This is a genomic window from Rhodomicrobium vannielii ATCC 17100, assembly GCF_000166055.1.
In the GTDB taxonomy this organism is placed as follows: Bacteria; Pseudomonadota; Alphaproteobacteria; order Rhizobiales; family Rhodomicrobiaceae; genus Rhodomicrobium; species Rhodomicrobium vannielii.
Map to the genome: position 1 here is coordinate 3,356,557 of NC_014664.1, position 56,277 is coordinate 3,412,833.

At 62.8% G+C, this 56,277-nt stretch carries 53 protein-coding genes (1 of these 53 only partly in view); 33 read left to right on the forward strand and 20 right to left on the reverse strand.

Going from position 1 to position 56,277, the window contains the following annotated elements; all coding sequences use genetic code 11:
- Both RVAN_RS19255 and RVAN_RS15480 read left to right on the forward strand, forming a co-directional pair.
- Positions 1–57 carry the 3' portion of a YidB family protein gene (locus tag RVAN_RS19255; RefSeq protein ID WP_013420651.1) on the forward strand. Its footprint begins 381 nt before the window's first position, so 57 of the gene's 438 nt are visible here — the last part of the coding sequence; its start codon lies beyond the left edge, outside the window; the stop codon is at positions 55–57.
- A gap of 146 nt (positions 58–203) precedes the next feature.
- Positions 204–1,067 (forward strand): GNAT family N-acetyltransferase, encoded by an 864-nt coding sequence (locus tag RVAN_RS15480; protein ID WP_013420652.1) that lies wholly within the window; start codon positions 204–206, stop codon positions 1,065–1,067.
- Between the two features lie 12 nt (positions 1,068–1,079).
- Here RVAN_RS15480 and RVAN_RS15485 read toward each other — a convergent pair whose 3' ends face one another.
- The 3 genes from RVAN_RS15485 to RVAN_RS15500 form a co-directional block, all read right to left on the reverse strand.
- A complete protein-coding gene (locus RVAN_RS15485; RefSeq protein WP_013420653.1) occupies positions 1,080–3,317 on the reverse strand; it encodes a primosomal protein N' in 2,238 nt (745 codons plus the stop codon).
- Positions 3,318–3,484: 167 nt separating this feature from the next.
- On the reverse strand, positions 3,485–4,234 hold the full coding sequence (locus RVAN_RS21205) for a hypothetical protein (protein ID WP_425337397.1): 750 nt from the start codon (positions 4,232–4,234) through the stop codon (positions 3,485–3,487).
- 20 nt (positions 4,235–4,254) lie between these two features.
- Complete coding sequence (locus tag RVAN_RS15500) at positions 4,255–4,683, reverse strand: Lrp/AsnC family transcriptional regulator (protein ID WP_041787744.1); 429 nt, start codon at positions 4,681–4,683, stop codon at positions 4,255–4,257.
- Between the two features lie 161 nt (positions 4,684–4,844).
- Here RVAN_RS15500 and RVAN_RS15505 point away from each other — a divergent pair, with 161 nt between their 5' ends.
- Both RVAN_RS15505 and rocD read left to right on the forward strand, forming a co-directional pair.
- Positions 4,845–5,702, forward strand: a complete 858-nt coding sequence (locus RVAN_RS15505; protein ID WP_210160438.1) for a dimethylarginine dimethylaminohydrolase family protein — start codon at positions 4,845–4,847, stop codon at positions 5,700–5,702.
- Entirely contained in the window at positions 5,699–6,934 is a 1,236-nt protein-coding gene (gene rocD / locus RVAN_RS15510) for an ornithine--oxo-acid transaminase (RefSeq protein ID WP_013420658.1), read from the forward strand. Before RVAN_RS15505 ends, rocD begins: the two co-directional genes overlap by 4 nt.
- A gap of 125 nt (positions 6,935–7,059) precedes the next feature.
- Here rocD and rfbA read toward each other — a convergent pair whose 3' ends face one another.
- Genes rfbA through rfbC form a run of 4 tightly spaced genes read right to left on the reverse strand, consistent with a single transcriptional unit; the run spans position 7,060 to position 10,494 of the window.
- The gene (gene rfbA, locus RVAN_RS15515) at positions 7,060–7,950 is read right to left on the reverse strand and encodes a glucose-1-phosphate thymidylyltransferase RfbA (RefSeq protein WP_013420659.1); all 891 of its coding nucleotides are present in this window, start codon (positions 7,948–7,950) and stop codon (positions 7,060–7,062) included.
- Positions 7,947–8,846, reverse strand: coding sequence for a dTDP-4-dehydrorhamnose reductase (gene rfbD, locus RVAN_RS15520; protein WP_013420660.1), 900 nt, complete (start codon positions 8,844–8,846; stop codon positions 7,947–7,949). Before rfbD ends, rfbA begins: the two co-directional genes overlap by 4 nt.
- Positions 8,843–9,907, reverse strand: a complete 1,065-nt coding sequence (gene rfbB, locus RVAN_RS15525) for a dTDP-glucose 4,6-dehydratase (protein WP_013420661.1) — start codon at positions 9,905–9,907, stop codon at positions 8,843–8,845. The genes rfbD and rfbB overlap by 4 nt, the downstream gene beginning before the upstream one ends.
- The gene (gene rfbC / locus RVAN_RS15530; RefSeq protein WP_013420662.1) at positions 9,904–10,494 is read right to left on the reverse strand and encodes a dTDP-4-dehydrorhamnose 3,5-epimerase; all 591 of its coding nucleotides are present in this window, start codon (positions 10,492–10,494) and stop codon (positions 9,904–9,906) included. The genes rfbB and rfbC overlap by 4 nt, the downstream gene beginning before the upstream one ends.
- Positions 10,495–10,855: 361 nt before the next feature.
- On the opposite strand from rfbC, the gene RVAN_RS15535 reads away from it, so the two are divergent.
- Positions 10,856–11,116: a hypothetical protein gene (locus RVAN_RS15535; protein ID WP_013420663.1), complete on the forward strand. Its 261-nt coding sequence runs from the start codon at positions 10,856–10,858 to the stop codon at positions 11,114–11,116.
- Positions 11,117–11,262: 146 nt separating this feature from the next.
- On the opposite strand, the gene RVAN_RS15540 is transcribed toward RVAN_RS15535, so the two are convergent.
- Positions 11,263–11,505, reverse strand: coding sequence for a DUF2188 domain-containing protein (locus RVAN_RS15540; RefSeq protein ID WP_013420664.1), 243 nt, complete (start codon positions 11,503–11,505; stop codon positions 11,263–11,265).
- Positions 11,506–11,670: 165 nt separating this feature from the next.
- Between RVAN_RS15540 and tsaE the strand changes: the two genes are divergently transcribed.
- Positions 11,671–13,155, forward strand: a complete 1,485-nt coding sequence (gene tsaE / locus RVAN_RS15545; protein ID WP_013420665.1) for a tRNA (adenosine(37)-N6)-threonylcarbamoyltransferase complex ATPase subunit type 1 TsaE — start codon at positions 11,671–11,673, stop codon at positions 13,153–13,155.
- 9 nt (positions 13,156–13,164) lie between these two features.
- On the opposite strand, the gene RVAN_RS15550 is transcribed toward tsaE, so the two are convergent.
- A complete protein-coding gene (locus RVAN_RS15550) occupies positions 13,165–13,941 on the reverse strand; it encodes a LamB/YcsF family protein (RefSeq protein WP_013420666.1) in 777 nt (258 codons plus the stop codon).
- Between the two features lie 4 nt (positions 13,942–13,945).
- Entirely contained in the window at positions 13,946–14,122 is a 177-nt protein-coding gene (locus RVAN_RS19770; protein ID WP_081449494.1) for an SDR family oxidoreductase, read from the reverse strand.
- A 58-nt stretch (positions 14,123–14,180) separates the two neighbouring features.
- On the opposite strand from RVAN_RS19770, the gene RVAN_RS15555 reads away from it, so the two are divergent.
- Entirely contained in the window at positions 14,181–15,530 is a 1,350-nt protein-coding gene (locus RVAN_RS15555; RefSeq protein ID WP_013420667.1) for an aspartate aminotransferase family protein, read from the forward strand.
- Positions 15,531–15,649: 119 nt separating this feature from the next.
- On the opposite strand, the gene RVAN_RS15560 is transcribed toward RVAN_RS15555, so the two are convergent.
- Together RVAN_RS15560 and RVAN_RS19260 are read right to left on the reverse strand one after the other, a co-directional pair.
- The gene (locus RVAN_RS15560; protein WP_013420668.1) at positions 15,650–16,573 is read right to left on the reverse strand and encodes a 50S ribosomal protein L11 methyltransferase; all 924 of its coding nucleotides are present in this window, start codon (positions 16,571–16,573) and stop codon (positions 15,650–15,652) included.
- Positions 16,574–16,595: 22 nt separating this feature from the next.
- Positions 16,596–17,234, reverse strand: a complete 639-nt coding sequence (locus tag RVAN_RS19260) for a nucleoside deaminase (RefSeq protein ID WP_013420669.1) — start codon at positions 17,232–17,234, stop codon at positions 16,596–16,598.
- A 308-nt stretch (positions 17,235–17,542) separates the two neighbouring features.
- On the opposite strand from RVAN_RS19260, the gene RVAN_RS15570 reads away from it, so the two are divergent.
- The 15 genes from RVAN_RS15570 (at position 17,543) to RVAN_RS15640 (ending at position 38,471) form a co-directional block, all read left to right on the forward strand.
- The gene (locus tag RVAN_RS15570; RefSeq protein WP_013420670.1) at positions 17,543–19,141 is read left to right on the forward strand and encodes a Do family serine endopeptidase; all 1,599 of its coding nucleotides are present in this window, start codon (positions 17,543–17,545) and stop codon (positions 19,139–19,141) included.
- A gap of 111 nt (positions 19,142–19,252) precedes the next feature.
- The gene (locus tag RVAN_RS15575) at positions 19,253–19,933 is read left to right on the forward strand and encodes a response regulator transcription factor (protein WP_013420671.1); all 681 of its coding nucleotides are present in this window, start codon (positions 19,253–19,255) and stop codon (positions 19,931–19,933) included.
- Complete coding sequence (locus tag RVAN_RS15580; protein ID WP_013420672.1) at positions 19,920–21,386, forward strand: HAMP domain-containing sensor histidine kinase; 1,467 nt, start codon at positions 19,920–19,922, stop codon at positions 21,384–21,386. Before RVAN_RS15575 ends, RVAN_RS15580 begins: the two co-directional genes overlap by 14 nt.
- A complete protein-coding gene (locus RVAN_RS15585; RefSeq protein WP_013420673.1) occupies positions 21,379–24,273 on the forward strand; it encodes a bifunctional [glutamine synthetase] adenylyltransferase/[glutamine synthetase]-adenylyl-L-tyrosine phosphorylase in 2,895 nt (964 codons plus the stop codon). Before RVAN_RS15580 ends, RVAN_RS15585 begins: the two co-directional genes overlap by 8 nt.
- Positions 24,274–24,504: 231 nt before the next feature.
- Positions 24,505–25,986 carry a glucose-6-phosphate dehydrogenase gene (gene zwf / locus RVAN_RS15590; protein ID WP_013420674.1) on the forward strand — a complete coding sequence of 494 codons (1,482 nt, stop codon included), beginning with the start codon at positions 24,505–24,507 and terminating at the stop codon, positions 25,984–25,986.
- On the forward strand, positions 25,983–26,687 hold the full coding sequence (gene pgl, locus RVAN_RS15595) for a 6-phosphogluconolactonase (RefSeq protein WP_013420675.1): 705 nt from the start codon (positions 25,983–25,985) through the stop codon (positions 26,685–26,687). The genes zwf and pgl overlap by 4 nt, the downstream gene beginning before the upstream one ends.
- A gap of 45 nt (positions 26,688–26,732) precedes the next feature.
- Positions 26,733–28,562 carry a phosphogluconate dehydratase gene (edd, locus tag RVAN_RS15600; RefSeq protein WP_013420676.1) on the forward strand — a complete coding sequence of 610 codons (1,830 nt, stop codon included), beginning with the start codon at positions 26,733–26,735 and terminating at the stop codon, positions 28,560–28,562.
- Positions 28,559–29,206 (forward strand): bifunctional 4-hydroxy-2-oxoglutarate aldolase/2-dehydro-3-deoxy-phosphogluconate aldolase, encoded by a 648-nt coding sequence (gene eda / locus RVAN_RS15605; protein ID WP_013420677.1) that lies wholly within the window; start codon positions 28,559–28,561, stop codon positions 29,204–29,206. Before edd ends, eda begins: the two co-directional genes overlap by 4 nt.
- A gap of 265 nt (positions 29,207–29,471) precedes the next feature.
- On the forward strand, positions 29,472–31,280 hold the full coding sequence (asnB, locus tag RVAN_RS15610) for an asparagine synthase (glutamine-hydrolyzing) (RefSeq protein ID WP_013420678.1): 1,809 nt from the start codon (positions 29,472–29,474) through the stop codon (positions 31,278–31,280).
- Positions 31,281–31,284: 4 nt separating this feature from the next.
- On the forward strand, positions 31,285–32,643 hold the full coding sequence (locus tag RVAN_RS15615; protein WP_013420679.1) for an oligosaccharide flippase family protein: 1,359 nt from the start codon (positions 31,285–31,287) through the stop codon (positions 32,641–32,643).
- Positions 32,628–33,383, forward strand: coding sequence for an FkbM family methyltransferase (locus RVAN_RS15620; protein ID WP_013420680.1), 756 nt, complete (start codon positions 32,628–32,630; stop codon positions 33,381–33,383). Before RVAN_RS15615 ends, RVAN_RS15620 begins: the two co-directional genes overlap by 16 nt.
- A 4-nt stretch (positions 33,384–33,387) precedes the next feature.
- Entirely contained in the window at positions 33,388–34,623 is a 1,236-nt protein-coding gene (locus tag RVAN_RS15625; protein WP_013420681.1) for a glycosyltransferase family protein, read from the forward strand.
- Complete coding sequence (locus RVAN_RS15630; protein ID WP_013420682.1) at positions 34,616–35,731, forward strand: CgeB family protein; 1,116 nt, start codon at positions 34,616–34,618, stop codon at positions 35,729–35,731. Before RVAN_RS15625 ends, RVAN_RS15630 begins: the two co-directional genes overlap by 8 nt.
- Before the next feature lie 26 nt (positions 35,732–35,757).
- Positions 35,758–37,215, forward strand: a complete 1,458-nt coding sequence (locus tag RVAN_RS20325) for a hypothetical protein (protein ID WP_013420683.1) — start codon at positions 35,758–35,760, stop codon at positions 37,213–37,215.
- 8 nt (positions 37,216–37,223) lie between these two features.
- The gene (locus RVAN_RS15640; RefSeq protein WP_013420684.1) at positions 37,224–38,471 is read left to right on the forward strand and encodes a glycosyltransferase; all 1,248 of its coding nucleotides are present in this window, start codon (positions 37,224–37,226) and stop codon (positions 38,469–38,471) included.
- A 135-nt stretch (positions 38,472–38,606) separates the two neighbouring features.
- Here the strand turns inward: RVAN_RS15640 and RVAN_RS19270 are convergent, their stop codons facing one another.
- Together RVAN_RS19270 and RVAN_RS15650 are read right to left on the reverse strand one after the other, a co-directional pair.
- Positions 38,607–39,035 carry a hypothetical protein gene (locus tag RVAN_RS19270; RefSeq protein WP_013420685.1) on the reverse strand — a complete coding sequence of 143 codons (429 nt, stop codon included), beginning with the start codon at positions 39,033–39,035 and terminating at the stop codon, positions 38,607–38,609.
- Between the two features lie 127 nt (positions 39,036–39,162).
- Complete coding sequence (locus RVAN_RS15650) at positions 39,163–39,687, reverse strand: hypothetical protein (RefSeq protein WP_013420686.1); 525 nt, start codon at positions 39,685–39,687, stop codon at positions 39,163–39,165.
- 198 nt (positions 39,688–39,885) lie between these two features.
- Here RVAN_RS15650 and dapD point away from each other — a divergent pair, with 198 nt between their 5' ends.
- The 4 genes from dapD to dapE all read left to right on the forward strand — a co-directional run bounded on the left by dapD (position 39,886) and on the right by dapE (position 44,011).
- A complete protein-coding gene (dapD, locus tag RVAN_RS15655; protein ID WP_013420687.1) occupies positions 39,886–40,725 on the forward strand; it encodes a 2,3,4,5-tetrahydropyridine-2,6-dicarboxylate N-succinyltransferase in 840 nt (279 codons plus the stop codon).
- Between the two features lie 80 nt (positions 40,726–40,805).
- Positions 40,806–41,837: a DUF805 domain-containing protein gene (locus RVAN_RS19275; protein WP_081449498.1), complete on the forward strand. Its 1,032-nt coding sequence runs from the start codon at positions 40,806–40,808 to the stop codon at positions 41,835–41,837.
- Positions 41,838–41,981: 144 nt separating this feature from the next.
- Complete coding sequence (locus RVAN_RS15665) at positions 41,982–42,803, forward strand: hypothetical protein (RefSeq protein WP_013420689.1); 822 nt, start codon at positions 41,982–41,984, stop codon at positions 42,801–42,803.
- Between the two features lie 56 nt (positions 42,804–42,859).
- The gene (gene dapE, locus RVAN_RS15670) at positions 42,860–44,011 is read left to right on the forward strand and encodes a succinyl-diaminopimelate desuccinylase (RefSeq protein ID WP_013420690.1); all 1,152 of its coding nucleotides are present in this window, start codon (positions 42,860–42,862) and stop codon (positions 44,009–44,011) included.
- Between the two features lie 13 nt (positions 44,012–44,024).
- Here dapE and RVAN_RS15675 read toward each other — a convergent pair whose 3' ends face one another.
- On the reverse strand, positions 44,025–44,360 hold the full coding sequence (locus RVAN_RS15675; RefSeq protein WP_013420691.1) for a hypothetical protein: 336 nt from the start codon (positions 44,358–44,360) through the stop codon (positions 44,025–44,027).
- A 52-nt stretch (positions 44,361–44,412) separates the two neighbouring features.
- On the reverse strand, positions 44,413–44,655 hold the full coding sequence (locus tag RVAN_RS15680) for a hypothetical protein (protein WP_013420692.1): 243 nt from the start codon (positions 44,653–44,655) through the stop codon (positions 44,413–44,415).
- Between the two features lie 145 nt (positions 44,656–44,800).
- Between RVAN_RS15680 and RVAN_RS15685 the strand changes: the two genes are divergently transcribed.
- The 6 genes from RVAN_RS15685 to RVAN_RS15710 all read left to right on the forward strand — a co-directional run bounded on the left by RVAN_RS15685 (position 44,801) and on the right by RVAN_RS15710 (position 50,778).
- Positions 44,801–46,069 carry a tyrosine-type recombinase/integrase gene (locus RVAN_RS15685; RefSeq protein WP_013420693.1) on the forward strand — a complete coding sequence of 423 codons (1,269 nt, stop codon included), beginning with the start codon at positions 44,801–44,803 and terminating at the stop codon, positions 46,067–46,069.
- Between the two features lie 137 nt (positions 46,070–46,206).
- Positions 46,207–46,449, forward strand: a complete 243-nt coding sequence (locus tag RVAN_RS15690; RefSeq protein ID WP_013420694.1) for a helix-turn-helix transcriptional regulator — start codon at positions 46,207–46,209, stop codon at positions 46,447–46,449.
- Positions 46,450–46,552: 103 nt separating this feature from the next.
- A complete protein-coding gene (locus tag RVAN_RS15695) occupies positions 46,553–47,977 on the forward strand; it encodes a DUF3987 domain-containing protein (RefSeq protein WP_013420695.1) in 1,425 nt (474 codons plus the stop codon).
- Positions 47,978–48,322: 345 nt separating this feature from the next.
- Positions 48,323–49,018: a hypothetical protein gene (locus RVAN_RS15700; RefSeq protein ID WP_013420696.1), complete on the forward strand. Its 696-nt coding sequence runs from the start codon at positions 48,323–48,325 to the stop codon at positions 49,016–49,018.
- 593 nt (positions 49,019–49,611) lie between these two features.
- Positions 49,612–50,307, forward strand: a complete 696-nt coding sequence (locus tag RVAN_RS15705) for a hypothetical protein (protein ID WP_013420697.1) — start codon at positions 49,612–49,614, stop codon at positions 50,305–50,307.
- A 72-nt stretch (positions 50,308–50,379) separates the two neighbouring features.
- The gene (locus RVAN_RS15710; RefSeq protein WP_155942483.1) at positions 50,380–50,778 is read left to right on the forward strand and encodes a hypothetical protein; all 399 of its coding nucleotides are present in this window, start codon (positions 50,380–50,382) and stop codon (positions 50,776–50,778) included.
- A 634-nt stretch (positions 50,779–51,412) separates the two neighbouring features.
- Here RVAN_RS15710 and RVAN_RS19280 read toward each other — a convergent pair.
- From RVAN_RS19280 to RVAN_RS19285, 4 genes are all read right to left on the reverse strand, one after another.
- Positions 51,413–51,979: a methyltransferase family protein gene (locus tag RVAN_RS19280; protein WP_013420700.1), complete on the reverse strand. Its 567-nt coding sequence runs from the start codon at positions 51,977–51,979 to the stop codon at positions 51,413–51,415.
- A gap of 120 nt (positions 51,980–52,099) precedes the next feature.
- Positions 52,100–53,101: a prolyl aminopeptidase gene (gene pip / locus RVAN_RS15720; RefSeq protein ID WP_013420701.1), complete on the reverse strand. Its 1,002-nt coding sequence runs from the start codon at positions 53,099–53,101 to the stop codon at positions 52,100–52,102.
- Positions 53,102–53,297: 196 nt separating this feature from the next.
- The gene (locus tag RVAN_RS15725; protein WP_013420702.1) at positions 53,298–55,160 is read right to left on the reverse strand and encodes a sodium:solute symporter family transporter; all 1,863 of its coding nucleotides are present in this window, start codon (positions 55,158–55,160) and stop codon (positions 53,298–53,300) included.
- A 1-nt stretch (position 55,161) separates the two neighbouring features.
- Positions 55,162–55,422, reverse strand: coding sequence for a DUF4212 domain-containing protein (locus tag RVAN_RS19285; RefSeq protein WP_013420703.1), 261 nt, complete (start codon positions 55,420–55,422; stop codon positions 55,162–55,164).
- 158 nt (positions 55,423–55,580) lie between these two features.
- Here RVAN_RS19285 and RVAN_RS15735 point away from each other — a divergent pair, with 158 nt between their 5' ends.
- Complete coding sequence (locus RVAN_RS15735) at positions 55,581–56,261, forward strand: response regulator transcription factor (protein ID WP_013420704.1); 681 nt, start codon at positions 55,581–55,583, stop codon at positions 56,259–56,261.
- Positions 56,262–56,277 lie beyond the last annotated feature (16 nt).

Genomic DNA, 56,277 nt, shown 5'->3' on the forward strand with positions numbered 1-56,277 from the left:
GTGGACAAGGCGAGCCCGAGCGGCCAGATCGTTCACCCCTACGGGCAGACTCACTAACGGCGTTCCAAGCGAAGGCCCCGCGCAGAGCGGTGCCTCGAACGAGCTTCTTGAGAGGAAGAAGCCTGCCCCCGGCTGGGCAGGCTTTTTTGCCTGCGCGGCGCGCTTCCGGCCGAGAGCATCCAACAGGAGATGGGAGCCAAGTCATGAGACCCCACGAAGCCCACGAAATATCCCGAGAATTGCGGGTTCGCAGGATGGACGAAAACGGCGTCGGCCTGGCTCTCGAATGGGCGGCCGCCGAGGGCTGGAACCCGGGTCGTCACGACGCATCATGCTTCTATGCCGCCGATCCCTACGGCTTCTTCCTCGCGGATCTGGACGGCGAACCGGTCGGCTGCATTTCCGCAGTCGCGTATGATGCCGCGTTCGGGTTTCTCGGCCTTTATATCGTCAAGCCGTCTTATCGTGGCCGGGGTTTCGGCCTCAAGCTCTGGGATACGGCGATGGCCTACATGGGCACGCGCAATGTCGGCCTCGATGGCGTCGTTGCGCAGCAGGACAATTACAAAAAGTCCGGCTTCAAGCTCGCCTATCGCAACATGCGGTATCAGGGAACGGGCGGCGGAGCCGAGCCCGCCGGTCTGGTCGAGTTGTCGTCCGTGAGTTTCGACGAGATTTGTCGCTATGATGCAACCGTGTTTCCGGCTCCGCGCGCGCGCCTCCTGCGCCGGTGGATCGATCAGCCGGGAGCGGTGGCGCTTGGCGTATTGAGCGGGCAGAGCCTCGCGGGATATGGCGTCGCGCGCCCGAGCCGCACAGGGTTCAGGATCGGGCCGCTATTCGCCGACGCGGCGCATATCGCGGGAGCGCTTTTCGAAGGGCTGTCATCACGGCTTCGTGGCGAGCCGATCTTTCTCGACACGACCGAGGCCAACCCTCGCAGCGCCGATCTTGCGCAGCGCTACGGCATGGAGCCGATGTTCGAGACGGCGCGCATGTACACAGACGGCGTCCCCGCCGGGCGGAGCGATCGGTGCTTCGGCCTAACAAGCCTTGAGATCGGCTGACCGCCGCTGCTACTACAAAAAGCTGTGCGGATCGACATCGATATGAAGCGTGACGCCTCCGCGCGGCGCATCCACGCTGGCGAGCCACGCCCGCAGATACGCCTGAAGATCGGCCTCGCGCGCGGCCTTCACGAGCAGCCGCTGCCGATGCAATCCACGGATGATCGCGAGCGGCGCCTCTACCGGCCCCAGCACCTGAATGCGTGACGCCTCCGGCGCGGCCAGCGCAAGCGCGCGCGCATACCCTTCCGCATCGTAGCGCGTCTTGCCGGAGACGATCAGCGCCGCGAGCCGCCCGAATGGCGGATAGCCCGCCTCTTCGCGCAAGCCGATTTCCGCCTCGTAGAAAGCCTCGCGGTTGCCGGTGACCAGCGCGCGCATCACCGGATGATCGGGGAAATGCGTCTGGATCAGCCCGCGCCCCGGTGCGCCGAAGCGACCCGCGCGGCCCGTCACCTGATGCAAGAGCTGAAATGTGCGCTCGCCCGCGCGCGGATCGGCGGTGGCGAGGCTCAGATCGCCGTCCACCACGCCGACGAACGACAGTTTCGGGAAGTTGTGCCCCTTCGACACGAGCTGCGTGCCGACGACGATATCGACGTCGCCCTCCGTGATGCGAGTCAGGATTTCGCGCAGCGCCGCTGTCGAGGGCACGAGGTCGCTCGACAGCACCGCGAGCCGCGCCTCGGGCCAGCGGTTCTGCGCCTCCTCGGTCACGCGCTCGATGCCGGGGCCGGACGCGGCGAGCGTCCCCTCGCCGTGGCAAGACGGGCACGCCTTCGGAAACGGCAGCGAGAAACCGCAATGGTGGCAGATGAGCCGCCCGCGCAGGCGATGCTCCACGAGATAGGCCGTGCATTGCGGGCAGGTGAAGCGATGGCCGCAGGCGCGGCACAGCGTCAGCGGCGCATAGCCCCGGCGGTTCAGGAACAGGAGCGCTTGCTCGCCCTTCGCAAGCGCCTCGTTCACCGCGCCGACAAGCGGCTCGCTGATCCACATCCCCCGCTCGGGCGGCACTGCGCGCAGGTCCACCGCCTCGACATCGGGCAGCGCGTTGCCAGAGAAGCGGCCGGGCAGCACCGCATGCCGATAGCGCCCGCGCTGGACGTTCACGATGCTTTCGACGGACGGTGTCGCCGAAGCCAGCACGATGGGAATTTTGCCGAGCGACGCCCGCACTACGGCCATGTCGCGCGCCTGATATGTCACGCGGTCGTCCTGCTTGAAGGATGGGTCGTGTTCTTCGTCCACCACGATAAGGCCGAGGTCCGTGAAGGGCAGGAACAGCGCCGACCGCGCGCCGCACACCACCCGCACCTCGCCCAGCGCCACGCCGCGCCAGACGCGCGCGCGCTCCTTCGGCGAGACGGCGGAGTGCCATTCGCCGGGGCGGCAGCCGAAGCGGCGCTCGAAGCGTTCGAGAAACTGATTCGTGAGCGCGATTTCCGGCAGCAGAATGAGCACCTGTCGTTCGCCGTGCCGCAGCGCTTCCGCCACCGCCTCGAAATACACCTCGGTCTTGCCGGAGCCGGTCACGCCGTCGAGAAGCGTTGCCGAGAAGCCGCCCTCCGCGATGGTTTGCTGAAGCGCACCAGCCGCTGTGAGCTGTGCGTCGCTGAGGCTCGCGAAAGCGAAGTCGGGCCGCGGAGCGAAAGCACGCGTGCGCGGAAGCTCGGCGCGGATGAGCGCGCCCGCTTGCGCCAGACCGTCGATCACCGCAGCGCTGACACCGGCGGCATCCATGAGCCGCTTTTTCGACCACACCGCGCCATCGGCCACGGCGGCCAACACGCGCTGGCGCGCGTCCGTCATGCGCGAGGGCACACCGCTTCCGTTGCGAAAGCCGAAACGCGGCTCCTCCGCCTCGAAAACGAGCCGCGCGCTCATCATCATTTGCAGCACCATGCCCTTCGGCGCGAGCGTGTACTGCGCGACCCAGTCCGCGAAGGCGAGATTGAGCGGCGGCAGTGGGGGCACCTCGTCGAGGCGCGCGAGCACGGGCTTCAGCTTTCGGGGATCGACCGGGCGCGTCGACGCCTCGCGCCACACGACGCCGATGCGTTTCACCGGGCCGAGGGGCACGACCACGAAATCGCCAGGCGCGAGCGTTTCACCTGCGGGCACTTCATATGTGTAAGGTTCGTCGAGGGCGAGCGGGAGCAGCACAGGCACAGTCGCGCGCGTGGACGCGCCGCGAGCGGGCGGCTCGGGCAAATCCGCGTCGAAAAGGGGCAGGTCTGAAGGCGCCATCGCGGGCGAGCTTCGCCGATGCGAGGCAGGATTTCAACCGTTGCCGGGCACAGGCCACCGCGCACGGGCTCCCTCGCAAGCCTCGCGAAATATTCGCGGGTGAAAAGTCGTTCAACAGAAATATTTCGCCACTTGCCTTGTTTCGGACACCGGAAACGGCTATATTCTCACCATCGATCTTGATTGCTGAGCTTGTTTCCGCGCCTGAGCGCGTCCTGACGATCTTTCTGCCAAAATCGATCCTGAACAATCGCTGTTCCAAGTTGGGCAGCGAGGAAAAACTTATGACCGATTGAAAGGAAATCGTCATGAATACTGGCACAGTGAAATTTTTTAACGTGAACAAGGGCTATGGCTTCATTCAACCCGACAGCGGTTCGGCTGACGTCTTCGTTCACATTTCCGCAGTTGAGCGCGCCGGCATGCGCACCATCGTCGAAGGCCAGAAGCTTTCGTTCGAAATCGTGCGTGACGCCCGTTCGGGCAAAAGCTCCGCGGAAAATCTCCAGGCCGCGTAATGCGCCCTGTGTTTTCCTACGGAAAGCAGAAGCGATAGCTGAAGGCTGGGCTCTTGCCCGGCCTTTTGCACTCTTAAGGAAAGAAAACTCATGATTACTAAAGACACATTGTTCGCGCCGCCGCGCAAACCGCAGACGAAAGCGGACATGACCAACACCGCCGCTCGCGCCATCATCGATTCCGAGAGCGCACTCCGTGTGGCGAAGATCGAGAAACTGCGTCAGGCCCGGCTCGAAATGGAAGCGCAGCAGCCTGTTGTTGTTAAAAAGACCCGCGCGAAAGCGGCGACTCGGCAAGTCCGGTTCTGATGCAGCGGCTTCGGCCGCACCGCTTTTGATGACATAAAAGCGCGCTCCAGCTCTTTCGTTTGAGCACCGATCTTCTCGCAAAACCGGCATACACTTTTGCGGATCATGCTCTATCGTCGGTTACTCGACAGAAGCAGGCTCGTTTCCGAGCTTGATATTCCCTTCAACTCGCGGATGCGGCGCAGCACGCGGTCGAAGGTTTCGAGGTCCGGCGTGCGCAACTCCACAACGAAATCCCATCGCCCGTTGGTCGTGTGAATCGCGACGGCTTCGGGAAAACCGCGCAGCGCCTTGTAGATGTGCTCGGTTTTTTCGCCTTCCACCTGAATCAGCATGATCGCGCAGACGGCGTCCGGCTCCGCTTCGCGGCGCAGCGCCACCGTAAAGCCGGTGATAACGCCGTCATGCACGAGCCGGTCGATGCGGTTCTGCACCGTCGCGCGGCTGAGGCCGAGAATCGCGGCAAGCGTCGCCACGGGCATCCGCGCGTTCTCACGCAGGAGCGCGATAAGTCGTCGGTTGGTCTCATCGAGAGGCATGATCTGACACTTTGCTAAGGGGCGCCTGCACTTTGTCAGCTTTTTGGAACGTTTCGCGCAACTTGCCTCCTTTAGACTGGTGAGGTCAACGGCGATTATTTGCATGGAAATTGCATGTTATCGTCGCGAGAGGCAGGATGCCAAAAACGCCAACCTTTTTAATGACCGACGACAGCCATTTCGAGGTGTCGTACAAGATCAATCCCTGGATGACGCCAGAGGAATGGCGCAGGGATGAGGTTAAAAATCGAGCAGAAGCGCGGCACGCTGCCGCATCTTTGGCCGAAGCGTTAAGGCAAACGGGCGCCCGCGTCGTCCATATCGATGGCGCGCCGGGCCTGCCGGACATGGTTTTCCCCGCAAACGCCGCCGTCGTCCTCGACCGCCGCGTGATGGCCGCGCGCTTCCGCTATCCCGAGCGGCAGGGCGAGGAGCGGCACTTCCTCGAAGCATTCGCACGGCTGAAGGACGAAGGCGCCTTCGATGATGTTAGCCAAATGCCGAAAGATTATTGGCAGGAAGGCGCGGGCGACGCGATCTTCGACGCAAACCGCCAGTTTTTCTGGACGGGTTTTGGTCCGCGATCCTCATTCGAGGCGGCGGATGTGCTTCGCGATTTCTTCAATGTTCCGGTCAAGCCGCTAGAACTCGTCTCGGGCCGCTTTTACCATCTCGACACTTGTTTCGTGCCTTTGAGCGGCGGAGAGGTTCTATATTACCCGCAGGCCTTCTCGAAGGCTTCGCTTTCGGTCATCCGCGATCACGTTGCGGCCGACAAGCGCATCGAGGCGAGCGACGAAGACGCGGCGCGCTTCGCCGTGAACGCCGTCAATATCGGGCGCGATATCGTCATGGCGGAGCCAACCGCGCACCTCGCCGACGAGCTTCGCGAGCGCGGTTATTCTGTGGTTCCGCTCAGGCTACGCCCCTTCATCATGTCCGGCGGCGGCGCTTACTGCATGACGCTCCGGCTCGATCTCAAATCCGCTTCGGCAACAAACAGAGGTGAAACCCTATGACGTTCGACACCGCATTCGCTCCGGCGCGCAGCTTCTCCTCGGCCCACGATTTCATCGCGACCGAAAACGAGTTCGGCGCGACCAACTACAAACCGCTCGACGTGGTGTTGAGCCGGGGCGAAGGCGTTTGGGTCTGGGACGTCGAGGGCAACCGCTATCTCGACTGCCTCTCGGGCTATTCCGCGGTCAATCAGGGGCATTGCCACCCGAAAATCCGCGAGGCGATGGTCGAACAGGCGGGCAAGCTCACACTCACGTCGCGCGCCTTCCGCAACGATCAGCTCGCGCCGTTCTTCGAAGAGCTGTGCAAGCTGACGCGGTCGCATCGTGTGCTGCCGATGAACACCGGCGCGGAAGCGGTCGAAACGGCCATCAAGATCGTCCGCAAGTGGGGCTACACCGTCAAGGGCGTGCCGCAGGACAAGGCCGAGATCATCGTCTTCGACAAGAATTTCCATGGCCGCACCACGACCGTCGTGAGCTTTTCGACCGATGAGACCGCGCGCGAAGGCTTCGGCCCGTTCACGCCGGGGTTCAAAATCATTCCATTCGGCGACATCAAGGCGCTTGAAGACGCCGTCACGCCGAACACGGTGGCCGTGCTCATGGAGCCGATCCAGGGCGAGGCGGGCGTGATCATTCCGCCGCCGGGCTATGTGAAGGCCGCGCGCGAGCTTTGCACACGCGAAAAGATTGTCTTCATCCTCGACGAGATCCAGACGGGTCTCGGCCGCACGGGCAAGCTGCTCGCGGAAGAGCATGAGGGCGTCGAAAGCGACATGACGCTGCTCGGCAAGGGTCTGTCGGGCGGGTTCTATCCCGTGTCGGCCGTGCTCTCGACTTCGCGGATCATGGGCGTATTGAAGCCCGGCGAGCATGGCAGCACCTTCGGCGGCAACCCGCTCGCCTGTGCGGTCGCGCGCGCGGCGCTCCGCGTCGTAACCGAAGAAGGCATGGTCGAGAACTCGGCCGCAATGGGCGCGTATTTCAGCGAGGGGCTGAGGGCGATCAACAGCCACGTGGTGAAAGAGATACGCGGGCGCGGCCTGATGATGGCCATCGAACTGCACCCCGACGCGGGCGGCGCACGCCGCTACTGTGCGGCGCTCAAGCATCGCGGCATCCTCTGCAAGGACACGAAGGAGCACACGATTCGCGTGTCGCCGCCGCTCATCATCAAGCGCGCGGAGGTCGATCAGGCGCTTGTGAAGTTCGCCGCCGTGCTGGCGTAGATACGGCGCGCGTCTCGTTGTCCCATTTTCGAATCGAGTGGCCGGGTTAGCCCGGCCATTTTCTTTCCGACTTTCAATACGGTGTGACTTCCGTCGCGCCCGCTGGCCTTGCGCGCTTCACGTTCCTAGGCGCTCTTTGCTTTTTGCGTGGCTTCGCCCACGAGATCCGCGAGATAGAGACCGTATTCCACCTTGCCGAAGAGCCTGGCGCGCTCGGCGAGAGCGTCGAGCCCGATGAAGCCTTTCTGAAAGGCGATTTCTTCAAGGCAGGCGATGTGAAGCCCTTGGCGTTTTTGCAGTGTGCGCACGAATTCGGACGCCTCAAGGAGCGAGTGATGCGTGCCGGTGTCGAGCCAGGCATGGCCGCGGGTGAGGCGCTGGACGTGCAGTTCGCCCCATTCGAGATATGTCCGATTGACATCGGTGATCTCGAGTTCGCCGCGTGGCGAGGGCCGAATGGATTTTGCTATGTCCACGACACGATGGTCGTAAAAATATAGGCCGGTGACCGCCCAGGACGACGTCGGATTTTTCGGCTTTTCCACGATGTCGACGGGTTTGCCCTCCGCATCGAACACGATGACACCGTATCGCTCGGGATCGTGCACAGGGTAAGCGAAAATGGTGGCGCCATTTCTTTTCGATGCGGCTTCGGTCAGCAAGTCGGACAGGCCGCCGCCCACGAAAATATTATCGCCGAGGACGAGAGCCACATTATCATGGCCTATGAACTTCTCGCCGATCAGGAAAGCTTGCGCCAGACCTTCCGGGCGCGCTTGTTCCGCATAGCTGAGGGATATTCCATAGGCACCGCCGTCGCCGAGAAGTTCCTTGAAGAGCGGCAGATGTGCGGGTGTTGAGATCAAAAGGATCTCTCGAATACCGGCAAGCATAAGCACGGAAAGCGGATAGTATATCATCGGCTTGTCGTAGACCGGTAGCAGCTGCTTGCTTACCGATATCGTCGCGGGGTAAAGCCTCGTCCCCGAACCGCCGGCCAGAATAATGCCTTTCATGAAGTGCTTTCCCCCTCAAGACAGTGTTCGACGGTCTCCGCGACAGCGAGTTTCCACGGTCGCGGTGTGATTGCGTAGCTTTCGGTGAGGCGAGCGACGGACAGGCGCGAATTTGCCGGTCGGCGAGCCGGTGTTGGATACTCGGCGGTGGAGATAGGGGCCACGGCAGGTGCCGTATAGCCGTACCGGGTTGCCTGGGCGAAGGCCTCGCAGGCAAGCGCGTACCATGTGGCTTCGCCGCCGTTGACGAAATGGAATGTGCCCGTGGGTGCGGCAGGATCTTCGACAAGACGCATAGCGATCGTTTGCAGGGCGCGGGCAAGGTCGGAGGCAGCCGTCGGGCACCCGAACTGATCTGCTACGATCCTGACGGAAGGACGCTCGCGCCCGATGCGCAGCATCGTCTTGACGAAATTGGTGCGATACGGGCTGAACAGCCATGCCGTGCGCACGATGACCGATCCGGGAAGAATGGCGCGGACCGCCTGCTCGCCGGCTTCCTTGCTGGCGCCATAGACACCGAGCGGAGACACTGCATCGCTTTCGTCATAAAAGCCGTGTCTGCTCCCATCGAAGACGTAGTCGGTCGAGATGTGGATAAGACGGGAACCATGGCGGCGCGCTGCTTCGGCAATGGCGGCCGGGCCCATCGCATTCAGACAGAAGGCGGTGAGTGGGTCGCTCTCGGCCCCGTCGACCTGCGTATAGCCACCCGCGTTGATGATCGCGAGTGGCCTGCAAGCATCAATGTAGGCGGTGATGCTCTCTGTGCTCGAAAGGTCGAGTTCCGATCTGTCCGGAGTCCGCAAACGCAGGCCATCGGGCCACGGCAGCCGCGCCAGTTCGAGGCCCAACTGCCCGCTTCCCCCGGTGATGAGGATCTCCGCGAGGCTCATCCGTGGGCTCTCTTGAGGCCGAGCCGCTCGCCCTTGTAATTTTGGGCGAGGATGTCCTCCCACCAATCTTCGTTTTCCAGATACCACTTCACCGTGGCTTCGATGCCGGCATCGAAACTCTGTTCAGGGCTCCAACCAAGCTCCGCGCGGATCTTGGAGGCATCGATTGCATACCGCGCGTCGTGGCCTGGGCGGTCGGCCACGAATGTAATGAGGTCTGCATAATGCTTGCCGCTGTCCCTCGGCCGCAGAGTGTCGAGCACGGCGCAAATGCGGTGCACGACATCAATGTTCCGCCGCTCCGCGTCGCCGCCGATGTTGTAGGTTTCGCCGGGGGTGCCGCGCTCGAAGACCGTGGTCAGCGCGCGGACATGATCATCGACGTAAAGCCAGTCGCGAATATTCTCCCCGCGCCCGTAGACCGGCAGTGCTTCACCAGCAAGCGCCTTGATGATGCAGAGCGGAATAAGCTTTTCGGGGAATTGGTATGGCCCATAATTGTTGGAGCAGTTCGTGATCAGGATGGGGAGGCCGTATGTATGTCCCCAAGCCGAGACGAGATGATCGGACGCGGCTTTCGATGCAGAATAGGGCGAGCGCGGATCATAGGGCGTTGCTTCGTGAAATTTTCCGGTCTCACCGAGCGAGCCATAGACCTCGTCTGTCGAGACATGGAGGAAGCGGAAGCGGGCACGCCGATCGGTTGGGAGCCTTTCGACATGCGCTTGCGCTGCCTGAAGCAGCCGGAACGTGCCGTTGATATTCGTATCGATGAACGCGACGGGGCCATCGATCGACCGGTCCACGTGAGTTTCCGCCGCGAGATTGATAAAACCATCGGGGTCGAACGTGGCCACCACCCGCTCCAGCAGGGCTGAATCGCAGATGCTGCCATGCACGAAGCTGTAGCGAGGATTGTGGGCCACGCAAGCCAGCGATGCCAGCGACGCCGCATAGGTCAGCTTGTCAAGGTTGAGAACGGTATGCGTCGTCTCCTCGATGAGATGTCGAACGAGCGCTGAGCCGATGAAACCGGCTCCTCCAGTGACAATGATTTTCATGGCCGCAATTCCCTGGGAGCCTCGGTGAGGGGCACGTCGCCCGGTTGGAACATGAAGGGGCTGTCGATGGCGGCGAGCAGCGGAAGGGCGCGATCCTTGGCGGAAAGCGTGGGCGGCACGCCTTCGGGTAGCGACCAGTTCACCGCAATCATCGGGTCGTCCCAACGAACGCCTGCGTCAGATGCGCCATCGTAGAAATCGGACACCTTGTAGATGATCTCGGTATCGGGCGTGAGCGTCAGAAAGCCGTGGAGAAAGCCAGCGGGGACAAAAAGTTGTTCGCCTCCCTCCGCTGATAGTTCGGTCGAAATCCACCCGCCGAAGCTTGGCGAGCCTATGCGGATATCGACGGTGACGTCGAAAATTCGCCCTTTCGAGCAGCGCACCAGTTTTGACTGCGCAAAAGGCGGCCTCTGGAAATGGAGCCCGCGCAGCGTGTATTTCTCGCGGGAAAGAGAGTGATTGTCCTGCACGAACCGCGATTCAAGCCCTGCTTGCCGGAAATTCCGCTCGTTATAGGTTTCGGAAAACCAGCCCCGGTCATCCTCGAAGCGACGCGGCCTTATCAGAAGTACCTCGCCTGTCATTGCAGAATGACCTCAGTTGAAGTGAGCCGGTGTGAGAGACTGCGGCATTGCCGAGCTTGATGCTGCTCTCCCTTGCTTGTGCCGGGCTGGCGTTATGGTCGAGGTTCGTCTTTGAGCCCTTCGCGACTGCTCGGGCTTCGCGGCTCGGCGTGATCAAATGTCGGCTAGCTTGAAGGGGGCGAGGAGTATGACGTCGGGGCGAGCGCGGGGGCTGAGGATTTCGGATCACAACTCCACAGCGATCCGCCGTTGTATCGAAAGTAGCGTAGCAAATCGTGCACGACTTCGCGCTATAGTCTTGAAAAGACACGCTCCCACGAAGGAACGTGCGCCTCAAGGAAGAACAACAAGGGAGGCATGCATGACGAGAGACGACACCATCTTGCGCGAGCGGCTGGCACGCGCGGAGGAGGAAATTTCAAACCTCCAGAACGCCGCCGCGAAGGCCGCCGACAGGCTTGCGACGCTCTACGAAGAATTTCAGATCCGCGACAGCTATCACGACTGGCAATATGTGCTGAGCGCCAAGGTCGGCCAGGTTCGCACGATGCGGCAGATCGCGAAGGATCTTTCGCGCGTTACCGAGAGCAAGGCAGGCCCAGCGGAACGCGCGCACGGCTGAGCTGCCCCTCTGCAATCGCGATTGCCGCCGCGTCAAAGCAGCACCAATTGGCGCATGGGCCCGGCTTGGGGTGATCCGGTCGCGCATCGGGAACCCGCAAGGTTTGGCGATATGCGCCTGACCGCGGCGCCCGGCATTAGACGCCGCTACTTCACCGTGACGTCGGTTTCGGGGCGATCCGTTCCCGGCTCGAACTCGCGATGCCAGCGGCCGGACGCATCCTCGAACTCGATATCTTGCGACGTGCCGGACACGCGCTGCTCGCCCGCCGCGAGTTCGGCTGCGGCAAGCGCGGCTTCTTTCGTGGGGAACGGCTCGGAAAAGACGCCTTCGGCCTTGTAGGCCCAGCCGCCGTCATGCTCCAGCACTTCGTAATGAACTTTCGTCATATCGACCTCGCGGATTGCATGCGCGTTGCATTCATGCGGAAACACGCGACGTTCGATAAACGCTCCGCACCATGGAAACCTTTTCACCTGTGGATCGCGACCCGATTTTGACCACGATGCTGTTCGTAGAACAACGGTTCGGCGGATGAAATCGGAGGGGTGCCCGTGTGGGAAATCGATAGCGCGGAAGCGTTGCAGGCGCTGGCGAGCCGTCTTTCGGCCTTCGTCTCGGAGCGCGATGCCATCACGCTGGCCGGCGATCTCGGCGCGGGCAAAACGACGTTCGCGCAAGGTCTGCTTTCCGCGCTCGGCGTGACCGAGGCGGCGACGAGCCCCACCTATCAGATCGTGCACGCTTACGAAACGCCACGACGCACTGTCTACCATTGCGACCTGTACCGGCTCCATCCGGGCGACGAGGAAGAAATCGGCTTCGCGGAGATGTGCCAGACGGGGGCGGTGGTCGTCGAATGGCCGGATATCGTCGCGGACGTGCTGCCGCACGACCGCCTGGACGTGCGCATCGAAGGCGAAGGCGGCACGCGGCGCGTTACGCTCACCGGCTTCGGCGCGTGGGAAAAGAAGCTCGCGCGGTTCCGCCAGATCGAAGCGTTTCTCGCGCGATGCGGCTGGGAGGGCGCGCGCTGCCTCGGATTGCGCGGCGACGCCTCCGCGCGGCAATTCATGCGTCTTTTGCGGGCGGGCGAGACGGCGATGCTGATGGACTGGCCCACGCAAAGCGATGGCCCACCGATCCGCGACGGTCGCCCTTATTGCGCCATCGCCCACCTGGCCCGCGAAGGCACACCCTTCATCGCGGTTTCTCATTGGCTGCGAGAGCACGCGGGGCTGTCTGCGCCCGCCGTCACGGCTTCGGACAAGGACGCGGGGCTTTATCTTGTGGAAGATCTTGGCGACGCGGTGTTTGGCGACCTGATCGCTGGAGGCGAACCGCTGGAACCGCTTTATGCGCTGGCGGTGGATGGCTTGTCTGCGGTTCGGGCATCCGGCGTGCCGCGCTCGCTCCCCGGGCCGGGCGGCGGCTTATACGACGTTCCCGCCTTCGACCGCGAAGCGATGGACGTGGAACTCGACCTCCTGCTGCAATGGTATTTCCGGCTTGAGCCGGTAGCCGCCGACCCGGCCGAGATGGCGCGGTCTTTCGTCGAGGCATGGTCGCCGCATCTCGACTGGCTCGACAAGCAGCCGAAGACCATCGCGCTGCGCGATTACCACTCGCCTAACCTGCTTCTGTGCCGCGAGCGCGACGGCCTCAAGCGGCTCGGCGTCATCGATTTTCAGGACGCGGTGTGGACGCACCCGGCCTACGATCTCGTTTCGCTGTTGCAGGACGCGCGGCTGGACGTGCCAGAAGCGGTCGAGCACGCGCTTTATGCGCGCTATTGCGAGGCCGCCGCTGCTGCCGATCCCGCTTTCAACGCCGCCGCATTCGCCCGCGCCTACGCCATCCTCGGCGCCGAACGCAACACCAAGATCCTCGGCATCTTCGCCCGCCTCTCGATGCGCGACGGCAAGCACGTCTATCTCGCGCATCTGCCGCGCATCCGTCGCTATCTGTGGCGGAACCTCGCGCATCCCGCCCTCGGCGAACTCAAGGCTTGGTACGAGGCGCATCTACACAAGGCTTGATCCGCGCGGTCAAACCGCGTCGGCGCCGGATGGCGAGAGCGGGCGCAATTCCACGCCGACCTGTTCGAGCGCGCGACGGACGGCCTTGGCGACGGCGACCGCGCCGGGCTCGTCCCCGTGGACGCATAGCGTATCGACTTCGAGCTTCACCTTTCCGCCGCCTGCTGTGTATGCCACGCCTTCTGTCGCGAGTCGGAGCGCCTGCAACGCGGCGGCGTCGGCGTTTGCGATCACCGCGCCCGGCTCTCCGCGCGGCACGAGCGAGCCATCCTCGCGATAGAGCCGGTCGCAGAAGCCTTCGCGCGCGAAGAAAAGCCCCGCGAGATCGGCGGCTTTTTCAAGCTCCGACCCCGGCGGGCCGACAAGGATCAGCCCGTCGTCAACCGTCCGCACCGCGCCCGCGATCGCGCCCGCATAGGCCGCGTCCTTCGCGGCCATGTTGTAAAGAGCGCCGTGCGGCTTGACATGACGCAACGGCGCGTTCGCGTAAGCCGCGAGCGCCTGTAGCGCGCCGATCTGATACGCGACCATGTATTCGAGTTCGCGCGCGGGCATCGGGATCGCGCGACGGCCGAAGCCCCACAAATCGTTGAAGCCGGGATGCGCGCCGAGCGCCACGCCACGCGCCGCCGCAGCGACCGCGAGGCCGTGCATGATGGTTGCGTCGCCGCCATGGAAGCCGCAGGCGACGTTCGCCGACGTGATGATGCCGACAAGCTCCTCGTCATGGCCGATGCGGTAGACGCCGAACCCTTCGCCCATGTCCGCATTGAGGTCGATATGCATGGTTCTACTCCCGATAGATCATCTTCCGGGTCATTCCGCCGTCGACGATAAGCTCCGAGCCTGTCATGAAGCCGGACTCGCGTGAAAGAAGAAACGCCACCGCAGCCGCGATGTCGGCGGGCGCACCGACGCGTCCGGCGGGATGCTGCGCATTTCGCCATCCGTTTTCCTTTCCGTGCATTCGGCTTGTGACAACGCCCGCACGGGTTTAAACCCGGTTGCAAAAAGAGGTTACGCCTATGAGCCAGAAATCGAGCCAGAACGCCGCCGCTCCCCTGTCCAACGAACTCGACATGTCGGCCTACTGGATGCCGTTCACGGCGAATCGCCAGTTCAAGGCCAACCCGCGCGTGCTCGTCGAGGCACAGGGTATGCATTATACCGCGATGGACGGCCGCAAGGTGCTCGACGGTGTGGCGGGGCTCTGGTGCGTGAACGCTGGCCACGGGCGGCGCGAGATCGCTGAGGCGGTGGAGCGTCAGCTTCTGACGATGGACTACGCGACAGCGTTCCAGATCGGGCACCCGGGCGCGTTTGAACTTGCCGCGCGTATCGCGCGCATCGCGCCTGAGGGCCTTGACCGCGTGTTCTTCGCGAATTCCGGCTCCGAGGCGGTCGAATCGGCGCTGAAGATCGCGCTCGCCTATCATCACGCGCGAGGACAGGCCCAGCGCACCCGCTTCGTCGGCCGCGAGAAGGGCTATCACGGCTGCAACTTCGGCGGCATGTCGGTCGGCGGCCTCGTGAACAACCGCCGCGCTTTCGGGGCGCTGCTGCCTTACGTCGACTACCTACCGCATACGCTCGACATCAAGCGCAACGCCTTCACCAAAGGCCAGCCGGAGCATGGCGCGGAACTCGCCGACGCGCTCGAAGGCATCATCGCGCTGCACGGCGCGGACACCATTGCGGGCGTGATCGTGGAGCCGATGTCCGGCTCGGCGGGGGTGATCCTGCCGCCGAAGGGGTATCTCGAAAGGCTCCGCGCGATTTGCGACCGCCACGGCCTGCTGCTGATTTTCGACGAGGTCATCACGGGCTTCGGGCGCATGGGCGCAGCCTTCGCCTCGCAAGCGCTCGGCGTTACGCCAGATATTTTCACGGTGGCGAAAGGCATCACCAACGGCGCGATCCCGATGGGCGCGGCCATCGCGAAGCGCGAGATTCACGACGCGATCATGCAGGGGCCGGAGCACGTCATCGAGCTGTTCCACGGCTATACCTATTCGGGCCACCCGGTCGCGTGCGCGGCCGGGCTTGCGACGCTCGACATCTACGAGAGCGAAGGGCTGTTCGAGCGCGCGGCGGCACTCGCGCCGGTGTGGGAAGAAGCGGTCCATTCGCTCAAGGGGGAGCCGCATGTCGTTGACATCCGCAATACGGGGATCGTGGCGGGCATGGAGCTTGAGCCGCGCGCCGATGGCGCGGGCAAGCGCGCGTTCGACGTCTATCAGGACTGTTTCGCGAACGGTGTGCTCGTGCGGCAGGGCGGCGAGATCATCGCGCTGTCGCCGCCGCTGATCGTGACGGAAAGCCAGGTCGGCGAGATCGTGGATGCGTTGCGCAATGCGCTCCGACGGGTTGCTTAGATCAGCCTGCGTTGCGCGCGGCACTTCGGCGCCTGCTTGAATCGCCTGCGTTAGTAAGACTCGATTTGGCGCAGAGCTGATCGACAACCAAAAACTACAGCGTCGCGCCGCATCTGATTCTACGGATTTGCTTCACGCGGCCCGGTATCCGCTTCGGATGAAAATGCGCTTGGCGGCAAGAAAGCGGCCTCGCCAGGTTGCTCATTTTCGGGCTGCGCCTCGTCCGGCTGAACCTCGGACCGCATGGTGTCCGATGTGTCTGCATCCGTGGGCGCTTGCTGCGGCGTGAGTTCGTACAACAGGAAAGACTCAATATAGATCGACTTTTCCAGCGCGAGCTTCGCGTTGAAACCGGCTTCCGCAATCTCCCGGTCGAAGAAATCGAGATCGGAGTCGGACGAGATCATGAGATACATGCGGCCGTCCGGCTTCAACCGCGCCCGCGCCTGCTGAAAGAGGCCGCGCAGGTTCAGATTGTCCGGCCCCGAATGCCAACCGGCGTCGGCGAGATCGCGCGTTTTGCCCGCATGTTTCGGCGGGCTCGAAAAGATGACATCGAAGATCGGGCGCGCCGGAATGGCATCCATCAGGTTGGAGCACAAACCTTTCACGTTCGGGCCGTAGCCGTTCGTCTCCGCATTTTGCACGGCGGCGTCGGCGGCGTTCGGGTTGATGTCAAGCGCGAGCACGAAATCCGCGCCCGCCCTTGCCGCCGCCAGCGCGAGGATGCCGGAGCCGGTGCCGATATCCGCAACCACCTTCCCGCGCAGGTCGAGGCCGTCGATGAAATGCGCGAAGGTTTCGCTCGAAATGAAGTAGCGCGGATGGAAGACGGTCGGCGGCACCTCCAGCATGAAGCCGGCCGCTTTCGCGCGCTGTGTCCCCTCGTGGTTCAGTACGAAGTGGTACGAAAGATAATGCAGCGTGCTGCGCAGCGCCTTGCGGAAGCCCGACTGCGGCCGCGCGCGCCTGTCAAGCGCCGAGGGCGAAGCGCCGCCAGCGGCGACCGGATTATGCGAAGCCTGTCCCAACACCTGATCCATGACGAATACCCTGCTGTTAGCGTTAGCGGTCGGAAAGCTGTGCGTGCTTCTCGCGCCATGCGGCGAGACGAAGGAACGGGAGGACGACACGCTGCGCCATCGAACGGGCGTGCGCCGGAAGATGTCGCGGCTCGTCCTGTTGCGCGGTTTCGTCCGTCAGCGCGCCCCTAAGACGCGCAAGTTCAGTGGCGGCGGGGTTCCATTCGCGCCACGCCGCCAAGGCTTCCCCCGCGAGGAGGCCGCTAACGACTTCGGGCGCGGGGCCGAAGATCGGCAATTGTCGTCCAAGGTCGGCGTCGTGAAGGATCGTCCATTTGGAGACGCCGCCCATCGCGGGCGAGGCGAGCGCATAGGCGACGCGCCCAACCCAAGCTTCGCGAATGCAGAACGAGCACATCGCACATGGTTCGACGGTGGAATAGAGCGTCGCCCGCGCAAGCCCGCCCCGACCAACGGTCTTCAGCGCGGCGGCGATGGCGATGATTTCGGCGTGACGCGAGAAGTCGGCGTCGCGCATCGCGCGGTTGCCCGCTTCGGCGACAATCTCTCCGTCGAGTGCGATCAGTGCGCCGAACGGATAGTCGCCCTCCCGGGTCGCCTCTCTCGAAAGCTCGATGCACCGCAGCATCATCGCCTCGTCGGCCGCATTCCACCACGCCATGACGCAAACCTTCCCGACTCCAGCGTCTCCGCGTCGATGACGCGCGCGGCGGACTGGAAGCACAAAAACTTGCGCCTATTTATAGCGAGAATGGCTTCAGGCCCGCTTAAACGGGGAAGGACAGAACCGCACGTTATCTTCGTGATCTGTTTCTCATATCGGCCTGCGATGATTTGCGAATTTGTTCCGCAACTTCTGCGGGGCTGGGTGCGCGCCTTAACATCTTTTAATTTGGCGGCAAGTGGTTTGTAATATTCGCCTTCTTATATGAACGCTACGACGTAAATGTTTCAGGGGAGAGCGGGCCGATGGCTGCAGGACAACTAGAGGATGAGCCGAGGGATAAGCGGGCCTTCGGACGCGTCAAGTCGGCGAGCGCCTTCCTCGGCGCAGGGCTTCTCGGCGTGGGTCTGCTCGCGGCGACGCCCGCCATGCCGTTCCACGCTGGCGACGCGTTCGCGCAGGAAATGAAGCAGGGGCCGCTGCCCGGATCGCCTCCCACATTCGCCGATCTCGCGGACAAGGTTCGCCCGGCCGTGGTGAGCGTGAACGTGAAGTCACGCGGGGCCGCCGGCGAAACCGCGCAGAAAGATCTGCCCGACCTCCCGCAGGACCATCCCCTTCGCGAATTCTTCGATCAGTTCAAGCATAACCAGCCGGAGCGCCGCCCGTCGCGCGCGCAAGGCTCGGGCTTCCTCATCTCGCCGGACGGCTATGTGGTGACGAACCATCACGTGGCCGACAAGGTGGACGAGATCGAGATCACCTTCGAAAACGAAGAGAAATACAAGGCGAAGGTCGTCGGCTCGGATGCGCGCACGGACATCGCGCTGCTGAAGATCGACTCCAAGAAGAAGTTCGACAACTGGCTCGAATTTGAAGACGCCGCGCCGCGCGTTGGCGATTGGGTGCTGGCGGTCGGCAATCCGTTCGGCCTCGGCGGCACGGTGACGGCCGGTATCGTCTCGGCGAACGGCCGCGACATCGGCTCCGGCCCGTATGATTTCCTCCAGATCGACGCGGCAGTGAACCGCGGCAATTCCGGCGGTCCGGCTGTGGACCTCAAGGGCAAGGTCGTCGGCGTGAACACCGCGATCTACTCGCCGTCGGGTGGCAGCGTCGGCATCGCGTTCGCGATCCCGACCTCCACCGCCAAAGAAGTCGTCGACAAGCTACGCGACAAGGGCAAGGTGTCGAGCGGCTGGCTCGGCGTGCAGATCCAGAACCTCGACGAGAATATCGCCGAGAGCCAGGGCCTGAAGACCGCCAAAGGCGCGCTCGTCGCCAAGATCATCGCGGATGGCCCCGCTGCGAAATCCGAACTCAAGGCTCGCGACGTCATCCAGCAGGTGAACGGCCGGACGGTTGGCAATTCCCGCGAACTCGCCCGCACCATTGCCGCGCTTCCGCCCGGGGCTGACGCCAAGCTGCGCGTCTTCCGCAACGGCGAGGAACGCGAAGTCACGGTCAAGCTCGGCGAATTCCCGGCGAACGACAAGCTTGCCTCGCTTCAGGGCGGCGGCAACGACGACAGCGACAGCAGCGCGTCCGGCAAGGAGCTGGAAGACCTCGGTCTGACGCTCATTCCCGCGCCCGAATTCCCCGGTGCCAAGACCAAGGAAGGCGTCGCCATTGTCAACGTCGACCCGAACTCGAAGGCCGCCGATCAGGGACTGCGTCGCGGCGACGTGATCGTAGAAGTGAACGGCAAGACCGTAACTTCGCCGGACGAAGTCGTGGAAGGCATTCGGGACGCCCGCCAGAAGAACAAGAAGAACGTTCTTCTTCAGGTGAGAAGTCGTGACCAGCAGCGGTTCATTGGCCTTCCCATCGACAAGTCCGACGAGGACAAGGAAAGCGAAGCCAAGGAGCCCACGGGCACCGAAAAGAACAAGGGCAAGCGCTAAGCCATGCTCCAAAATGCCGCCACTCGCTGGCGGCATTTTCTTATCGGATGAGCGAAGGCCAAAGCGTGATCGGCCTTCGCTTTCAAGCGGCGGACATAACCAGGGTGGACCATGCGGGTTCTGATCGTTGAGGATGATCGCACGGCGGCCGACTTTCTGGCCAAGGCGCTCGGCGAGGCCGGATTTCAGACGGAGATCGCCGGCGATGGTGAAGCGGCATTCGATAGCGCGACCTCGTCCAAATTCGACGTTCTGATCGTGGACCGCATGCTGCCGAAGCTCGACGGGCTGACGCTCGTGGAGCGGCTTCGCGAGCGGGGCGACACAACGCCGGTGCTGATCCTCTCGGCGCTCGGCGCTGTGGACGACCGCGTGAAAGGCCTGCGCTCCGGCGGCGACGACTATTTACCGAAACCTTACAGCCTTGTGGAACTCGTCGCGCGCGTCGAGGCGCTGACGCGGCGCGGACCGACCGAACGCGCGGTGACGACCTATGCCGTGGGCGACCTCGTGCTCGACCGTCTGTCTCACAAGGTATCGCGCGGCGGCGAAACCATCGTGCTCCAGCCGCGCGAATATCGGCTCCTCGAATATCTCATGAAGCATGCCGGGCAGGTGGTGACGCGCACCATGCTGCTCGAAAACGTGTGGGACTATCATTTCGACCCACAGACGAACGTCATCGACGTGCACATTTCCCGGCTGCGCAGCAAGATCGACAAGGGGCAGGGCAAACCGCTTCTGGAAACAGTACGCGGCGCGGGTTACATGATCCGCGATGAGCGTCGCTAATTTCGTCAAGCTGATTCCCCGCCTCGTCCTCGCGACGCCTTTCCGGCTGTTTGCGGTTTACGTGTCGCTGTTCTGCGTCGCGGTCGCCATCGTGTTCATGTATGTGAACATCGCGATGCAGGGCTTTCTCGCGCACGAGGCGGAAAGCGCCGTCCAGTCCGATTTCGACTTCCTCGCCGCGCGCTACAATGAAGGCGGACAGGGAATGCTCGGTCAGGCCATCGGCGAGCGTTCCGCCGCCTCCAACAACGGCCTCTATCTTCTCACCGACGCCAACGGCCGCTGGCTCGCCGGCAATCTCGAAGCCGTGGCGGCCGACCTCTGGGCAACGCAGGGCGCGGCGCAATTCGCCTATCGCAAGCGCGGCAGCGATGCGCGCCAGCGGCAGGCTTTCGGCATCGTGACGCGTCTGCCGAACGACCTGCATCTCATCGTCGCGCGCGACATCGAAAATCAGGAGGTGCTGAAGCGCGTGCTTCGCAATGCCTTCCTGCTCGGCTACGCACTGATAATCGCCATCGGCGCGGCGGGGGCGGTGATCGTAAGCCGCCGCATGCTGCGCCGCGTCGACGAAGCGTCGAGCACGGCCCGCGCGATCATGCAGGGCAACCTAGCGCAGCGGATTCCCGTGACAGGGCGCGCCGACGAGTTCGACCGCCTCTCGGAAAACCTGAACGCGATGCTCGACCGCATCCAGGATCTCATGGTGGGGCTGAAGAACGTGTCCGACAACATCGCGCACGACCTCAAGACACCGCTCCATCGGCTGCGCACGCGGGCGGAGCGCGCGCTCCAGTCGAGTTCCTCGCCGGAAAAGCTTTCCGAAGCGTTGGGCAGCGTCATCGAGGAGGCCGACACGCTGATCCAGACCTTCGACGCGCTGCTCAGCATCGCGCGGCTCGAAGCGGGCTCGCGCTCGGAAAGCTTCGGACCGCTGAACGTCTGCGCACTCCTGAACGACGTCGCAGAGCTTTACGAACCGGCGGCGGAAGAACAGGGGCTCTCGCTCACCACCACCTGCGCCTCGAACAGCATCATGATGGCGGGCGAAAAGCATCTCATCGTGCAGGCGGTGGCGAACCTGCTCGACAACGCGATGAAATACGCCATCCAGCCTGCGCCCGAGGGTGGGGCAAAACATCCCGCCGTGGAACTCGGCCTTGAGGACCGGGGCGATTTCATCGACATCCTTGTTTCGGACAATGGGCCGGGCATTCCTGAGGCGGACCGCGAGCGCGTGCTCCAGCGCTTCGTGCGCCTACAGCCGAGCCGGTCGATACCCGGCAGCGGGCTGGGCCTGTCGCTCGTCGCGGCGGTCGCGCGGCTGCACGAAGGGACGGTTTCGCTCGAAGACAACGAGCCGGGGCTTCGCGTGCGCCTCCGGCTGAAGAAGAACCTCGTGGCGGCGCCACAGAACGTGGCCGACAATCCCTTGATGGTGACGCATGCTTGATCACGCTACGCTTCGAAACCGGCTCACGCCGACCCCGCTCGACGACGCCGAGGGCAGCGGGCGGCAGCGGGCGGATCGCGCCGTTGCGGCGCTCAAGGCGGCTCGGCCAGACGCCGCCTTCGACGACAAGACGGTTGCATTCCTGTCCGGCGTCTTCGCAGGTTCGCACTACCTTTTCGGGCTCGTCGAACGCAACCCGGAGCGGCTTTTCGAAACGCTTGAAACCTCGCCGGAAGCGCGCTTCGACGCGGTGCTCGCCCGCGTCGCGGACGAAGCGACGGCGGCCGCCAGCCAGCGCGAGCTGATGACAGCGCTGCGCATCGCCAAAGCCGACGTCGCCTTCCTCGTCGCGCTCGCCGACCTCGGCGAGGTGTGGAGCGTGGACGAAGTTACGCTCCGCCTGACGGATGCGGCCGATGCGCTTGTCGGCCATGCGGTGCGCTTCCTGCTCGCCCGCGCGATGGAGGCGCGCAAGTTCTTCCCGCCCGACCATACGCGCCCCGAGGAGGGCAGCGGCTTCATCGTGCTCGGCATGGGCAAATACGGCGCGCACGAACTGAACTATTCGAGCGACATCGACCTCATCATCTTCTACGACCGCGAAATCGCGCCTCTCGCGCCCGGCGTCGAGGTGCAGCCGTTCTTCGTGCGGCTCGTGCGCGACCTTGTCACGATCCTGCAAGAGCGCACGGCGGACGGTTACGTGTTCCGCACCGATCTGCGGCTGCGGCCCGATCCCGGCTCCACGCAGGCCGCCATCTCCACCGACGCGGCGTTTCGCTATTACGAAAGCCTCGGCCAGAACTGGGAGCGCGCCGCCATGATAAAGGCGCGGCCCGTGGCGGGCGACATCGCGGCGGGCGACGCATTCCTGAAGTCGCTTGCACCTTACATCTGGCGCAAGTACCTCGACTACAACGCCATCTCCGACATTCATGCCATGAAGCGGCAGATCCACGCCGCAAAGGGGCACGAGAAGATTGCGGTCGCGGGGCACAATCTGAAGCTCGGGCGCGGCGGCATCCGCGAGATCGAGTTCTTCGTGCAGTCGCAACAACTCATCGCGGGCGGACGGCAGCCGCCGCTGCGCACGCGCCGCACGATCACGGGCCTCAAGCTTCTGACGGATTACGAGTGGATCACGCCGGAGGTGCGCGACGACCTGTCCGACGCCTACCGCACGCTGCGCCGCATGGAGCATCGCCTTCAGATGGTGGCGGACCAGCAGACGCATTCGCTTCCGACCCAGCCCGCCGAACTCGAACGCTTCGCGCGTTTCGCAGGATATGCCGATGTGGCGCGTTTCGAGCGAGACATGCGCTCCACCATGATGATGGTGCAGGAGCATTACGCGGCGCTGTTCGAGAAGACGCCGCAACTCACGGCGCCGCAGGCCGGCGGCGGAAATCTCGTCTTCGCGGGCGATGTGGAAGACCCCGCCACTCTCACCACGCTTGCCGCGATGGGCTTCAAGAACCCATCCGGCGTCATCGGCATGGTGAAGGGCTGGCACTACGGGCGCTATCCCGCCATGCGATCCGCACGCGCGCGAGAGATACTCACGGAGTTTACGCCGGCGCTCCTCGAAGCGTTCGGCAAGACCGGCGACCCGGATCTCGCGCTCTCCACCTTCGACAAGTTCCTCGGCGAGGTGCCGACCGCGCTTCAGCTGTTCTCGATGCTGCGCGCGAACCCAACCTTCCTTCAGCTTCTCGCGCAGATCATGGGTTCCGCCCCGCGCCTTGCCCGCATCCTGTCGCGCCGCCGCCGCATCATGGAGGCGCTGCTCGACCCCGACGGCTTCGGCGAAGCTCCGACGCCGGAGGAAGTGCGCGACCACATCCGCCGGGACATTCTCGCGGCCGAAACCTACGACGACCGCCTCGACCGCGCGCGCGTCGTCGGGCAGGAGCGCATGTTCCTCGCGGGCGTCGAGCTGCTTTCGGGGCGTATCGACCCGCGCGAGGCGGGCGAAACCTATTCGCTGATCGCGGAATCGGTGATCGAGGCGCTGCTCGACGTGGTGCAGGAGCGCTACGGCAACGGCATGCCCGCGCCCGTGGTTCTCGCGATGGGCAAGCTCGGCGGCCGTGAGACGACGGCTTCATCCGATGTCGATCTCATCGTGGTTTACGATGTACCGCAGGAGAAGATGCAAGCCGCGCCGCAGCATTACGCGCGGCTGACGCAGCGCCTCATTTCCGCGCTGTCCGCACCGACGCCCGAGGGCGAGCTTTACGCAGTGGATATGCGGCTGCGCCCCTCCGGCAAGGCGGGGCCGGTTGCGGTGCGGCTCGACGGCTTCCTGTCCTACCAGAAAAACGAGGCTTGGACGTGGGAGCATCTCGCGCTCACCCGCGCGCGGCCCATCGCAGGCCCGGACGAGCTTCGCGACCGGCTTTCCGGCATGATCCGCGATGTGCTGACGCTGCCGCGCGACCGGGCGAAGACGGCGGCCGATGTCCTCGAAATGCGCGCGCTCATCGAGAAGGAGAAGGGCACGCGCGACATCTGGCAGATCAAGACGTTCAACGGCGGCCTGATCGACGTGGAATTCATCGCGCAGTTTCTTCAGGTGGCGCACGCGGACCGGCTGCCGGACATCCTCGACCAGAACACCGAGGCCGCGCTGCGGAAGCTCGTCGCGGCGGGCGTGCTCGACCCGGAAGACGGCGGCAGGCTGATCCACGCGGCGGAGCTTTACAACGAAGTCTCCCAGATCCTCCGGCTGTGCACGGAAGGCGCGTTCAACCCGGCTGCCGCGCCGTGCGACCTCATCGAGGTTCTGCTGCACGTCACGGGTGAGCCGGACATCGCGCGTCTCGAAGGGCGGCTGCGCGATACCTATGCCGAAGTCGCAGCGCTGTTTCCGAAGCTCGTCTGTTAGCAGGCGATCCGCAATAGTGGCGGGCGCGCTTCCCTTTTGCGATGCAACAGAAGCGCGGCCGAGGTGTTTTGCAGCGTCGGACGGTCGCCTTCCATCGTGGCGGTGGATCAGCGAAAAGCTTGCGAATAAGTCGATCGTTCACAAAAGCTTAGAGTGCTTTCGAAACCGAACGCCCGCACAGTAAGCCGCGACTGATACGCAATTCCCGGCGCTGCGCTACGAGGACGGAAGATGGCCCGCATCATTGTTGTCGACCCCTTCGATTATGTCGTCTTCGGCGGCACGGGCGATCTGGCCCGCCGCAAGCTGTTCCCCGCGCTCTATCACCGCGACTTCGACAATCAACTCCCCGAGACCGCGCGCATCATCGGCGTGGCGCGGCGCGACGAGACGACGGAGAGCTATCGCGCCGATGTGGAAGACGCGATCCGCGCCTCTCTGCCGGAGGGCGATATCGACGGCGAGGCGCTCGGCCGCTTCCTGTCGCGCGTCGTCTATGTGCGCGCCGATGGCACGAGCGATGACGGCTGGGACGAGTTGTCCCGCGTGCTCGACGAGCGCCGCGAGTGCATTCGCGTGTTCTACCTTGCCACCGCGTCGAACCTGTTCGGCCCGATCTGTCATCGCATCAAGAGCCACGGCCTCATCACCGACAAGACGCGGCTCGTGCTCGAAAAGCCCATCGGCCACGACCTCGAATCCTCCCGCGCCATCAACGAAGCGGTGGGGCAGGACTTCCCGGAAGACCGCATCTACCGCATCGACCATTATCTCGGGAAAGAGACGGTGCAGAACCTGATGGCGTTGCGTTTCGCGAACGTGCTGTTCGAGCCGTTGTGGAACGCCGCGCATATCGATCACGTGCAGATCACCGTCGCCGAAACGCTGGGGCTTGCCGAGCGCGCGAGATATTACGATCAGGCGGGCGCACTGCGTGACATGGTGCAGAACCACATGTTGCAGATGCTGTGTCTCGTGGCGATGGAGCCGCCGACCTGCATCTGGGCCGACGCCGTTCGCGATGAGAAGCTGAAGGTGCTGCGCGCGCTGAAGCCCATTGCGGGGCGTGCCGCATCGAACGTCACCGTACGCGGCCAGTATCGCGCGGGCGCGGCGGACGGGCACGCGGTGCCCGGCTATCAGCAGGAACTCGGGCCGGGCACGCCGACGAGCCAGACCGAAACCTTCGTTGCGCTGAAACTCGAAATCGACAACTGGCGCTGGGCGGGCACGCCGTTTTATTTGCGCACCGGCAAGCGCCTTCCCTCGCGCGTGTCCGAGATCGTCGTAACATTCCGCCCGATACCGCATTCCATCTTCAGCCGCGACGCCGGGCCTGTGGTCCCGAACCGGCTCGTCATCCGCCTTCAGCCGGACGAAGGCATCAAGCTCTGGCTCATGATCAAGGATCGCGGGCCGGGCGGCATGCGGCTTCGCAACGTGCCGCTCGACATGACGTTCCGCGAGGCGTTCGGCCAGCGGAACCCCGACGCCTATGAGCGTCTTTTGCTCGACGTGGTGCGTGGCAACCAGACGCTGTTCATGCGCCGCGACGAGGTGGAAGCCGCGTGGCGATGGATCGATCCGATCCTCGAAGCTTGGGACGCGAACAAGGAAGGCGTGAAACCCTACACGGCGGGATCTTGGGGGCCATCGGCGTCGATTGCGCTGATCGAGCGCGACGGCCGCACCTGGTATGAGGAGGATTCGTGAGCGCCACCATCGAGCGGCGTGATTTCGTGGACAGCGCCGCGCTCGCGGAAGCGCTTGCGAGCCGTGTGGCGGATGCGCTTCAAGCGCGCATCGGCGAATTCGACCGCGCGTCGCTCGCCGTCTCGGGCGGGCGAACCCCGGCGGCCTTTCTCGATGCCCTGTCGCGCAAACTTCTGCCGTGGGATCGCGTGTGGGTGACGCTCGTCGATGAGCGCTGGGTACCGGAAATCTCGGAGCGCTCGAACGCGAGGCTCGTGCGCGCGCATCTCCTGCAAAACGAGGCCACCGCCGCGCATTTCGTGCCGCTCGTAAACGATGCGCCGACGCCGGAAGCAGGGCTCGCGGAAGCGGAAGCGTTGCTGGAACCGCTGCCGTGGCCGCTCGCCGCCTGCGTGCTCGGCATGGGTGGTGACGGACACACCGCATCTTTCTTCCCGCACGCCGAGGGCCTCGACGCCGCACTCGCGCCGCCGCCCGGCGCGCGCCTCGCCGCCACCGCAGCGCAAGCCGCCGGAGAGCCGCGCGTCACGCTGACATTGCCGGTTATTCTGGAAGCTTCGCTGATCGCGCTCCACATAGAGAGCGAGCCCAAGTTGCGGGTTCTGGACACCGCGCGGGCCGCTGGCCCGGTCGAAGACATGCCCGTGCGCGCCGTGCTTCGTGCTTCGCCCCGGCCGGTCGAAGTGTTCTGGTGTCCATAAGCCGAAACAGATCCATGAGGCTCTGAAGCCGAAAGGGAATTTGCCGTGTCCATCCATTCCACCGTCGGCGAAGTCACCGAACGCATCGTCAAGCGCAGCCACGACAACCGCGCGCGCTATCTCGACCGCATCGCTCAAGCCGCCGAGCGCAGGCCCGAGCGCACGCATCTCGGTTGCGCGAATCAGGCGCACGGCTTCGCGGCATGCGGCCCGATCGACAAGGAGCGGCTGCGCGAAGGCCGCACGCCGAACCTCGGCATCGTGACGGCCTATAACGACATGCTGTCGGCGCATCAGCCCTATGAGCGCTTTCCGCCGCTGATCCGCGAGGCGGCGCGCGAGGCGGGAGCTACGGCGCAGGTCGCTGGCGGCACGCCCGCCATGTGCGACGGCATCACGCAAGGCTTCGAGGGCATGGACCTCAGCCTGTTCTCGCGCGATGTCATCGCGCTTTCAACGGCGGTCGCGCTCTCGCACCAGACCTTCGACGCGACCGTGATGCTCGGCATCTGCGACAAGATCGTGCCGGGGCTGTTCATCGGCGCGGCGTCGTTCGGGCATCTGCCGACCGTGTTCATACCGTCCGGGCCGATGACGTCAGGCCTGCCGAACCCGGAGAAGTCGCGCATCCGCCAGCTTTACGCGGAGGGCAAAGTCGGCCGCGACGAGCTTCTTGCGGCCGAAGCCGAATGCTATCACGCGCCCGGCACCTGCACCTTCTACGGCACGGCCAACACGAACCAGATGGTCATGGAAATGATGGGCGTGCACATTCCCGGCGCGTCCTTCGTAAATGCCAACACGCCGCTTCGGGATGCGCTCACCCGCGAAGGCGTGCGCCGCGCGCTCGCCATGACGGCGCTCGGCAATGAATACACACCCTTCGGCGCGATGGTGGACGAGCGCTCCTTCGTGAACGCCATCGCAGGCGTGCTCGCCACAGGCGGCTCGACGAACCACACGCTGCACCTTCTCGCCATGTCGTCGGCGATGGGCATCACGCTGACCTGGGACGATTTCGACGCGCTGTCGCCGGTAGTGCCGCTGGTCGCGCATGTCTATCCGAGCGGAGCCGCGGACGTGAACCAGTTCGCGGCGGCAGGCGGCCTGCCGTTCGTCATCCGCGAGCTTCTGGCGGCTGGCCTGCTCCACGGCGACATCAAGACCGTGTGGGGCACAACGCTCGACGCCTACGCCATCGAGCCGGGTCTCGACGCCGAGGGCCAGCTTGTCTGGCGCGACGCGGCGGAGAAGAGCGGCGACGAAAAGATCCTGCGCAGCGTGGACCAGCCGTTCAGCGTGGAAGGCGGCATCCGCGTGCTCGACGGCAATCTTGGCCGCGCGGTAATGAAAACCTCGGCGCTGGCACCCGAACGCCTCGCGATCGAAGGTCCGGCGCGCATCTTCCACTCGCAGGAGGCATTGCAGGACGCTTTCAAGGCGGGCGCGCTGACGGGCGATTTCGTCGCGGTGGTGCGCTTCCAGGGGCCGAAGGCGAACGGCATGCCGGAGTTGCACAAGCTCCTGCCGCCGCTCGGCGTGCTTCAGGATCGCGGCCAGCGCGTGGCGCTTCTCACCGACGGGCGCATGTCGGGCGCATCCGGCAAGGTGCCGTCGGCGATTCATGTCACACCGGAGGCTGTGGCGGGTGGCCCCATCGCGCGAATCCGCGACGGTGATATAATACGGATCGATGCCGTGTCTGGCACGCTGGCGGCGCTGGTCGGCGAGAAGGAATGGGCGGCGCGCGAACCAGCAACCGCCGATCTTTCCGCGTCGCATGAAGGCGTCGGCCGCGAACTGTTCGCGCCGTTCCGTGCGGCTGTGGGCGAGGCTGACACGGGAGCAACAGTCTTTTTCAGGAGCGCCGCATGACTGCATCCGCGCAAGCAGGTCTCGAACCCGTTCTGAGCCGCGCCGCCGTAATCCCCGTCGTCGTCATCGACAAGGCGGAGGACGGGGTTCCGTTGGCGCGCGCGCTGCTCGCGGGCGGCCTACCCGTGATCGAGATTACACTTCGCACGGGCGCGGCGCTCGAAGCGATCCGCGCCATCGCAAACGAGGTGCCGGAAGCGGTCGTCGGCGCGGGCACCGTGCTCGACGGCGCGTTGTTGAAGGCGGCGAAAGAAGCCGGCGCGCGCTTCGCCGTTTCACCGGGCGCCACGCCGCGCCTGCTCGACGCCGCCGCGTCTGAAGGCGTGCCGCTGCTGCCCGGCGTCGGTACGGCGTCGGAGGCGATGGCGCTGATCGAACGCGGCTACCGCTTCGCGAAGTTCTTTCCGGCGGAAGCATCGGGCGGACCCGCGCTTCTCGCAAGCCTCGCATCGCCCCTGCCGCAGCTCAGGTTTTGCCCTACCGGCGGCATCACGCACGACAACGCCGCGCGCTATCTCAAGCTGCCGAACGTGATTTGCGTCGGCGGGTCGTGGATGGTGAACCGCGCGCGCATCGCCGAAGGGGACTGGGCGTCGATTGCCGCGCTCGCAAAGGCGGCGGCGGCGCTTCGCGTGGCCGGTTGAGGCCACGCGCGCCCGCTTTTGGCGCTTCCAATCCCCAAAAGATTTAATCCAATTTGGATAAACTGCTTGCGGACGGCGCAACCAGCAGCGTAGACGAGTAGTCGTCTGAAACGGCGCTTGCATGAACGCGGGAACTGTTTTGGCTTCCGCGTCAAGCAACGGAGCCCTGTTGCCTGCGTTCGGCTGATAGTTTTCAGCTTCCGAGCGAATTTCAGAGGGCGTTCGTCGCCTTTATTGTCAGTTTTCCGAGGGGACGAACCTCTCCATGTGCGGCATAAACGGCGCTTATTCTTATCGTCCGGCAGCGCTTGAGGTCGATCGAGGGGAACTCCTCGCTACGAGAGACCAAATGACAGCGCGGGGCCCCGACGGTGCCGGGGTCTGGCTCTCGGATTGCGGCCGCCTCGGTCTTGGGCATCGGCGCCTTGCGATCATCGATCTGTCGGAGGCGGGCGCGCAGCCGATGCACAGCGCGGATGGCCGCTTCACCGTTACCTTCAACGGCGAAATTTACAACTACCTCGATTTGCGGCGCTCCCTCGAAGCGCGCGGACAGGTCTTCCGAAGCCATTCCGATACGGAAATCCTGCTGCACCTCTACGCAGAGAAGGGCGCGGAGATGGTACATGATCTGCGCGGCATGTTCGCTTTCGCGATCTGGGACGCGCACGCCCGCACGCTTTTCCTCGCGCGCGACACCTACGGCATCAAGCCCCTATATTATGCCGACGACGGCGGAGCGTTTCGCTTCGCGAGCCAGGTCAAGGCGCTGCTCGCAGGCGGTGCCGTGGCGCGTGAGCCGGACCCGGCGGGCATCGTCGGCTTTCATCTCTGGGGCGCGGTGCCGGAACCATTCACGCTCTACCGCGACGTGAAGGCCGTGCCCGCCGGGCATTCGATCCTCGTGCGCGAGGGAAGCGGCGCGGAGGCTCCCGTCGCCTATGCGAACATCGCCGCCGTTCTCTGCGAGGCCGCGCGCGCGGCTACCGGGCGGCAGGAGATCGGCCGCGTCGTGCGCAATGCGGTTCGCGACAGCGTGCGCGCGCATCTCCTCGCCGATGTCGATGTCGGGATCTTCCTATCGGCCGGGATCGACTCCGGCGCGATGCTCGGCTTGATGCGCGATGTCGGGCACGAAAGACGCATCGCCGTAACCGTCGCGTTCCGCGAATTTCGCGCGACCGCCGAAGACGAGGCGCCGCTTGCCGCCGAGATCGCAAGGCTTTACGGCGCGCGCCACATCGTGCGCATCTTCGAGAAAAGCGAGTTCGAGGCCGATCTTCCGCTCATCCTCGACGCGATGGATCAACCCTCCATCGACGGCGTCAACACTTGGTTTGCCGCCAAGGCGGCGCGCGAAGCCGGGCTCAAGGTCGCGCTCTCCGGCCTCGGCGGCGATGAGCTGTTCGGCGGTTATCCGAGCTTCCGGCAGATCCCGCGCTGGGTGAGTTTTCTCAAGGCGGCGAACGTCGTGCCGGGGGCGGGACGCGCAGCTCGCGTACTCGCCTCCCGCCTTGCGCCCGCCGCGTTATCGCCGAAAGCGCTCGCGCTCCTCGAATATGCGGGCACATTTCCGGGCGCTTACCTCGTCCGTCGCAGCGTCTTCCTTCCGTTCCAGCTCGATACGGTCCTCGATCCGGGGCTGCTACGCGATGGCCTGGCGCGGCTGCAAACGCTGAAAAGCCTGCGCGCGACGATGACACCGGACCCGAAAACCGCTGTGTCGCGGGTCGCCGCTTTGGAGAGCGCCAACTACATGCGCAACCAGTTGCTGCGCGACGCCGATTGGGCGGGCATGGCGCATGGTCTCGAAATTCGCACGCCACTCGCGGACTTCGAGCTTCTCAAGGCGCTCGCGCCCTACCAGCACCGCTTCCGGGGCGCGGCGGGAAAACAGGCGCTCGCGGAGGCGCCGTCCGTGCCCCTGCCCGATGCGGTGGTGAACCGGAGCAAGTCCGGCTTCGGCGTGCCGATCGGCGCATGGCTCGCGCGCGCGGCCCAGATGAAAGCGCCCGCTCGAAAGGGCGACGTCTCGCGGGCCTGGGCGCTGCATGTCTATCAGGCGTCGGGTTAGCCGCATGACCAGCGCCATCGCCGCTTTCAGCAGGCGCCTTCCCCTCGGCCTCAACCGCATCGAAGGGCGCGGATTTCTGGCCAGCATGGCCACGCTCGTCAGCGGGCAGACTGTGGCGGCCGCGATCCCGATCGTGTTCGCGCCCATCCTCGGCCGCATCTACACGCCGCACGACTACGGCCTCCTCGCAGCATTCATCGGAATCGCCGTCGTTCTCGGCGCGGTCGGCAACTGGCAATATTCGCAGGCGCTGCTGGTCGAGACGGATGAAGACCGCGCGGCCCGACTCGTCAAGATCTGTTTCTGCACGTCGCTCATCACCGCCGCCGCTTCGCTTGCCATCGCGAGTGGCCTCGCGCTGATCCCTTCCATCGCGAGCGCGCTGGGGCTTTGGCTCTTCGCCCTGCCGCTCATGGCCTTCGTGTCCGGCGTGACAAGCTGCCTCGTCGCCGTGGCAACCCGGCGCAGCGATTATCGGTTCGTCGCCACGATGTCGGCTGTCGCCGCGCTGGTGAGTTCGGTCGTGTCGCTCTACCTCGGTTGGATGGGCTACGGCTTCAGCGGCCTCGCGGCGGGTTATCTGGTGATGAACCTGACGCAGGTTCTGGCCTTTGCGTATCGCCATTCGTCCGCGCTCGCAGCGATCTGGCGCGTCCCGCTCAGCGGCGCGACCTCGCTCGCGTTGTCAGAGCGGAAATACCCGCTTTTCACCGCGCCCGGCTACATCATGCGCGAACTGGCGCAGGGTATTCCCGCGCTATCGCTGAATTTCGTCGGCGCCTCGGCGCTGGCCGGACAGTTCTCGCGCGCATGGACGCTGCTCACCCTGCCGATCAACCTCGTCGGCATATCCCTCTCGCTCGTGTTCCAGCGAGCCGCCGCGCGCGAACTTCAGGAAACCGGCACGTGCTGGCCGATCTACCGGAAAACGACGCTCTCGCTCATTGTCGGCGCGCTGCCATGTGTGATCCTCGCGTCCTGGGCCGCACCCGCGCTGTTCACGTTCTATCTCGGGCCACAGTGGGAAGAGGCGGGCTATATGGCGCGGTTGCTCGCGCCGATGATGTATCTGCGCATGATCGCCGGACCGATCTGGCCCGTCTTCTTCCTGTTCCGCGCGAACACGCTCGAATTCGCCATCGCGGCCCTTCAACTGGCGCTGATCGCAGGCGGCACGGCGCTCGTCATCGCCTTCCACCGCCCGCCAATCTGGCAGATCGCGACCTTCGTGGTGGTCAGTTCGGCGATCAGTGCCCTGCAAATTTACATGACGTGGCGGCTGGCGCGGCCCGCTTCGCCCAACGCCCACCAAGCCGCAACGGATCGACAGACGGAGGATCATCCCTCATGCAAAACTACTTGAAACGAGCGGTTCGGAAAGCTGGCAGGCTCGCAGTCGTCGACACAGCCTATCTCTATTCCCGACACGAGCAGGTGCACCTCAAACGCATCTTCAGAGAATTCGACGTCGATCTCGTGATCGATGTGGGAGCCAATCGCGGTCAATACGCGACCATGCTGCGCCAGCGCGTGGGCTACAAAGGCGCCATCGTCTCGGTGGAGCCGATCCCGGATCTGGTCGAGCATCTCCGACACATTTCGCGCGACGATCCGCTCTGGTACGTGGAGCCCGTGGTGCTCGGAGACAGGCACGGCCCGCACAGGTTTCACATCATGGCGGACAGTCAGTGCAGTTCGCTGAACGAGCCGTCCTTCGCGGAAACGGACGCTTTTCGCGAGCAACTGGCGGTCAGCGACAGCATCACGGTTCAGGGCGAAACGCTGGACAGCCTTTTCGACCGCTGGTCCCAGAAGATCGGCGCGCGCAACCCCTTCCTGAAACTCGACACGCAGGGCTCCGACCTCGCGATCCTGAGCGCCGCGCCCGACACGCTCCCGAAGCTGATCGGTTTCCAGAGCGAGCTTTCGATCAAGCGCCTGTACGAGAACACGCTGCCGATGGAGGAAGCCCTGCTGAAATACAAGGCGCTCGGTTTCGACATCAGCGCGCTCGTGCCGAACAACGCGGGGCACTTCCCTTATCTCGTTGAAATCGACTGCATCATGTTGCGTCGCGGGCTTCGCGACATCACCCACGGTTAGCGCGATGGAATCGCTCGATCAAACGAAGCCCTTCAGTCGTCGCGATGCAGTCGAGACGCACGCCGCCGGTACTGACGCTGTTTCTTCCTGCGCGCCGGAATCCATTTCGCGCGAGAACACGGCGGGCAAGACAATCCTCTTTGTTCAATATACCGACCCGGCGCTCTATCCGCCGCTCGAACGCGCGGCGTGGATGCTCGCGGCGGCGGGCTGGCGCGTCCGCTTCATCGGCATCGCGGCCGAGAACAGCGCGCTCACGCTGGCCCCTCGTCCCGGCATCAGTTGCAGGCTTCTCCGCCATCGCTCCGATCCGGTTTCGAGGCTTCTATCCTATGTGCGCTTCGCGGCTGCATGTATCGGCGAGGCGCGCCGCTTGCGGCCGGACGTCGTCTATTGTTCAGATTTCCGAAGCTTCCCCATCGGCTTGGCCCTTGCATCGACCACGCGCGTAAAAACGGTTTTGCATGAGCATGACAGCCCGATCGTTGGCGGAGGGCTCGCCGCCTCAGCGCTGCTGAAGGCGCGGTCAGCGTTCGCGCGGCGGGCGACATTATGCGTGATCCCGCAGGACGAACGCGCCGCGCGCTTCCGCTCGGCAACCGGAGCCGCCCGCGTCGTCGTGGCGAACAACTGCCCCTCGCTCGCCGAACTGGTGGAGCCCGCCCCGAAGCCGGAGGACGCGCTCGCGCTCTGGTATCATGGCTCGATCAGCCCCGATCAGTTCCCCGAAACGCTGATCGAAGCGATGCGACTGCTTCCGTCCGATGTGCGGCTCGATTTCGCCGGATATGAAACCATCGGCAATTGCGGCTATGTCGACCGTTTTCTCGGCCTCGCCGACGCGGCCGGCCTTGCTGCGCGCGTTCGCTATCTCGGCGCGTTTCCAGAGCGCGCGAAACTGCTCGAAAGGGCGAGCGAAGCGCATATCGGTCTCGCCCTTCTCGCAAGGGCCTTCCGCGAACCGATTGCGGGCGCGTCGAACAAGCCGTTCGACTATCTCGCGTGTGGTCTGCCGCTCCTCACCAACGACACCGCCGAATGGGACGCCTTTTTTGGCAACGCAGGCGTTTCCTTGGGCTGCGATCCATCCCGTCCCGAAGATATCGCGCGCGCGGTGACATGGTATCGCAACAATCCCGGCGAGCGGCGCGCCATGGCCGAACGCGGGCGACAGAAAATCCGTGATGTCTGGAACTATGAAACCCAGTTCGCGAAAGTGATCGAGGCTCTGAATGCTTGAGACAAACCTGGTCGCGGAAAGGCTGCCCGCGCAATCGGCTGTCAGCGCAAGCAAGGTTGGCATCAAAATCCTGATGTCGGGGCACCCGGACCCTTCCGCTCTTCCGTCATCTTACCTGTGCGCGCTGGCGGGGCTTGGATGTCAGGTTTTTCCATATCAGCACGAGTCGATTGCTCGCGGCGGCATTCGCGGACTGCCCTTGCGCGCAACGCGTCGGATCGCTCCAGCGCTCGCCTTCGCGGGCGTAAACCGCGGCCTTCTCGACAAGGCCGATGAGGTGAAACCTGACGCTATCCTGATCTTCAAGGGCATGGAGCTTTTTCCAGAGACGCTGAAAGCCCTGCGCAGGCGGGGCATCAAGCTCGTCAGCTACAATCCGGACCACCCCTTCGCCTTCTACGCGCGGGGGGCGGGAAACGACTATATCAGGCAGGGCGTTCCGCTCTACGATTTGCACGTAACCTACAGTCGCAAGATCGTGCGCGATATGGCGGAGGCATACCCAACCGCGCGCGTCGCTGTGGTCCCATTCGGACATGACGTTTCGGACGCGGTTTTCCGGTCGATCGCCAGCGAGGAAGACATCCTGCGCGCGTGTTTCATCGGCAATGCGGATGAGCAACGCCGCGCTGGTGTACAGGCGCTTCTCGATGCGGGCATTCCGGTCGATGTTTTCGGCCCCCGCTGGCTCAAGCATATGAAGCCCTCGTCTCAGCTCGGGATTTATGGCCCCGTCTTCGGCGAGGACATGCATCGCGTCATGCGGCGCTATCGCGTGCAGTTGAACTTCTTCCGGCCGCACAATCTCGATTCGCACAACATGCGCACGTTCGAGGTTCCCGCATCCGGTGGCATCATGTTGGCCGAGGACAGCCCCGAGCATCGCGATTTCTTCGAGGCCGACACGGAGGCGTTTTTCTTCCGCGATGTCGATGAGATGGCCGCCAAGGCGCGTCGTATTTTGCAGTTGCCGAGGCTCGACGCGGAGCTAATACGCGAGGCGGCTCGCCGACGATGCGACACCAGCGGGTATAGCTACGCGGACCGCGCGGGCGCGCTGCTCGCCGAGATCGAAAAAATCTGTCGCCCCCAGTCCGCTGACGCCTGAGACACAGCCCAACCCGGAAGCGCGTGATGCTCGACCTTGATGCCACAACAAAGATTGCGCTCTACGCCTCCCTTTGGGGCGTGATCCTGCTGCTGGAACTGACACGCTTGTCGCGTCCGCGTTTTGGAACTGTCGGGCTGCCGTTCGTTCTTCTGATGGGCTTCACGATGATGCACTGCGCCGCGCTGGTTCATCTCGTACCCGGCTACGATCACACGCATGATGTGTATCTTGCCAGCATGAATTACTCCCGCGAGACTGTCGCCGATGGGCTGGAAGCATCCTTCCTTGCAATGCTGGCCGCATTCCTGGGATTTCTTCTCGCCGACAGGAATGCGGTGCCCGCCGAGCCCCAGCAGGAAGTGGCAGACGCGCAGGCGCTTGCGGTTGTGAGGCGACGATCCCTCCAGTTTCTCGTCGTAGGCGCGTCAGGGCTTCTGATTCAGACCGGCACAACCATGATGGGATTAACCCTTCCCGGCTTCCAGGCCGCCCTTTTCGGCGCGCGCAGCCTCGTCGCGGTCGGCGCGATCGGCCTGATCTTCTACGCATACAGGAGCGTAGGCAGCCGACGGGCACTCATCCTCACACTGATATTCGCCGCTTCGGTGCCTACGCTCTTTCTCATAACGACTGCGATCCTGGAGGATAGCCTCGTTCTCGCTATAGCGATCTTCGTCTACTACCTCACGCTTTCGAGGGGCACGGGAGCGTTTTCGCCAATACTTCGCAACATTACGCTTATGGCGGCCGCCATCACTTTCGCGGTCGTTTTCGCCGCCGGCTATATGCAAACGCGCGATGTTCTCAGAGAAACGCTCCGGTATGGCGGCGACGTTGAAACCGCTCTCAAAACCACGCAAGACCTCGCCGGGAGCTTCGATTCTTCGACGGTCTTCGACAATTCCACCCTTGCGCTCCTCGATGGGCGGCTCAACCAGAACGTCTTTGTGGGGCTTGCCATAGAATATCTTCGGATTTTCCCCAATCTCCAGGCCGATGGCGAGACCCTCCTGCTTGCGCTTGCGGGCGGGGTGCCGCGCTTCCTGTGGCCAGACAAGCCTGAGCGTGGCGGCAGCGCGTTCATGGCGAAATATACCGGGCTCACCTTCCACGAGGAAGCCACATTCGGCGTCGGGCTAATATTGGAATTCTATGTAAACTTTTTGTATTTTGGCGTTTTCTTTGGATTTCTTCTTCTCGGCTATGTGATACGCATGATAGATATAGCTGCTGCGAAGGCCATGGCCATGAACAATATCGTGGCGTTAACGCCGTTCTATCTGATCGGGATCGCCATTATTCAGCCTCTCTCAGATCTATTCTTCATCGTAACGGGCATTTTCGCAGCCTTACTCGTCGGGTGGGCCGTGACCGTAGCGGCGCGCGTGTTCCCGGTCAGAGTGGCACTTCCCAGGCGTTACGATCCTCCGACGCACGCTTTCGCTGCCGCCTCGGCGCCGGGACACCAGCCACAACTGTGAGTTTCACCGTGCGAATTCTCCACGTCATTCCCCATTATTATCCGGCCGTGAGATATGGCGGCCCGATCCGCTCGGTACACGGTTTGGCGGCGGCGAGCGCTGCGCTCGGCCACGACGTCCACGTCTATACGACCAACATCGATGGGCCATCGGTCTCGAATGTCGCTGTCGGCGTGCCGGTCGACCGGGACGGGGTGAAGGTCTGGTATTTCCCGATCGGATTGGGGCGAAAAGTCTTTCGCTCAGCCGGGCTCGCGCGAGCCTTGCGGGCGACGGTGGCGTCATTCGACATCGTGCACATTCACTATGTCTGGACGTGGCCGACCGTGATCGCCGCGGCGGCTGCACGGCAGGCGGGCGTCCCCTATGTTCTCTGTCCGCGCGGCATGCTGGTGGCCGATCTCATCCGGCGGCGGAACGGCCTCGCGAAAAGGATCTGGCTGCGCCTGTTCGACCGCCGGACGGTTGCTGGCGCGGCTGCGATTCACGTCACCGCCGAGTCTGAGGCGGCCGATGTCGCGGCGCTCGGACTTAACCCGCGCCGCGTCGCCGTGATCCCCAACGGTATCGATCTCCCGCGCGACGCTCTCTCGCCGGATGGCGGCGCGATGCCTGCGGCTGTACCCGCGGGTGATCGCACCGTGCTTTTTCTCGGGCGTATAAATTGGAAAAAGGGCCTCGACCGGCTCATTCCAGCCATGGCGAAGGTTCCCGGCGCCCGCCTTGTGATCGCGGGCTACGACGAAAACGGATATCAGTCCCACGTGGCCGAACTCGCCGCAGAAGCGGGCATTGCAGAGCGCACCGAGTTTCCCGGCCCGGTAGAGGGTGCTGACAAATGGTCACTTATTCGGAACGCGGCCTGCCTCGTCCTGCCGTCCTATCACGAAAATTTCGGGATGGTCGTGATCGAGGCAATGGCCGTCGGGTGCCCGGTTGTCGTGACCGAAGAAGTGGGCCTCGCCGCCACCGTCCGGCAGGCGGGCTGCGGTCTTGTTGTTTCCGGTGATGCGGATGCACTGGCTTCGGCCATAGCGCACATCCTGCGGGATGAGGCGGCGCGCAGCGCCATGAGCGCGGCCGGTCCTCTTGTCGTGCGCGAGCGGTTCTCGTGGGAACGGATCGCGCATCAGGCGGACGATCTGTATCGCGAATGTCTTGGGCAAAATGCCGTTGGCCGAGAGCACCCTCTCGGCACGCCTGTATCGACGGCGGTGCGCTTTGCGCCTGAGACCGGGACGCCGGTCTTGCGATAAGATCACGCTCGAAGTTTCGATCAGCTCCAAACAACCCGATCGGTGAAGCAAAGCGAAAACGCCTAGCGTCGTGCCGTAAAGCACGTAGAAAAGCGGGGCGGGCGCCCTGATCGGCACGCCCGCCCCGCTTGCTACTTAGAAGCCGAAGCCGATGCTCAAGCCGGGGCGTCCCCAGCCGTAGCCGCCGCCGTAACCGTAGTACGGCGAACCCCAGCCACCATAATACCCGCTGCGGTAGTAGCGGGGATAGCGCGTATAGCCGTAGCGATAGTACCGGTGGCGCGGGTAGTAGCCGTAGCGGTACGGGCGATAGCGATAGCGCGGAGAATAGCCATACGCGAACGGCGCGAAGAACGGGCCGCGATGGCCCCAGTGCCTGTAGCCTCGGCGGTGGCCGTAGTAGCGGCGATGGCCGCGCCAGTGCGCCTTTTCGACGCTCGACTGGGCGACGGACTGCGTCAGGATGGCGGCCGACGAATTGATGGGCGCTGCCGATGCCGATTGCACAGGCAACGCAAATGCTGCGGCGATCAGAGCCGCACCCGCGATGGTTTTGATTGTCATGTCGTGAACACCTCACTTGTCCGGCGCGGTATACGCCGCGCTCTTGTGGGGTGGACACGCCGGGCGTCGCGCAGTTCCCGGCGAAATTGTCTTAAAGTTTATCTGGCGCGTTGGAACCGCGGCAAGCCTACTGGCCAGCGTCCGACGCCGCCTTGTCGAGAAGCGCCGCCATATATTTCGATGGCGTCTGGCCGAGCGAAGCGGCCTTGTCGCGCAGCGCCTCGTACACCTTCGGCGAGATATCCACCTGCGCCAGGATCGACGAATCGCCGCCCGAGGAGATCTGGGACGCGAGCCGTTCGCGCAGCACCGCCTCGAACTTCCAGATGCGGGACGATTTTTCCTGCGTGCTGAGGTTCTTCGCGTCCGCGATGACGGGGCAATAAGCCGCCATCGCCGCGTTCAGGATGCTGGAATAGTCGATGCCGGGCCGCTGGGACTTGAGGCTCACGATCAGGCTCGTGATTTCGTTCGCCAGATCGGCGGAGTTGCCCTCGGTGAACACCTTCGCCTGCACCGGCGAAATCCGCACCTCGCCCTTGCCGATCTCGGGACACTCAAACCCGGCGGCAATCGATGCGCCGCTCGATGCGAAAAACAGCAGTGCACAGCAAATTTGCGTCGCGCGCTTCGAAGACGGGAAAACTGGCATTCGGCCCCTCACTCGCGTTTCCTTTCGGCTTCAGGCCAAGATAACGGATGCGAGGCCCCGTGCGGTGCGCTTTCAGGTTGCGTGCTGAAGACCGCGTTAAGCCGTAGGATGCGATCCTCCAGGCGGGCCAAGCGGCTTGACAGAGGGCGTCGACGGAGGGCACGCACTTGCAGGAAAGAAAGCGGGAGGTTTCGACCCATGACAAATGATTTGAAGGCGGTCATCGACGCCGCGTTCGAGGATCGCCAGGCCATCAGGTTCGGGCAGAAGGGCGAAGTTGCCGACGCGGTCGAAGCGGCGCTTTCGCTGCTGGACGAGGGCAAGGCGCGCGTGGCCGAGAAAGTCGGCGGCGAATGGGTCGTGAACGAGTGGCTGAAGAAGGCCGTGCTGCTCTCCTTCCGCCTGAACGACAACACGCTGCTGGGCGACGGCGAAGCGCCGGGGCCGTGGTGGGACAAGGTGCCGTCGAAGTTCTCTGGCTGGGACGAGGCGCGGTTCCGCGCCGCCGGTTTCCGCGCGCTGCCGGGCTCCATCGTACGCCGCTCAGCCTTCATCGAGCGAAACGTGGTTCTCATGCCATCCTTCGTGAATGTCGGCGCCTATGTCGGCGAGGGCACAATGGTTGACACATGGGCGACGGTCGGCTCCTGCGCGCAGATCGGCCGCCACGTGCATCTCTCTGGCGGCGCGGGTATTGGCGGCGTGCTGGAGCCGCTTCAGGCTGGCCCCGTCATCATCGAGGACAATTGCTTCATCGGCGCGCGCGCCGAGGTGGCCGAGGGCGTCGTCGTGGGCGAAGGCTCGGTGCTTTCGATGGGCGTCTATCTCGGCCAATCCACGAAAATCGTGGATCGCGCGACGGGCGAGGTTTTCTACGGCCGCGTGCCACCCTATTCGGTGGTGGTGTCGGGCGCGATGCCGGGCAAGCCGCTGCCGAACGGCGAGCCGGGTCCGTCGCTCTATTGCGCGGTGATCGTGAAGCGCGTCGATGAAAAGACGCGTTCGAAGACGTCGATCAACGATCTCCTGCGCGAATAGGGTGACGCTCGCGTCGGAACAAGAAACCGGGCTTTCCGCTCAACGATCAAGCGCGGAAGGCAAAAGGCGCCAGAAGCGCGATGGAGAATCCAATGGGCTGGGGCGAGGTGTTGTTCGGCTTTCATGGCCGCATCAACCGGCTGACTTATTGGGGCGGAAGCCTCGCGGCAACGGCGGCCGGTCTCGCCTTCGCGGCGCTCTTGTCATGGCTCGCCACGGGCGACCCGCTTTCGCCCGCGGTCTGGCAGCGCCCCGCCGACCAATCGGGCCTGTGGGAGCCGGTGTGGCTCAGCTATTTCGCCTTCATCGCCTGGCCGATGAGCGCGCTGTCCGTGAAGCGCCTGCATGACCGCGACCTGCCGCGCTGGCTCTGGTATTCCTATTTCGCGTTCTCGATGGCCATGGCGCTTGTGCCGATGAAGGAGTCGCTCGACGCGGACACGCCCGCCTCATCGGGCCTCCTCGCCGCGATACTTACGGGCTTTTCGATCTTCATGTTCGTGCAACTGAGCGTACTGCGCGGCACGCCCGGCCCGAACGCGCATGGCCCGGATACGCTGCCGGCCGGATATTACGGCGGCGATCATGACATCTGGAGCATATTGTTCGGACTGGAAGGCCGCTTGAGTCGCGCTCATTGGTGGCGGGCAACGATGCTTGTCAGCACGATCGCGCTGACGGTTATGACGGCCTCGGTCCTCTTCCTCGGAGACTACCTCGACCGGCACCCGGAAATCGTCCAGAACATGAACAACCGGGATTGGCTCAATAGCGCCGAGGCAAAGCCGGTGGCCGCCGAGATCGCGCGATGGATGTTCATACCGGGGATCGTCTTCTGCGTCGCGTTGTGGAACCTGCTCGCACTCGGCGTGAAGCGCCTGCACGACAGGGGACTCTCCGGCTGGCTCATCCTGCTCGTCATCGCGCCGTTCTTTGCCCTTGGCCTTGCGCCGGGCCTCGCCGCGCAAGCCGCCATCGGCGAAGGCGGGGTGAATTTCCTCGGGCTGCTGTTTCTCGCGTCCCTGATTTGGGGATTCCTTCAGTTCGGCATCTTGCAAGGCGAAACGGGGCCCAACCGATACGGACCCGATCCGCTCGCCGGAAAGCCGTGAAAGCGCCAGCCGCCGCCGCATAGCCGCCCACGAAAAGCCTGAAAAGGCGGCTTTCGTTGCAGGAGAAGGCTCGACCCGGAAGGTCGGCCCACAGATCATTTCCTGCAAAACGAATAGTCAGTTTCAGCGGCGGGAAGGCACCACATGCCCCGTTTCGTAACCCTTGATGAAACCGAAGTCATCAAGTCTGCCTATCAGCTAAAGAACCGCGTGGCTGAGCGCTTTCCCGATCGCGGGCTTACCCGCGAGGCCACGCGTCTCGCCGAGTACGCGCACGCCATCGCTCAGGAAGCGCATTTGCTCGCGAAGCGCAACGTCGCGGCGGATTTCGTCATCGGCGCGCTGACGATGGTCGGCTTCGCGGTCACGGTCTTCATCCTCGCTCGCATTCCATGGATCGAAATCCAGTTCGCGAAGCAGCAGGAATTCTTTCAAGCGATGCAAGGCGTCAGCGCGGCAATCCATGTCGCCGTCTCCGTCGCCCTCGTGATCTTCTTTGTGACGACCCGCGCCACCCGAATGAAACGGAAGAAGGCGCTTCGGGGCCTCCATAGTCTTCGCGCTTTCGCCCACGTCGTCGACAGTCACCAGATGAACAAAGACCCGGCGGCCATGGCGGCGAACCTGCCGCCCACGCGGTCCTCGCCCGACCGCGACCTCAGCCCGCGCGAGTTGCTCCGCTATCTCGAATATTGCTCGGAAATGCTGTCACTCATCAGCAAGTTCGCCGCGCTGTACGCGCAGAGCATCCGCGATCCCGTCATCTTCGACGCGGTGAACGACATCGAACAATTGACGGCGTCCCTCAGCAACAAGATCTGGCAGAAGATCATGATCCTGCACGGGTCGCTGGCGAGAGAGCCGCATTCGCAACAGATCCGCCTGCCGGAAACGGGATTCGCGCCTCAATCGCCCATCGCCATGAGCCAACCGCAGAACGGTCCGCCGGTTGAGGTGATCCCCTGACCGGTTCCGCGTTGTTGAACACAATAAAAAGCCTATCGCCCAAGGAAAGCCGACGCATGACAAGCGCTACAGAGTATGCACAGACCCTCATTCGCTGCGAAAGCGTCACGCCCGACGATGCCGGCGCGCTCGCCTATCTCGAACGCGAGCTTGGCGCAGCGGGCTTCGCCTGCGAGCGGCTGCGCTTCAGCGAACCCGGAACGGCCGATGTGGAAAATCTTTACGCCCGCCTTGGCGACGGCACGCCGCATATCTGCTTCGCGGGCCATATCGATGTCGTGCCGCCCGGCGACGAAGCGGCGTGGCGGCTTCCGCCTTTCGCGGGCGAGATCGAAAACGGCGTGCTGTACGGGCGCGGCGCGGTCGACATGAAAGGCGCGGTCGCGGCCTCGCTGGCGGCGGCGCTGGAATATTTGCGCGAAAAGCCGGACCTCGTCGGCTCCATCAGCTTCCTCATCACCGCCGACGAGGAAGGGCCGTCCATCAACGGGACGCGCAAGGTGGTCGAGCGCCTCATCGCGCGCGGCGAACGCCCCGATGCTTGCGTGCTCGGCGAATGCACGTCCGAGGACGCCGTTGCCGATACGATCAAGATCGGGCGTCGCGGCTCGCTCGGCGCGGAACTGATCGTGCGCGGCGTGCAGGGCCACGTCGCTTATCCGCACAAGGCGCGCAACCCTCTGCCCGCCCTCATCGACGCGCTGACGCGCCTCAAGGCGCGCCGCCTCGACGACGGCAGCGAGCATTTCCAACCGTCGAACCTGGAAATCACCACCATCGACACCGGAAACAAGGCGACGAACATCATTCCGGCGCAGGCGAGCGCGCGCTTCAACATCCGCTTCAACGATCTCCACACCGCGCCCCAGCTCAAGGCTTGGATCGAGGAGGAGGTGGCCGCTGCGCTGCTCGATACCGGCGTGGAGCACACGCTGAACTTCGATCAGCCATCCGACAGTTTTCTTACGAGCCCCGGCGGGTTCGTGAAAATGCTGGGCGCAGCGGTTCAGGCCGAAACCGGGCGGGAGCCGGTGCTGTCCACGGGCGGCGGTACATCGGACGCGCGCTTCATCAAGGATATGTGCCCGGTCGCCGAACTCGGCCTCCTGAACGCCACGGCGCACAAGGTGGACGAGCATACGGCAACTGCGGACATCGAGACGCTCGCGCGCATCTACAAGCGCTTCCTGCACCTCGCCATCGGATGACGCGCGCGGCGTGTCACCGTCGGGCGAACATCCCGCGCACGAGATAGAAAACGACGGCGGCGATCCAGATGGCCGCCGCAATCGCCCCCGCGATCATGGCGAGGAGCGCGATGAGGAAGAAGCCCATGCCCACGGTATAGAGCACCGGCCCCGCGTCGAAACCGCCGATGAGGCAGGGTTGCGCGCCGCTTTCGTCGAGGCGGCAGCCCGCGAAATGCGCGACGCTCGCGGCGAAGATCACCGGGATCATCGGCAGCACGGACAGCGCGAGGATCGCGATGGCCGCGCGGCGGAAGCGCCTGCTTCGCGCCGATAGAGGCTTTGCTTGTTTGCCGATTTCGCCTTGCATCCGCCCCTGCCCGTTTGAGACGCCCATCATATAGGCCGAAACGGGGCGGCCGTCAGTCGGTACCCGACCTCCGCCGCCGAAACGCAAGCACCGCGCCATGGATGACAAGCGCAGCAAACCACGCTGCGAGCGCTATGGCCCCGATCTGGGTGGTCGCGATGGCGAGCCAGCCCATCATTGCCATGGTGTAGAGCGTCGGGCCCCAGTCCTCCCCCGCGATGACGCACGGGTGAATGCTGCCCTCGTCGAGCGCGCAGCCCGCGCTTCCCGCGATGGCGGAGGCGATGGCCGCCATCGTCCTGTTTGCACGGTTCCGCACGCATCCATATTACACTTTGCAAATCAGTGCGCTATCGGCCTTTTTCGTCCGCACGCCTCTTGATTTTTCCGCATGCTTCCACGAAATATTGTTAGTAGAAAAGCAGTAGGGAGCGGCGGACATGGCGAAGGGCATTCACAGACTGAGCGCGGCCGAAGTGCGAGCCGCGAGCGAACCGGGCCTCTATGCGGACGGCGGCGGGCTTTTCCTTCAGGTGAGCAAGTGGCAAACCAAGGCGTGGCTGTTCAAGTTCACGCTGAACGGCCGAACGCGCGGCATGGGGTTAGGCGCGTTCCATATGTTGACGCTTGCTCAAGCGCGTGCTGAGGCCGTGCGGTTGCGCGATAAGGTGCGAAGCGGCATCGATCCGATTGAAGAACGCAACGCGGCCAAGAACACTGCGGGCGAGCATGTTATAACGTTTGAGGAAGCCGCGAAGAAATACCTTGTCAAGAAAGAAGCTGAGTTTCGCAACGAAAAGCACGCGAAGCAATGGGCAAGCACGCTCGAAACCTACGCCATGCCGATAATTGGAAACATGGATGTTGCCCACATTGAACTACAAGACGTTGTTCGCGTGCTGACACAAGAGATTGACGAACACGGCGCAACACTCTGGCATGACCGGACGGAAACGGCTTCGCGATTGCGCATGCGAATTGAAGGCGTCCTTGCATGGGCGACGGTATCCGGGCACCGCACGGGCGATAACCCCGCGCGCTGGAGCGGCAACCTGAAGGAGCTGCTGCCGCGACCGGGCAGCATCGCGGTCAAGGGCCATCATCCAGCTGTCGCCACTGCCGAGCTGCCCACATGGTTCGCCGCGCTCAAGAGCCGCGACGGCTTGGCAGCGCTCGCGCTTCAATTCCTCGCGCTCACGGCTGCGCGGTCTGGCGAAGTGCGCGGCGCGACGTGGCAGGAGATCGATTTGCAGGCCCGTACATGGCGCATCCCCGCGTCGCGCACAAAGACCGCGCGCGAACATGTCGTGCCTCTCTCGAATGCCGCTGTGGCGCTGCTCGCGGCGCTTCCGCGCACGAGCGAGGCCTTTGTGTTCCCAAGCACCAAGGCTGGGGCGCCGCTTAGCGACATGTCGCTTTCAGCCGTCATGCGGCGAATGCCCGGCTTCGTTGATCCTCAATCCGGCCGTCCGGCCGTGCCTCATGGCTTGCGGTCAAGCTTCCGCAGCTGGTGCGCAGAACGTGGCGTGGATCACGATCTTGCCGAACTTGCGTTAGCTCATGCTGTTGGCAATAAAGTTAAGCGTGCATATCAACGTAGCGACATGTTTAAAAGGCGTGTTGAACTTATGGAAGCTTGGAGCGCTGTTCTGTGCGATGTTGAACAAGCGAACAATGTAATTCATCACGTGTTTAGAAACGAACATTGAATGAGTACTTGCGTTGTTTATAACGTACAGATTTTCCTTGACTTTTTATTCGGCCGTTAACCTTTTTTTCTTGACGAGTGTCACGGGCGCGAATAAACCTAGGGTAGTTCTTCACGCTACCTATGGGGGCTTCTCAAATGCTTGTGCTTCTTCGTCGCGATGACGTTCGCGCCCGCCTCGGGTGCAGCGTCTCAAATCTCTACAGCCAGATGGCCGCAGGTATGTTCCCGCGTCCGATAAAACTTGGCCCGAAATACTCAGCATGGCCTGAGTATGAAGTCGAAGCGATCATCAAATCTCGCGTGGCGCTGTACACCGATGAACAGGTTAAGAAACTTGTTCGCGATCTTACTGCAAACCGAACTGTCATTATGAAGTAGGCGGATGGATCATCCGCCATTTTCACGTGCAAGTCGTTGTTTTTGATAATGTTTTTAATGCGTTGCTCTGGCTACTTATACTGTACTCACAAATGAGCACGTCATGACCGGCAATCCCTACACAAAACCTTTCGGCCTGCTTGGCGATATTGCCGATTTTGTTTACTGGCATTCGGCGCGTCCTGTTCCTGAAATTGCCTTGGCAAGCTCCATCGGGCTTATGGCCGGAATATGTGGCCGCGCCTATAACATCTCGCATGACGGCCTCAACCAATACGTGCTGTTGCTTGCCCCGACTGGTACGGGCAAGTCGTTTATGGCGTCGGGCGTCGCCGCGCTCATGCGGCCTGTGGTCCAGATCGTGCCCGCTGCCGCTCAACTCATCGGCCCCGCGAATTTCGCGAGCAAGCAAGCGCTCGTGAAGCATATCGCCCAAGCGCCGTGCTTCCTCTCGATCTTCGGCGAGTTCGGATTGCAAATGCAGCAGATGACGCGGCCGAATGCGCCGACGCATCTCGCGGGCCTTCAGGAAATCCTTCTCGACCTTTATGCCAAGAGCGGGCGTCACGGCGAATTGCGCCCAAGCGTCCACAGCGACCGCGAGAAGAACACCGCGAACGTGGTCGCGCCATCTTTCAGCCTGCTAGCCGAAGGCACGCCAGAGACGTTCTATGCAGGCCTGAGCGAGACTTTGATAGCGACAGGGCTTCTGCCGCGCTTCCTGCTGATCGAATACACCGGCAAGCGCCCGCCGCTGAATGAAAGCCCTACGCACGAGCCTTCGCCTGAACTGGTTCAACAGCTCGCTCAACTTTGCGAACACTCGTTCAAGCAAGCTGCGGAACCTGTCACGGTTGAACTTGATACAGAAGCGAAGCGTCTCGCTAAACAGTTCAACGAATTTTGCGACGGCGAAATCAACAAGGATGGTGCAAGCGAAGTCACGCGGCATTTGTGGAACCGTGCCCACATGAAGGCTCTCAAGCTCGCTTCCCTTGCTGCTATCGGTGTTCATCCGTGGTGCCCGGTCATATCAGCCGAGCAATTCAAATGGTCGGTAGATATTGAAGTTTACAACGTGCGCAATCTCCTGTCGCGCTTTGAAAAAGGCGAAGTTGGCGAACAGGACGACGACGCCGCGCGCATTAACAAGTTGCGTGAGATAATAAACAAATATCTTGAAAGCCCATCAGAAAAGTTCAGGTCGGCGGGCTTTGAAGAAATGCATAAGAACATGATTATTCCCGAACGCTTTTTGCAGCAACGCACGGCGAACATTGCAGCGTTCAAGAACGCACGTAACGGCGCAACGAAGTCGCTCAGAGAAGCCATTCAACAGCTAATAAATAATGGAGAAATTATTAAGGTGCGTAACCACGAATTGCCCAAATATACGAACAGTCATTCGGTTCTTTATTGGCCCGGGGAAGAAAGCAGTGCTCACAACGGACTGATCAAGAACGCCATGGCGGCGAGGCGGCGCCTCAAGGGGATTTTCGACGGCGCTCCGCCCGGTGACGTGGTTTAGGCCCGGTTTAGGGCGTTTCAGGTGCCGTTTAAGGAATAGGTGCCTGATTTTATTGGATGTTTTAGACTTTTAGGGTTTTACGTTTATAAATGTATATATCACGCTATATACCATATAGGTTGTATATAATAATAATAATAATAATAATAATAATAATAATATAAAACATAAAACATAAGCCAAAGAAGCCAACAAAATCAGGCTTTTCTCGTGTTTTAGGGCGTTCGCAAACAGGGTTAAACAGCTTAAACCAGCGCCGCCCGCCCCCTTGTGGGCATGAGGCCGAACAAAGGAGCGAACACGTGACGACTACAGCCGCAAGTCTCAAAGGAAGGATGAACTAACGTGAGCAAGAAACTCTTTCACCGTGTCACGGGCAAGCGCCCGAACGAGCCGAAGATTGAAACGCGTCACCGTAACTACGGTAACAAGATTGAAGGCTTCATGCATTATGTCGCGCGCAGCCATGATTGCAAAGATGATCGAGGCAAGCGAGAAGTTTTTTATCAAATTCTCTGTATCGGACTGCTTGGCGTGTCATTGAACTGCCGACTGCGCGAAAATGGCAATCGCATTGTTGAGACTGCGTTGCGTTCGTTGCTCAATGAGAACAAAGAGTATTTCGAGAACGTAGCATGGGGCAAGAATGACTTTGACGAGTTTGTCAAAGAGTTCATCGAACACGTTCTTGCATCGCCGGACTTTTGCCGCGTTGTCGAAGACAATCTGTTTGATTATTCAAAACGAACTGTCGCATACGAGCTGACAGAGTTCCCGAGCGTTCCGGCCGAACTGCGCGAGCATCCGATGCGGAGCTTGGCGCGATACCTTGATGAGCTTGAGATTGCCAAATTTGCCGATACAGCGCGCCTGAAGGCCGAAAGCGAGAGCGGGCGGCTGCGGCGCGCCGTGGCACTCTTTCGCGTCGGTGAGGCCGTATTGCCCCGCGAGAGCTGGCAAGCGCGGGTGAAGCTCGTTTGCAGTGGCGAAGAAGCCTCGGGCGATCCCTACGAGAAGTTCATCGAGCCGCTCACGTTCTGAGCGAGGGCGGGCACTGTGGGCATAGGCCCGCCTTAATCGTTAATAAGATATTGTCTTTGGTCAAAAAAGTCAGTATAAGCTTAGCTTATGGCTAGTTTCGCGTATGCGCAAAATTACATAGCATGCGATGGATAAAGTGGAAATCGACACACGCCCCCCTCCACAGAAGAAACAACGCGTAAGAATACGCCTCGACAACGCGTGCGATGTTAGACGCGAACTTGCACGGCTGTACAGGCAAGCACGCATGAACGAAGTTGACGTTGTTGATGCTTCACGACTGGCCAATATTCTTAGTTTGTTGCTTAGAGCTATCGAAACAAGCGCGCTTGAGCAGCGTGTCGAGGCACTGGAAACGAGATGACATCGCGCGTTCTCCGCAATCGCGTGTTGAAAGTTGAAGCGACGCGAAACAAGCAGCGCAACAAGCTTCGACCGACAACAGTTGTCGAAGTTTGTTATCGAACAGGCGAATGGATAACGAAGCCGCCTTACGCTCGCAGAGTAATGCTCGTGAACGAGTTTGGAACAGCAGCCGAACAATGGGAAGCTGCACTTGCTGAACAGCAAGCGAAGTTGATAGGAACAAACTAATGTCTATTGGAAAAAGCAACCGTCTCATTAACACGCCAAACGCCATTGCTATCGTTGATGGGCTGCAACTCAACTCTATTCTGAGCGCAAAGCTTGGTGTGCCGAGCGCATTCGGCAATGTCGGCCTGAAGGTAGCAAGCCTGCATGCGACCGTGAAGCAGGCCGCCGAGCGTGTTGCCGCGCTCGCTAACGATCAAACGCGAACCGAAGTCTCGAAGCATGCAGCGGCGAAGAAACTGGCGACCGAAGCCGTGCGCGCAATTCGCAACGTACAGGCTGAACTTAAGGCGCACGCGGAGCGGTTAAACCGCGAGGCCGCGAACAAGGCACATGAGATTTTCGCACCACGTCCGGGCTATGCCCACATTGAAAGCGAAATTCGCGTGTGGGTGAAAGAACAGGCGAAGACCGACGCCGGTATGAGCAAGATCAAGCATCTGATTGCGAACGATAAGGATGTTGCGAGCGTTGTTTTCCACTCGCCAAACTTCCTTCTCGGACTTGCCGATGAAACGCACGCATCGTTCATGCACAGCATTGTGCAGAAATTCGCGCCGGAAGCGACGCGAATGTTTGCCGAAGCGGCGAACATTGAACACGTGTTGCCGAGCTATGACAGGACGGCATACGACATCGAAGCTAGCTTTTACAATTCGGCGCTTGCCGATAAGGCGAACAGCCGAGTGGAGGTTTAAATGAACGCGAACGAACAGCTAACCGAACTTATAAATTGGATCAAGGCCAGCTCAAAAAACTGGCGCGCACCTATGGGCGCTTTTGTCCCTAAGGGGCCGTATGCAACCGTGGTGCCGACAGGCGAGCATGATGCGCCGCATCCCGATCTTGCGGAAGCCGTCGCGCGCGGGCACGTGCCCCTTCTCACTGTGGGCACGGCAACGAGCTTTGGCGATCTGAACGCAACGGTGGCGGACCAAGACACGCCTGAGATGCGCGCCATGCATATCGCGTGGAAAGTGCAGGGGGGCGCTTTGCCGCCTGTCGTGCTGTTGGGCCTCACGAGCGCAAACCAGAGCATCATGGCGGCGCTTGAAGCGGCCGGGCTTGTGGGCATCGATCCGGCCGCGCGCGGCATTCTGGCGTTCCCGCTCTACGCGTTTCCGAGCGACGTTGGCGCGCGCATCACCGCACGCTTGCCGGTGCTTTAGGCCGCGCTATCGCTATGACTTTCTGTTGTAGAAAGTTAGTAGAAACGCCGAAATCGCAAAAAACTCAATGAAATCAAGGGTAGATGGCGGAGGCGATGGCAGCCAGTATCATCGGCGAAACCGCGAACAGCACGATAGAAGCAAAGGCGAGCGCGTATCCCAAAGCAAGCCACCGCACACCGCCGCGCCGGGGACTCGCTCCGTCAGCGCCGCTCACGGTCAGCTCCGGCCGGCGTTGTCCGCACGGGGTTGGCCATTATCATATCGTGGTCCGAAGAGCTTCCGCTTCACCGCGAAATAGCGATGATTGCAATTTTCCCCTTCGTACTCGACGAAAATAAGGTCGCGCCGCGAGGCAATGAAATCCTCCGACGCTTGCGAGTGCAATTCAATATGCAAGGGGACAATGCGGGCGACGATCCGTTGCCAAACTGGCATCAAAAACCTCGTTCAGGATTTCGAGGTTTTTATCGCTATCAATCTAGGGTTGCAATGACGCGCCTTATTCTCTCCATAGCTAAATCGGAAGCCTGTGGAAAGTCCGCGCCCGAAAACAGCGGCGCACGAAGCTCCGAGGCGGGGAGATCGGCTGGGCGCCCGAGCGTCCGCGCAGGCCCGCTGGCGTCGCTGGAGCTTAAAGAAAGAGGAAGCGCGGCGTGCGCTGCTTGTAGTCAGCGTAGACGTCGCCGTAAGCGCGCTCCAGCCACGGCTCTTCCGTATAGGGCAGGACCACGTAAACGAGGATCGCCAGACCGCAGAGCACGGCGGATTGCGCCGAGCCATTTGCGAGGCCGGTGCCGAAAAAGCCGAGGATCGACGCGACGTATTGCGGATTGCGGCTGAAGCGATAGAGGCCACCCGTAACCAGCCCCTCGTCCGCGCCATAAGTGTTTTCGATGCCAAGATCGAAATAGCCGTAGATCGTGAAGCCGAAGCCGATCACCACGCAGATCATGCCCGCGAGGAAGCGCCACGTGTCGGGGCCACCCTCGGGCCACCCAACCGTGAGGATCGAAAACAGCAGCGTCAGCCCGAGGCCGCCCCGGAACAGCGGCCAGAAGGTGTAATGCTGCCAGCTTCGCTCAGCCGGCGTCGGCCACAGCTTGAACCTTCTGGAGAAGATGGTCAGCAGGAGAAGGGCGTTGAGCGTGACAAGCGAGGCCACGGCCACGTCGAAGATGTACATGAGATAGCTTGGCATGTCGAAAGCCGCTACAGCAGGAATGTATCAACCGCGTGACAGGCGCGTCACCAAAGATTTGCACCAAGCTGCGAGACCGGGTCAAGCCCTCACTGCGTCGCTGTCGCGCACCGGTTCAACTCACGCGCTCGCCGCATAAGCGTTCGTCGCGCTCACGATCTCATGCACGATGCCGGGTTCACTCGCCGCGTGTCCCGAATCCGGCACGATGCGCAACTCGGCCTTCGGCCATGCTCGCGCCAGATCCCACGCATTCTTCAAGGGTGTTACCACATCGTAACGACCGTGAATGATGGTGCCCGGCAGATGCGCGATGCGGCCAGCGTCTTCGAGCAGTTGGTTGTCGCTGCGGAAGAACCCTCGGTTCATGAAATAGTGGCACTCGATGCGCGCGAAGGCGAGCGCGTAGAATTCGCTGCCGAACTGGTTCACGCGCGCCGGATCGGCGAACAGCGAAAGCGTCGTCCCCTCCCATATGCTCCAGGCGCGCGCTGCCGCGAGACGCTCCGCCGCGTCGCTGGAGGTCAGGCGCCGATGATAGGCCGCGATCATGTCGCCGCGCTCGGCGGGCGGGATCGGCGCTTGATACGCCTCGAACGCGTCGGGAAACAGCCAGCTCGTTCCCTCCTGATAGAACCAGTCGAGCTCGGCGCGGCGCAGGAGGAAGATGCCGCGCAGCACAAGCTCGCTCACGCGTTCGGGGTGCGTCTCGGCATAGGCGAGCGAGAGCGTCGAACCCCATGAGCCGCCGCAGAGCTGCCAGCGGTCGATGCCGAGATGCACGCGCAGCCGCTCCATGTCGGCGACGAGATCCCATGTGGTGTTTTCGTCGAGGCATGCATGCGGCGTCGAGCGTCCGCAACCGCGCTGATCGAACAGCACGATGCGATATTTCGACGGATCGTGATAGCGGCGCATGGTGGCGTTGCAGCCGCCGCCCGGCCCGCCATGGACCCAGACGGCGGGTTTTCCGCGCGGGTTGCCGCACTCCTCGAAATAGATGTCGTGCCGGTCCGAGACCTTGAGCCAGCCCGTACGATAGGGTGGAATGTCGGGAAACAGAGGCAGCCGCCCGACGGTCGAGCCGGGCGTGGGCGGCTTGGGGGACTCGGCTTGGCGCATGCAGGCCTCCGGGTGAACCGGAGGAAGCGCCTCCGATTCGGGCATCCTAGAGCGTTATCGCTTCCGATGAAATCAAAAGCGCGCTCCAAGTTCTTGTTAGAGCGTGATCTTATCGCGAAACCGGCGTTCCCTTTTGCGGATTACGCGCTGGAGCCTTTCACGTTTCCTTGACGCGAAAACGCCGCCTCATCCCACCTCACAGCGTCGGCTTGGTGCGCGATGCCAACCGCACCATGCGCGATTGCAGCGTCTCGCCCGCCGGAACGCGAAGATCTTCCACGGCTTCCAGCGCATGCGCGTCGGGAGTGCCGAAGAGCAGGCTCACAATCGCCGCCGAGACGAAACTCACGGGCACGCCGATGGCCGCGGCGTTCAGCGAGTCGATACCGAACAGCGGCGCGCCTGACGCGTTCAGATACAGCGCCGTGACCGCGAAACCCGTCACCATACCGGCCAGCGCGCCTTTCGCGGAGAGCCTGCGCCACCACACCGACAGCACGAGCACCGCGAAGAATGTGCCCGCCGCGAGCGAGAGGGAGACCATCGCCCAGCGCAACGGATCGACGTGGCCTTGCGCCAGAAAGTAAACGAAGATCCCGAAGACGATCATCGAAAGCCGCGCCACGAGCAGGCGGCGAGCGGGCGACGCGTTGCGTCTCAGGGTTCCGTGATAGATGTCGTCGCTGACGGTGTTGGCGAGCGCCACGAGATGCCCCGCCGCGCAGGCCGCGATCGCCGCAAGAAGCGCGGCCGCCGCGAGCCCGAAGAACACGCGCGGCAGTTGGCCCGCCATCGGCAGGATGAGGGCGAGGCTGTCCGGCTGGAAGGTGACGCGTTGCGCGCCGCCCAGCTGTTCGAACTGATTGCCGGGCAGTGAGATGAAGCCAAGTTGCTGCAAGGCTCTCGCCCACGCGGGCAGGTCGGAAACCGGCACGCCGATGAGCGCCTCGACCGCCATCGCTTTCGTGAAGAAGGCATAGGCCGGGATCGTAAGCACCACGAACGCGCCGATCATCGTCACCCAGCCGAACATGCGGCGGCTGGCGAGGATCGTGGGCGTTGTTGAAAGCCTCGGCAGGAAGGTGGGGTGCGACGCGACACCAACGGCGAGACAGAAGATCAGAAGAACGAAATCGAATGGCGAAAGGGCGCTGAACATGCGCTCGGCGGGCCGTGTCACCGGCTGGGCGCCCTGACCGGGCAGGACTTCGCTCAGCGTCTTCGGCCGCGTCGTGGTGATGAAGCCCTTCGACGCCTCGCGCTCCTTGATCTCCTCAAGCTGGCCGCCATAGGTGAGCTGCGGAAGAGGCAGGTTCGTCCGTATCACCGACACGACGATGAGCGGGGCGACCAGGCCGAGCACCACCACGAACTGCGCGCATTGCGTCCAGGTCGCGGCGCGCATGCCGCCCAGCACGACGGCGATGACGATGCTCGCCACGACAAGCAGCGTGAAAAGTGACGCGGGGGAAAGATCGATGCCGAGCGCCTGAGGTGTCGGCAAGAGGTAGCCGACGATATTCCCGCCGAGCGCAACTTCAGCCACGATGGCGATGAGGCACGGCGCAATCATCAGCACCGACGCCGTCAGCCGGATGGTTTTTCGCCCGAAGCGCAGATGTAGGAACCCCGGCACCGTGTATGCGCCCGCCTTCCTCAGATGCGGTACGAACAGCACCGCCATGAGCACAAGCCCCGCGAAAAGCCCGACCGGAATGGCGATGGCGTCGATGCCGATGAAGAAGAACGCGGCGATGCTGCCCGCGAGCAGGCTGCCGCCGAACACCATGGCGTTCAGCGCGAGTGCGTTGTAGAGCGGCGGAACGCGTTCGCCTGCGACGAAAAAGTCATCGACGGCGATCGTGCGGGTCATGAAGCCGATAGCGATGTAGAATAGCGCTGGCGCAACCACGATGACGTGATCGATGGTCAGCGTCGAAAGGCCGAGCTGTTCGAGCACCACGAGCATCAGGACGAGGCAGGTGTAAGCGCTCGCGAAGATCGCGAAACTGGAGCCGAGCTTCGGGTTTACGGCGGGCGTGCTGTAATTGAGCGTCATGTCAGAACTGGATGGTCATGTTATGGACGCGGTCCGCGCGCTGCTGCCCGCCAAAGAAGCCGTATATCAGGATCGCGAGCAAAATCACCGCCCCATGTGCGAGCAGGAAATAGCCCAGCGGAAACCGCAGGAAGCGGTACGCGTTGAGCTCGGGGATGAAAAAAGGAAAGACAATCATGATCACGGCGAGTGTCACCGTCATACCGAGGCTGATCCGCGAGATACTTCGCCAATAAGCTTGCTTAACGTCGTCATCGGACATAGTTTTGCAGTCTCATTACATCTTTAGTTCAACCCCGGGAATCGGTCCTTGCCATCCTATCTGAAACCGAGAGCCAAGCAAGGCATGCACGCCAAGCGCGACTTGCGTCCCAGGAAGAAGGCGGGCGGCGCGAGTGGCCCGATTGTGGCGACCAAGCGATGAGCGCTTATCATGTCATCATTGCGGACGATCATCCGCTTTTCCGCGATGCCCTCAAGCAGACGTTAGGCTCGTCTCTGGATGGCGTCAGCATCACCGAAGTGGATTCGGTCGAGAAGCTGCTCGATACGCTTTCGGCCAGTCCGGGCGCGGATCTCGTGCTGCTCGACCTGAAAATGCCGGGCGAGAAGGGCGCGGCTTCGCTGTCCGGGCTCACCGGCCTCATGTATCTTCGGAGCCAGCATCCGCAGATCCCCGTTGTGATCGTCTCGGCGACCGATAATACGAGCATGATTCGCCGCTGCGCCAATCTCGGCGCGTCGGGCTTCATATCGAAGTCGCTGCCCGTCGACCGTATCCGGCAGGCGGTGAAGACCATTCTCGACGGCGGCATCTGGTTCACCGATGAGATGCAGGGCGAGGGCGGCCCCGACGAACTCGGCGAGATGGCCGCGCGGCTCGCGACGCTCACGCCGCAGCAGGTTCGCGTGCTTTCGATGCTGGGCAAGGGGCTTCTCAACAAGCAGATCGCCTACGAGCTTTCCGTCTCTGAAGCGACCGTGAAGGCGCACGTTTCGGCGATCCTGCAAAAGCTCGGCGTCGACAGCCGTACGCAAGCCGTGATCGCGGTCAACCGGATCGCGGCGGTCGATGAAGCGGACGGGACCGAAGGAGCCTAGAAGCTCCCGTTCGCCG

What these genes read in the sequence shown, in the direction of transcription:
- RVAN_RS15480 (WP_013420652.1), top strand. Translation starts at nt 204, where the DNA reads ATGAGACCCCACGAAGCCCACGAAATATCCCGAGAATTGCGGGTTCGC.
- RVAN_RS15485 (WP_013420653.1), bottom strand. Translation starts at nt 3,317, where the DNA reads ATGGCGCCTTCAGACCTGCCCCTTTTCGACGCGGATTTGCCCGAGCCG.
- RVAN_RS21205 (WP_425337397.1), bottom strand. Translation starts at nt 4,234, where the DNA reads ATGCCGGTTTTGCGAGAAGATCGGTGCTCAAACGAAAGAGCTGGAGCG.
- RVAN_RS15500 (WP_041787744.1), bottom strand. Translation starts at nt 4,683, where the DNA reads ATGCCTCTCGATGAGACCAACCGACGACTTATCGCGCTCCTGCGTGAG.
- RVAN_RS15505 (WP_210160438.1), top strand. Translation starts at nt 4,845, where the DNA reads ATGACCGACGACAGCCATTTCGAGGTGTCGTACAAGATCAATCCCTGG.
- rocD (WP_013420658.1), top strand. Translation starts at nt 5,699, where the DNA reads ATGACGTTCGACACCGCATTCGCTCCGGCGCGCAGCTTCTCCTCGGCC.
- rfbA (WP_013420659.1), bottom strand. Translation starts at nt 7,950, where the DNA reads ATGAAAGGCATTATTCTGGCCGGCGGTTCGGGGACGAGGCTTTACCCC.
- rfbD (WP_013420660.1), bottom strand. Translation starts at nt 8,846, where the DNA reads ATGAGCCTCGCGGAGATCCTCATCACCGGGGGAAGCGGGCAGTTGGGC.
- rfbB (WP_013420661.1), bottom strand. Translation starts at nt 9,907, where the DNA reads ATGAAAATCATTGTCACTGGAGGAGCCGGTTTCATCGGCTCAGCGCTC.
- rfbC (WP_013420662.1), bottom strand. Translation starts at nt 10,494, where the DNA reads ATGACAGGCGAGGTACTTCTGATAAGGCCGCGTCGCTTCGAGGATGAC.
- RVAN_RS15535 (WP_013420663.1), top strand. Translation starts at nt 10,856, where the DNA reads ATGACGAGAGACGACACCATCTTGCGCGAGCGGCTGGCACGCGCGGAG.
- RVAN_RS15540 (WP_013420664.1), bottom strand. Translation starts at nt 11,505, where the DNA reads ATGACGAAAGTTCATTACGAAGTGCTGGAGCATGACGGCGGCTGGGCC.
- RVAN_RS15550 (WP_013420666.1), bottom strand. Translation starts at nt 13,941, where the DNA reads ATGCATATCGACCTCAATGCGGACATGGGCGAAGGGTTCGGCGTCTAC.
- RVAN_RS19770 (WP_081449494.1), bottom strand. Translation starts at nt 14,122, where the DNA reads ATGCACGGAAAGGAAAACGGATGGCGAAATGCGCAGCATCCCGCCGGA.
- RVAN_RS15555 (WP_013420667.1), top strand. Translation starts at nt 14,181, where the DNA reads ATGAGCCAGAAATCGAGCCAGAACGCCGCCGCTCCCCTGTCCAACGAA.
- RVAN_RS15560 (WP_013420668.1), bottom strand. Translation starts at nt 16,573, where the DNA reads ATGGATCAGGTGTTGGGACAGGCTTCGCATAATCCGGTCGCCGCTGGC.
- RVAN_RS19260 (WP_013420669.1), bottom strand. Translation starts at nt 17,234, where the DNA reads ATGGCGTGGTGGAATGCGGCCGACGAGGCGATGATGCTGCGGTGCATC.
- RVAN_RS15570 (WP_013420670.1), top strand. Translation starts at nt 17,543, where the DNA reads ATGGCTGCAGGACAACTAGAGGATGAGCCGAGGGATAAGCGGGCCTTC.
- RVAN_RS15575 (WP_013420671.1), top strand. Translation starts at nt 19,253, where the DNA reads ATGCGGGTTCTGATCGTTGAGGATGATCGCACGGCGGCCGACTTTCTG.
- RVAN_RS15580 (WP_013420672.1), top strand. Translation starts at nt 19,920, where the DNA reads ATGAGCGTCGCTAATTTCGTCAAGCTGATTCCCCGCCTCGTCCTCGCG.
- RVAN_RS15585 (WP_013420673.1), top strand. Translation starts at nt 21,379, where the DNA reads ATGCTTGATCACGCTACGCTTCGAAACCGGCTCACGCCGACCCCGCTC.
- zwf (WP_013420674.1), top strand. Translation starts at nt 24,505, where the DNA reads ATGGCCCGCATCATTGTTGTCGACCCCTTCGATTATGTCGTCTTCGGC.
- eda (WP_013420677.1), top strand. Translation starts at nt 28,559, where the DNA reads ATGACTGCATCCGCGCAAGCAGGTCTCGAACCCGTTCTGAGCCGCGCC.
- asnB (WP_013420678.1), top strand. Translation starts at nt 29,472, where the DNA reads ATGTGCGGCATAAACGGCGCTTATTCTTATCGTCCGGCAGCGCTTGAG.
- RVAN_RS15615 (WP_013420679.1), top strand. Translation starts at nt 31,285, where the DNA reads ATGACCAGCGCCATCGCCGCTTTCAGCAGGCGCCTTCCCCTCGGCCTC.
- RVAN_RS15620 (WP_013420680.1), top strand. Translation starts at nt 32,628, where the DNA reads ATGCAAAACTACTTGAAACGAGCGGTTCGGAAAGCTGGCAGGCTCGCA.
- RVAN_RS15625 (WP_013420681.1), top strand. Translation starts at nt 33,388, where the DNA reads ATGGAATCGCTCGATCAAACGAAGCCCTTCAGTCGTCGCGATGCAGTC.
- RVAN_RS15630 (WP_013420682.1), top strand. Translation starts at nt 34,616, where the DNA reads ATGCTTGAGACAAACCTGGTCGCGGAAAGGCTGCCCGCGCAATCGGCT.
- RVAN_RS20325 (WP_013420683.1), top strand. Translation starts at nt 35,758, where the DNA reads ATGCTCGACCTTGATGCCACAACAAAGATTGCGCTCTACGCCTCCCTT.
- RVAN_RS19270 (WP_013420685.1), bottom strand. Translation starts at nt 39,035, where the DNA reads ATGACAATCAAAACCATCGCGGGTGCGGCTCTGATCGCCGCAGCATTT.
- RVAN_RS15650 (WP_013420686.1), bottom strand. Translation starts at nt 39,687, where the DNA reads ATGCCAGTTTTCCCGTCTTCGAAGCGCGCGACGCAAATTTGCTGTGCA.
- dapD (WP_013420687.1), top strand. Translation starts at nt 39,886, where the DNA reads ATGACAAATGATTTGAAGGCGGTCATCGACGCCGCGTTCGAGGATCGC.
- RVAN_RS19275 (WP_081449498.1), top strand. Translation starts at nt 40,806, where the DNA reads ATGGAGAATCCAATGGGCTGGGGCGAGGTGTTGTTCGGCTTTCATGGC.
- RVAN_RS15665 (WP_013420689.1), top strand. Translation starts at nt 41,982, where the DNA reads ATGCCCCGTTTCGTAACCCTTGATGAAACCGAAGTCATCAAGTCTGCC.
- dapE (WP_013420690.1), top strand. Translation starts at nt 42,860, where the DNA reads ATGACAAGCGCTACAGAGTATGCACAGACCCTCATTCGCTGCGAAAGC.
- RVAN_RS15675 (WP_013420691.1), bottom strand. Translation starts at nt 44,360, where the DNA reads ATGCAAGGCGAAATCGGCAAACAAGCAAAGCCTCTATCGGCGCGAAGC.
- RVAN_RS15680 (WP_013420692.1), bottom strand. Translation starts at nt 44,655, where the DNA reads ATGGCGGCCATCGCCTCCGCCATCGCGGGAAGCGCGGGCTGCGCGCTC.
- RVAN_RS15685 (WP_013420693.1), top strand. Translation starts at nt 44,801, where the DNA reads ATGGCGAAGGGCATTCACAGACTGAGCGCGGCCGAAGTGCGAGCCGCG.
- RVAN_RS15690 (WP_013420694.1), top strand. Translation starts at nt 46,207, where the DNA reads ATGCTTGTGCTTCTTCGTCGCGATGACGTTCGCGCCCGCCTCGGGTGC.
- RVAN_RS15695 (WP_013420695.1), top strand. Translation starts at nt 46,553, where the DNA reads ATGACCGGCAATCCCTACACAAAACCTTTCGGCCTGCTTGGCGATATT.
- RVAN_RS15705 (WP_013420697.1), top strand. Translation starts at nt 49,612, where the DNA reads ATGTCTATTGGAAAAAGCAACCGTCTCATTAACACGCCAAACGCCATT.
- RVAN_RS15710 (WP_155942483.1), top strand. Translation starts at nt 50,380, where the DNA reads ATGGGCGCTTTTGTCCCTAAGGGGCCGTATGCAACCGTGGTGCCGACA.
- RVAN_RS19280 (WP_013420700.1), bottom strand. Translation starts at nt 51,979, where the DNA reads ATGCCAAGCTATCTCATGTACATCTTCGACGTGGCCGTGGCCTCGCTT.
- pip (WP_013420701.1), bottom strand. Translation starts at nt 53,101, where the DNA reads ATGCGCCAAGCCGAGTCCCCCAAGCCGCCCACGCCCGGCTCGACCGTC.
- RVAN_RS15725 (WP_013420702.1), bottom strand. Translation starts at nt 55,160, where the DNA reads ATGACGCTCAATTACAGCACGCCCGCCGTAAACCCGAAGCTCGGCTCC.
- RVAN_RS19285 (WP_013420703.1), bottom strand. Translation starts at nt 55,422, where the DNA reads ATGTCCGATGACGACGTTAAGCAAGCTTATTGGCGAAGTATCTCGCGG.
- RVAN_RS15735 (WP_013420704.1), top strand. Translation starts at nt 55,581, where the DNA reads ATGAGCGCTTATCATGTCATCATTGCGGACGATCATCCGCTTTTCCGC.